The organism is Bacillus sp. ISL-55 (assembly GCF_018613155.1).
GTDB lineage: Bacteria > Bacillota > Bacilli > Bacillales > Cytobacillaceae > Mesobacillus.
Genome location: NZ_JAGGQU010000037.1, coordinates 1 through 57671, shown reverse-complemented (window position 1 = coordinate 57671; position 57671 = coordinate 1). Strand labels below are relative to the sequence as shown.

Here is a 57671-nt window from a genome sequence, read left to right as displayed (position 1 = left end):
CTGTCTAAACACATTAGAACTTATGGAATATTGCAAAGAAAATGTTTTTTCAGTATAATATATGGTTTTTTAAAAATATCTCTTCAATTAGCGATATATTTCTCAAATTTCCCTCTGAAAACCCCTCATTTCTTATCTATTAATAGTGCTAACATTTCCTATAAAACCTATAAAAAATATTTTCTTTGCTGGACAAATAATATTCACATTTTAAGGTAAAACTCAATTTTGCACTCTTTATTTATTAAATTGTCTAATAACTTTTGAAAATTGATTTTTGGATGCTAAACAGGCTGTTTATTGAGCTATTTTGTATCCAAAATTGTTTTTTCAGGATTGGCTCAACTCCCACTTTCAAAGGTATCTTAAAGCTACCCGGGAATATAAGTCAGTCGCGCGCGATCCAGGAAGGATTGCAAATGGACAATTTTGATCTATTAGCCAAACAGTATGAACCTATGATTCACAAAATTATAAGGACCTTGCATATCTATAAAAATCAGAAAGAGTATTTCCATATTGGACTGGTAGGGCTTTGGGAAGCAGCTGAAGCTTTTGATCCGGTTAAAGGGGAATTCTCAAATTATGCCTATAGCTATATAAAAGGGCAAATCCTGAATGAAATGAACCGCAACAACCGGTTGGAAGAGCGGAGCATACATCCTAAAGAAGAATACTGGGAGTCAGTCGAAGAAACAAATGCAGACCAACCGCTTGAAATCGAATTTCTGCTCAGCTATTGTCATGGTTTAACTGAAAAAGAAACAAAGTGGGTTATCTACACTTGCGTTGATTTATTGTCCGTCAAAGAAATTGCTGAAAAAGAGCATGTGTCCTTGTCAGCAGTCAAACAGTGGCGAAACGGAGCTAAAAGTAAGCTAAAGGAGCAATTATTGCAGATTGTTGATTAATACTGGCTGCTGAACTACTGAGAAAATCCTTTTATTGGCGGAGTTCACAATTTTATTGGCGATAATAAAAATTTATTGGCGATTTTCAGATTTTATTGGCGAAATCCTCCTCTTTATTGGCGAAAAGCAAGATATATTGGCGAACTGGAAATTTCACTCGATTTCTTCCAGTTATTAATGAAGATGAAGGAACGACGATGAAATCTAGAGCACGACCTTTTGCGAAGGAAAACATTTATAAATAAAAGCCTGAAACCATTCATTTCATTTGGTTTCAGGCTTTCTATATTATCCAAATACCCATCCATTTCACCTTACAAAGCATCCTTCCAGTTCTCCGAAGTCAAATCCATGAATCTTTCCTTGTCTTTATTGGCTAGAGCAAGGTCGATTTCTTCCATTCTTTTTTTCTCCAAAAACTCATTCTGAACTTTTTGAATGATCGTATTTGCTCCATCCGTATACCTTGTCTTTTCTCGTAACAGAATCAGTTCAGTATTATCTGTATCATGAACGGCGTCCATGTACATATTCAAGTTCATTTCTTGTTTATAAAAGTTAGAGTTCTTGTCATTTTTCATTACAATCCCTGCCTTCTGTTTGGGTTTGGTTATTAGTTAGTATTTACCCGATTTTACAGAAAAATAACTTATCAAAGCAAATTGAGATGTTATATGAGGAGCTTTTGGAACACATAGCGAAACAACCATCCGCCTAAAAGGTTAATGGTTGTTTCGCTTAAAGGTAATATGGACATCTTTAATTTCTAAAATGTTCACTGTGATGCTTGAATGATTTTACAATGGAGCCTGTGTAGAATTCACTGTTGTGATTTCCGCTTCTGATTTCGAATTCATGCGGCACCCCTACTGATTTCAAATAGTGATGCAGGTCAATTGCCGGGATGTCGAACTTGTAGAAGTCCTCGTCTCCGCTATCAAAATAGAACGATAGTTCACGCAGTTTCTCTGGATCAGCATTCTTCACGAGCTGAATCGGATTTTTGCCTGCGACCGTGCTGCTTAACGCTCCCATATGGCTGGCGAACGATGTGAACAAGTCTGTGTTTTGCATGCCGATCACATACGCACCGAAACCGCCCATTGAAACTCCGGAAATTCCGCGTTGATTCTTATCAGCGATGGTTCTGTAAGTTTGATCGATGTATGGGACCAAATCCTTTGTGACCATATCCATCCACTGGCTGCCGTTTTCCTGATTGACCCACCAGCTCATCCCGTCAGAGTCAGGCATGACGACGATCATTTCACCTATTTCTTTTCCGGCAATTGCCTGGTCAAGGATCAGGTCAACCTTATCCAATTCGAACGCAGAGCTGTCACTCTGGAATTGATGAAGCAGATAAACGACTGGATACTGCTTATCACTGTTTTCATAGCCTTCAGGCAGATAAACACGGGCTGTCTTTTCTGCACCCAGACTTCCAGAATAATAACTGTCCACGAAAAATCTCTTTTGGTTTCCCGTCTCCAAGACAACCCCATTTTCAAAGGCAAAATGGTTCGACATGCTCTCCTCTTTTAAAATCTCTGTGGATCCATCAGCTTCTCTTCCTTTTACAACTAGATTGCCCTCAAGCAGTAGTTGTTCTCCGTCAATATAGACCTGGAGTTTATCAGCTTCTGCAACTACTTCGTCCTTAGCAAACCAATCTTCAATACGTTTGATAAGGTCCTTCTTCTTTTTGCCATCATTGAAGTAGTTTGCTGAGATGGTTTTGCTGAATCCCTCAAGATCCTTTTCATTCAAAGCTGTAATTTGTTCTACGAAAAGGTCCTTAACTTGCTGTTCGACTGCTGCATCTGGCTTTTCATATGGAAGGCCTTTGGCTTTTCTCAGGGATATTTCCGAATAAAGTCCGATTGGACCGGAGTATAAGCCCCCATCACCATTGTTATCAAAGAGTCTGATCGCAATTTTGTTTGTCTCTCCAGGCTTTAAAATTGAATCAGCAAGTTTATATTTTCTCAGTTCTGCCCAATGTGATTGCTTAAACTCACCATTTTCCATTCCTGTGCTTCCAACCAATTGGCCGTTAACATAAATCTCGTCTGCATCATCAATCTTTCCACCTAGCAGAGTCAAACCACTGGCCGGGAATTGTTCCGGCAGCTCAAATTCCCTTACATACCAAGCACCACCGTTGTAGCTTTGGATGTTTTCGTATCCGCCGAAACCGTTTTTCCACCATTCCAGTCCAGGCTGAACTACTGACCATCCATTCGTATCAGCAGAATTTCCATCTACCGGGCTACTCGGTTCATCATCAAGCTTGAACTTCCAATCACCAAGCAGGTCAAAATGGGCCTCGCCATCAGCCATAACGACCTGGCTGACCATGATCAGCGGCCTGCTGGAGATATCGATATTTTTGCCGAGAAGAGATAGAGATAGTTTCACTGTGAAATTCTGAGATTCTTTTAATTGTTCCGTCGGGATTGAAAACTCTCCCGTATATCCTTTTGCCTGAGCTTCCGGGATCTCTTTGGTCTCTTTATAAACTACCTGCCCTTGAGGGTCATCAACCTGCAGAGAGATAGCCATTGGAACTTTCGCACTTTCCCCAGAATACTTCTCAATATCCTCACCGACTGAAACGGTATATTGTGCTGCTACCTCGGTTTCATCACTGCTTACAGCCTGGGGGCTAACCTTCAAACTGCCGCTGGCAAGTGATTTGGTAAAATGGCTGCTGTGCATCACAAAGGACTTATCCATCGATGCTAAATAAAACTCGCTGTCATGCCCGCCCGCGCGTGTGCTGTACTGATGCGGAATATTATAATTCCTAAAATACTTATGGATATCGTTCGTTGAATTTGCCCTTGATGTCAAAGCATCTTCCGTACCGCCATCAAGGTAGAAAGAAAACTGTTTTAGTTTTGTAATTGCCGCATTTGGATCTTCCTCTTTTTCATTTAAACTCTTAATTAGCTTAAGAGGATTCTGCCCTTCAAACTCAAAACTCAATGCTCCCATATGACTGGCTATCGAGCGGAAAAGCTCAGGATGGTTCAGACCGATCACATAGGCACCAAACCCACCCATAGATACACCGGAAATGGCACGGAAATTCGGATCATCAATTGTGCGGTACATGCTGTCGACCTGCGGTACAAAATCCTCGGTGATCAAGTCCATCCATGGCTCATTTGGTTTGTTGACATACCAGCTGTTTCCGGATGTATCTGGCATTACAACGATCATCTTTTGTATTTTGCCCTCTTCCATCCACTTGTCGAGCTTCTGATTAAGCTGATCAACCTCGTACTGCTGACTGGAACTTCCATACTGATGTAAAAGGTATACGACAGGATACTGTTCCTTGGACTGTAAATATCCGTCTGGTAAATAAACCCGGTAACTCATTTCCTTTTGGAACGAGTCAGAGTAATAAGTATCCTGATAGAATCGGCTTTGATTTCCAGTTTCGTAAAAATCCCCATCTTTTTTAGTAAAAAAACGCTCCTGTTTTTCATCCACTAATGTCTTATTCTGTCCGGTTTGCTTTCCGGAAATCGTTCGATAGGTTGATAAAATGTAAGTATCTCCGTCTTTAAAAACGACTGTACGTTCATCCCTTTGATCAATCACATCGTATTCATCCGTCCAGCGTTCTACAAGACTATGCTGTCTCTCTTTGTCATATCCGTCATGGAAAAATGCATCTGAAAAAGTTTCAATATATGAATCGAGCTTCTTCGTTTCAAGGAAACGCTGTTGCGCCTTAACAAACTTCAGGAGCTGCTTTGTTTCCTCTTTATCCGCAAGTTGGTTCGGAAGCCCTTTTTCTCCTCTTAAAGCCGTTTCATTGAAGATTCCTAACGGCCCCTCATAGATTCCTCCGCCACCGCCGGCATTATAAACTCTTACAGCCAATACATTTTCTTTCCCATACTTAAGCATTGAAGCGGGAAGCTCGTACTCTCTGCTTTGTGACCAGAAGGATTCGTTGAACTGCCCATCTTCAAAACCAGTCGAAGCAAGAAGCTTGCCGTTCAGGTACACTTCATCTCCATCGTCTATCTTCCCAAGCGCAAGTGTTAATACATCCTTAGAAAAACCTTTTGGGACAACAAATTCTGTCCGGTACCAGGCAAAAGAATTCTCCGGGAAATCCGCGCCACTCAAAAAGCCTGTACCAGGTTTTAAAGTCTTCCAATTCGAATGATCATAATCCATTCTTGAATATTCCTCTACATTATCTCCGAGGGTAAAAAACCAATCTCCTGACAGATCAAGCTTGCCATTCTCACCGGTTTCACCATCAAATGCAACAACACTTGATGGAATTAATGAACATAGCAAAATAGCAATCGACAACCATGAAACGAATTTCTTATTCTTCATAAATACCCTCCCAATGAATTTTAAAAGCGCTACTAATTTCGTAAAATTTTACTAAATTATTCATGTAAAATTAGTTAATTTTAGTAAACGCTTACAAAACGGATTATAGCACGAATACTTCGAATAGCGTAATAATTTCGACAAAAATAGAATGGATTCGGGAAAATACTACTAGGGAATCATGATATTAAAGAGGAACTGAGAAAGAGGAATCATACAGAAGCAGCCTAATGAATTCTGATTCCCATGTTGTGAGAATGTCCGGATAATCTTGAAAGGTATTTTTTGCCTATATAAGAACTTCTTATGTATCTCTAAAAGCTCTGTAACCATTATAAGTCTCAACAACCCCTAAAATGGCGAATGTCTAGTCGGATAGACCAATAAAAAACAGTTTGCAAGAAGAATCTTACAAACTGCTTTTAACCTTTTTAAGATTTTCACTTTTTCAGAGTAGTGCTAGTCGGTTTCTCATTCTGACAAGAAATTAGGTTATTACTCTTCTTCTGATTCCTGCAAGATATTGGTTGCATTGACTGTTGTACTTTCCATTGATACTGCAATTTTTGAGCTATCGCTAGTCAATGTTTCTACTGTAGCACTCATTTCTTCCAGACTTGCACTAGCTTGTTCCAGAATTGCTGCTAATTCCGCGGTCGATTTTTGGACATTTGCACTATTGCTAACTACTTCTTCCGATAACTTTTCGGTCTTATCTAAGTCAGTATTGATCCTTTCAAAACTACTGGATATTTCCTCGAAAAAATGAACAATTTCTCCAGAAGAATTTATCATGGCACCAATTTTATCTTCGCTGGTCCCCATTTTCGATAGGGTGGTCTCATTATCCTTACTTACTTCAGATAAATTAACGGTAATATTTTGAGCTGTGGTATTAGTGATTTCTGCAAGTTTTCTTATTTCCTCAGCAACAACTGAAAAACCTCGGCCAGCTTCACCTGCTCTAGCAGCTTCGATTGAAGCGTTTAATGCTAATAAATTCGTTTGTTCGGAAATTTGCTTAATGGCATCCGAAAAAGAGCTTGTCTCTTTGATTTTATTACTCAAACTATTAAACATAAGATTTAGATCCGATATAAACGCTTGTATGTCCTTTACGTCTTTGTTGAACAACAACACTTTTTTTCCACCAGAAGTTGTAATCTCTTTTGTCTGCAGAGCATCTTTAGCCAAATTCTTCATCATCTCTTGTAATTGGAGCATTACTTCAAGTGAGACTTCTGCACTTTCAGAGATGGAATTAATTTGCTCGCTTTGCTGCTGGCTTCCAACAGATACCTCATTAATGACTTGCTTTATCTCGCTTTGTGCCATTAGATTGCTTTGTATATGCTTATTTGTATCTGATACATCTTTCAGTATTTTTCTCATGTTGATCTGTATAAATTCCTTCTGCCTTTTTTGTTCTAAGGCATTTTCTTCAGAGTTAAGAATTAGGTTATTTATTGTTGTGGTTTGCTTTTGGTTAAGGTGAACAATCACATATAAAAGTATTCCGGATAAAACATAAACTAAAAAAGTAGTCGGGGCATTTGCCTGGATTGTTTCAATTTCCTTCGTACCTGATATGTGAGTGATAATTAATGGAATAAAACCTAAGACATACCCCATTATAAATACTTTTTTGTTTAATTGAACAACTGAAAAGATTGCCATAAAAAATGAAATAATTAAAATTGACCATCCTCCACCAGTTAAATAACCTCCAACTGTAGTAAAGAACAAAGCCATACCAATGCCGATATAAGGGAATAACCAATATTTCTTAAAGAATCTTTGAACTAGAAGAAAAGCCAATGTAAAGAGGAGTAGCTCAGAGCCATAGATTAAACTCTGGGTTAAGTCGTTCGATACTAAAGATTTCGCGAATCCTGCCAAAAGGGATAAAGAAAATACACAAAACATTAGAAAGTTCTTCTTTTTAGATTCCTCAACTTGCATTTTTTCAAGTTTTTCCATACGAATTCCTACCTTACCTAAAAATTTTTAGAGCACCATACTCTTATATCGACGGAAAATATAAAGCAATAATATTAAGACTGGTGGAAAATGTGTCCAAATTTGTTCAGAAAACAAATGTCATAGTTGAAAAAATAACAAAAACAAGCAACATACTTCGTTGCCTGTCTTTACTAAAGAAAATTAATATATTTTTGTTTCCTTACAAGTTCTTCCCATACAGCAAGCTGATATTTAAGATTCTTAATATACTCCTCACTTTGAAGTTTATCTAATAATGCTCCTATCCCTTTTTGATTCGGATGTCTTCCGCTTTCATAAGCTTTCTTAAGGCCATCAATTTTCTTGTCTCTAACACTTATCTCCAGTTTAAATTCTTTAGCAATTTTCGCAATCAACCCTAGTACCAGCAATTCTTCACTAACTCGGCTCTCTTCTAAAACTTTTTTAATTACATAAACTACTGTATTAAAAGAAGCTGTATAATATTCTTTGGTCATCTCTGGTGGTTCATCAACAAACAACCCTGTATGTTTCCCTTTAGTATCCCATTCCATAAAAGGTAAGAAGAATTCATACTCTCGATAGTCCTCTCCTAAAGCATTTATGATAGTGAAAATTAATTGGTAATAATCTTCCACTTTATCTTTTCCCGTTTTTTCATCCCATTCGCGGATCATCAAAATAAAATTAAATGTATATGAATCCTTAAGCACAGTTTGTGGAAGTACATTAACCCACATATTATCTCTCCCCTTTCATACTTTGTTTTCAAGAATACAGAATATGTTAATATTCTCCCATATCCCAATAAGAAGGTTAAATAATTATAGTTCAAAAATCATTAAAAACATTATTTCCGTTTGCTGGAGAGATACTAAATAATGAAATCACTCGCCCTTTTTGCATGCGACTACGTCTTTTTCATAATATAAGTGGATTTAGGTATGCCAATTGCTTTCCCTCTATGAGTAAAATTTTCCAAATACCATTAAAAAGTTTTCTTTTTCAGCCGATATTATAGGTATTATTACTCAGAAAAGGTGGACTGGTGTTTTGAAGTTTATATTTTTGGGGTTAATTACGTTACTGCTATTGACCTGGATTCCTCTACAAATTGTTTTCGCCCTCAAAATAAAAATGGCATTGTCCAAATTAAGGCGAAATGACCAGATAAGAGAGGAAGATGCCTTACAATTTTACAATAGCATTCGCACTATTTGGTGGATTCCACACTCTACAAAATACTTTAGCAGGATGCGGGAGGCATACGCCTATATATACCAAAGTCCGCTAGTAAGCTATGAAATGAAATTACAGGTTTATAAATCACTGAAGTTCCGGTCTGTAAAAGGAATCAACATGCCAAAACAATATTATAAAGCAAAGTAGGAGATTACATATGAAAAAATTCTTTCTAATTCTTATTTCATCCATTATCATAACTACTGGTTGTTCCTCAGTGAACGAAGAAGTGAAGCCTGAAAAAACCAAAACTGTCGAAGCTCTAGCGGAAGGAGCGGAGAAACCGCAGAAAGAGTCAAAAAAAGTAAAACTGAACAAATCCTTCAAGGCTAAAACTAGCATTAATCCTGAACATTCTACTGAAGTGAAAATCATGGTCAGTGACTATCAGATTGTTGAAAATAAATCTAGTGATGCTGACCTCAACAGCAAGTATGACTATGTACAGCTTGATGTTTCCTATGAAAATACCGGAGATAAGGAAACCTCCCCAAATCTTGTCACCCTCTATTCCTTCAAGTTTTTTGATGACAATGGAGTTGAAATTGAGGTAAACACATTCATTAAACAAACTCTGATGGATGTAACGTTAAAGGAAGCAGCCGTGCGTCCAGGAGGAAAGAATAGTGGAAGACTGTATTTCCCAATCCCTAAAGGAAGCAAGCCAAAAGAAATGGTCTACCAAACAAACTGGGTGTCTATCGTAGGATCCAATGAATATTTATTTACACTTAAATAAATGAATATGACAAGCACCCTTCATGAGTGTTTAAACTATAATCCCGGATAGATGACAGGATAAAAAATGTCCCTATCCGGGAATTTTTGTGTTTCAATCTCTTCGAAACCTTATTGGAAGATGGAAAGGTCTGTTTTTTCTTTGATTGCACTTTCAGCAGAAAGGAACTTCTCTACTTTCTGCCCTATCTTATTTCACCATTACTAAAATTTTGTTCACCGCTAATGCTACAAGCTATTAGCTTAATAGGTAGTAGGATCACAAGTAAAATCATTAAATGTTCTCCCTTATGAAGTGCGAGTTCAAGCTTTATAATAATTAAAAAATCCGTTAGAACACTAACGGATTTATGCTGCACTGAATTTATTTCTAACAAGCAATCGTATTAATTACTTTATTATAAGGAATTTAACTTTTGTTGTAATTCTGTCCGTTTTTCTTCATCTTGAACCAAATTGATAAAATACTGAGCTAAGGGGTCATTCATTTTATCTTCCTCGAATAATTGTTGCTGAGAAGACCTTTGAACTCTTGCTTTTCTTCTTGAAAATTGAAAAAGCTTGGCTGTCTATTAATCCTTTGTTATGGTATCAGAATATATTAAAAAGGAACTAGAGCAGAACAAGCACTACTCTTGAGTGAAGAGGATTTTGTCCCAATCAAACAAATCGCCAGGATCTGTTTTACGGTCTGGCGCGTACTCATCATGCCCGATGATATGGGCTCTATTTCTATCAATCTTTTTATTCCTTGCCAGTATATCGTCAATCAACAGATTAAGAGCTTGATATTGTGCTTCCGTGTAACCGATATGTTCTGCGGGAATTTTTCTGTAATGATCCGGGGACATGATTTGCTGCATTTCTTCTTCGGTCCCAATGGCCATTAACTCTATGCCAATTGAATATTTATTTAATTGATCCTCGTATTCAGGAAAATCCTCAATTTCCCCCTTGCCTGCATGACGGGCAGCCCGGCTTTCCGGAAGCAGGAAATAAATTTCTCCATTACGATCAATCATATAGTGAGGGGAGACATCGTATTCAATGAAGACTCCCCTGATATCTTCATACATATAAGGGTTTTCAGGTTTATTCGCGGCATTGCTTATAAAATGCAACACGATATGAGTTGGTATATTGCTTCGTGGCACAAAGTTCATATTTGGCATGAAATCCCTAGTGACAGGTATCATTACTTCAGCAGGAGGTTTTGTTGTCTTTTTAACCTCTGTCATGACCACCGTTTCCTCTTGGTTCCTATCTGAGCATCCAGTAAGGATCAATCCAAATAAAATTCCTAGTTTAACTAGTATTCCTCTCTTTTTCATCATGTTCCCCCAACATTCTATCTATATTTCAAAATAATTCGCTAAATTATTTAAAAGTCCTTTGTAATTAAGTGGAATTTTCCACAAAAGCAATAGTAGGCTTTACTCCTATTTATTTTATAGATGCCAATGACAATTAGTTCTTTATTACCGTGACTATTTTATCAAAATAACAAATATTCTGTTTTTTAAATATTTCTGTATGCTAACTTTGATAGAATTGAAGTGTTTGAGAAAGATACCTAGCTTAATAGCATTACTATTTTGTTTACAAGGAGGAAAATGTTAATGAACTACCGTAGCAAGTTCTACCGCAAACTATTGTCAGTAACTGCCTCTGCTGTTCTTTTGACATCACTTGCTGTTCCTGCAGTATCAGCAAACATGAAGGGCAAGAAGCCGGGCAAGCCTTTTGAATTAACACTCATGCATACAAATGATACGCATGCGCATTTAGACTCCGTAGCAAAAAGAATTGCAGCCATTAACCAGGTGCGAGAGGAAAACGCTAACACTTTGTTATTAGATGCCGGAGATGTTTTTTCCGGAACACTATATTTTAACGAGTTCCAAGGACTGGCAGATCTAGAATTCATGAATTTGGCAGGCTATGATGCCATGACATTTGGAAACCACGAATTTGATAAAGGAACGGCCCCTTTGGCAGAGTTTGTAAAGGAAGCCGATTTTCCATTTGTCAGCGCGAACGTCAACTTTGAAAAAGATCAAAACATGAATATGCTTGCAAATAACGAGTTTTCATCTGAAGCAAATGATGGTGAAGTCTACAAGGGCATAGTAAAAGAGGTAAACGGGGAAAAGATTGGGATCTTTGGCCTTACAACGGCTGAAACAGTAGACATCTCCAGTCCTGGAGATGATGTTGAATTCACTGATTACATTAAAGAAGCAAAAGAAGCTGTAAAAGCATTTGAAGAACAAGGGGTTAATAAAATCATCGCGCTTACACATATCGGTTTGAATGATGGCGGCGGGGACAATGACCTGACATTGGCCGAGGAAGTAGACGGCATTGATGTGATTGTAGGCGGTCACACTCACGTTAAATTGACTGAACCAGTTTTAGTAGAGGCAGGAAAAGAACCGACAGTCATCGTCCAAGCAAACGAATATGGCAAATTTCTGGGTACTCTGGATGTGAAATTTAATAAAAATGGTCGAGTCATTGAATATTCGGGTGAGTTGCTGGATGTTAATACCTTTGAAGATGATGCAGTAGCAGCTCAAATCTTGAACGAGAAATACAAACCTGCTGTTGATGAAATGAAAAACACAGTAATCGGGTCAACAACTGTTGATTTGATTGGTGGAAACCCTGCAGCGAGAACAGGTGAAACGAATCTAGGAAACTTGATTACAGATGGAATGCTCGCAAAAGCCAAAACGATCAATCCTGATACAGTCATCGCAGTTCAGAACGGCGGCGGAATCCGTACATCCGTTAATGCTGGAGACATTACGATGGCAAAAGTACTTGAGGTAATGCCATTCGGAAACTCATTGGCAATTATGCAGTTAACTGGTGCCGAAATCAAAGAAGCCCTGGAGCATAGCGTCAAGGATGCCCCAACAGCTTCAGGAGGTTTCCTGCAAGTGTCAGGCTTGAAATTTACGTACGACAGCTCTCTTCCTGCTGGCCAGCGTATCCAGTTAGTTGAAGTAAAAGAAGATGGCGTCAACTACGTAAATCTTGACCTTAACAAAACATATGCAGTTGCAACTAACACCTTCACCGCTAAAGGTGGAGATGGATATGACGTATTCGGAAAAGCTTACAGTGAAGGCCGTGTGAGCGAGCCTGGTTTCGTCGACTGGGAAATCTTCACTGAATATGTGAATCAACAAGAAAACAAGACAGTAAGTCCTGTTGTCGAAGGCCGTATTATCGATCAGGCCATTAATTAATGAATGAAAGCCAGCAAACCTAGTATGTTTGCTGGCTTTTTTCCAAATAACCGTTTATTTATGGAAGCTACAATGCCGTTTCTTTTCCGTTTTAGAAGAATTAGGATTTAAAGGCGCATTCAAAGTAGGCGGTGGACTCAGCACGGATCAGAGTGACAGGTATGAACTGCCTCGGATTATGATTCTGCAAGAACATGCGTTAGACGATTTCATTAGAATGGTAGAGACGGGGTATTAGGAGATTAGTGGGAGAAAAATAAACGCAGGTTCATGGGTTAAATTCTGTGGCCGGTTTATTATTACCTGCTAAAAAATATGGGGAGATAATGGTGCAATTCCAAAAAGATATTGAATTGAAATGGTCTTAAACTAACTTTTCTTGAACATGTGAAAATCGAATTATCCTTTAGTGCACATCATAGTAACACAGCGCTCCATGCTAATAATCTATTCATATAAAATCCCTTTTTCCTTATTTTTCAAAAGTCTTAGCGTAATTATAGCAAACACAAAGTGAATAGGCCTTTCCGTTTTCTTGTCTTGACCTTCCTTTCACCCCAGGCAATATTTATTAACCTATAGCAAAAAAAGAAGCAAAGGATTCCCTTGCTTCCGCTAACTCCGTTCAAAATAGTTACTGTTTTGTATACTCTGCAATTCGTCTTCTGCTACCTGAAAATACTCACCCAGCTCTTTTTCGCTTGTCTGTGGCGGGAATGTTCTTCTTTTTAGATGTCCGTATTTGCGCCTGTTGTATGAACTCCACCAGCTGAGGAAGACGACGCTTGTGATTACCACTAGTACGGTGATAAGCAGGATTGAATTCGCGTTGGCTAAATTCAGTTCCAGGAATGTAAAGTCAAGATCGCCCTCGAAATGAGTGATGAAGTTATACAGGAACAATGCGAGAAATGCCCAGCCGAACAAGGTGAAAAGCAGGTCTATGATTTTTCGCGGTTTTGACTGTTTGTTGTTAATAATCATATTTTCTCCTTATAGATGGAGTCCGCGGTCTGGACTTTCCCATGTTGCAAATTGATCTTTATTTTTCCTGAGTATTTTCAACCCTCTCGGCAATGCCCTAATGACGAGCAGGGCGTTGATATGCCAGTAAAGGATTGGATACCAGATACCCCATAGCATGTATTTAAGAATCCCTTTTTCATACTTCCTTTCAATATAGAGCGCAACCAGGAATTGCAGCAGACAAATAATAGAAAGATAGTTGCCGATCCATAATGTCGGCAAGATGAATTCTTGATGAACAATGTATTGGTAAACCATGATGAGTAGTGACACAAACCAGGTGATCGACCAGAGGACGCTCATTACCTGCTCGATGTAGACCGGATACAATCTTCGCTGACGCCAATCCAGAAAGATATCCATGTGTCGCAGGATGACTTCGATTCCTCCCTGGGTCCATCTCAGGCGCTGCTTCCAGATTCCCTTTAACGTTTCCGGGACAAGCATCCAGCAAAGTGCCTTTGGTTCGTATCGGACATCCCAAAATCTTCTTTGCAGCTTCCAGGTAATCCCGATATCATCCGTAATTAGGTCAGTATCCCACATCCCCGCGTCCAGCAGGGCTTTTTTGCGAAAAACAACAAACACACCAGAAACCGTCATGACTTTGCCGAGCACTCTTTGTGTCCTTTTTATTAAACCGATAATACTAGCGTATTCTACCAGCTGGATTCTCGCGAGAAGGCTTGTCCGGTTGCGGATCCTTGGGTTGCCGGTAACCGCGCCAACCCTCTCTCCATTATTCGGAGTGATAAAATGAGGAACGATATGGATAAGCGCATCCTTATCCAAGATTGCATCACTGTCAATCGTCGCGATGAGTTCACCTTTTGCGGCCAGCACACCCTGCTTCAGAGCATTCGCCTTTCCTTTATTATTCACGACATTGACGATACGCAAGTTCGGGTACTGATCCAGCAGAGATTTTAGTATTGGAAGTGTCCGATCCTTGCTTCCATCATTGATGACGATCACTTCATAATTAGGATAATTAAGGCTTGAAGTATACTTCACCGTTTCCTCAATTGTCTGCTCCTCATTGTATGCAGGAATCAGCAAGGAAACAAAAGGTAGATCCTCAGCATTGTATTCAAAGAAGAGATCCTGCTTCTCTTTTTTTACATAATATATTAAACTTCCTGTAATCCAAACAATCCCCATGACAAGTGGATAATAAAACAGAAACAGCACCAAGTAATTGATCAAAGTCGCACCCGTCCTATTATAATGTTAGTAGTATTAAGAAGATAATACTTTGCGGGTGATAGATTAGCAATCTTAAATATTTGGTAGTATTTGGAGGATGTTTTACTTGATTTTTAAAAGAGGATATTTGTTAGTAATCGTCTGGTAGTTGTTACTGTGCATGTACCGTTCCAACAGAAAGAAGCAAAAGGAGCGTCCTTTTGCTTCACTTGCTTCCTACTCAATAATTTGATAAATCCTCGCCTCATGCGGGTCCAACAAGTTTTCATCGCTTTCCGTTTTCGGCTTATAATTACTGATAATCAGCTGTTTTTCCCTAAGCTTGAATTCTGCAGCGAAAGTAAAGGTTCGCTGCTCATCTGTATGGTTCAGTACAACCAGCCACGTTACTCCATTGTAAGAACGCGTGTAGATATACAGATTTTCATCATCAGGCAGTAAATCCTGATAATCACCGTATACCATAACCTCATTTTCTTTTCGCAGACTGATAAGCTTTTTGTAAAAATAATAGACGGAGTCCTGATCTTTTAATGCCGCTTCCACATTGATTTCCTTGAAATTCGGGTTCACTTTGATCCATGGCTCGCCGCTTGTAAATCCTGCCTGCGGGGCATCATTCCAATGCATCGGTGTCCTTGAATTATCACGGCTCAACAGCAGCAGGCTCTCAAAGACCTCTTGTGGGTCTCGTCCTTTTGCTACTTCTTCATGATATTTATTTCGCATGGCAATATCGTTGTAATCCTCAATTGAATCAAACCTGACTCCTGTCATCCCGATTTCCTCGCCCTGATAAACGTAAGGTGTTCCTGGCAGCGTATGAATCATGGTAGCTAACAACTTGGCAGACTCCTCACGGTATTTCCCGTCATTTCCATAACGTGTCACTTGCCTTGTATGGTCATGATTGTTTAAAAATTGTGAGTTCCAGCCTTTTTGATTTAAGCCTTCATACCAGCTTAATTGGATTTTCTTATAACGCAGCAAGTCCCAGGTTGGCATCTCGTCAGCCACCTGGAAATGGAATAATGTATTAAGCTCATTCCGGCTCTCATCTACATAGAGCAAACCTTCCTCCGGTGTAACAAAAGGAATCTCCCCTACTGTCATCCCATCATAATGCTGAAGTACCTCGGAATTCATTTCCTGCAGATAATCGTGTATACCTGGATTATTTGCCAGGTAACTAATATCATATGGATTTTCTGAGTCAGAAAAATCCTCTCTTTTTGCCAAGAGATTGATCACATCCATCCGGAAACCATCGATTCCTTTATCAAGCCAAAATCGCATCATCTTATAAATCTCGTTCCTGAGCTGAGGATTTTTCCAGTTAAGGTCCGGCTGCTCCACCGCGAAGGAATGATAATAATATTGCCCTGTTTCAGGGTCAAGTTCCCAGCATGATGGCGCAAAATAGGAACGCCAATTATTCGGCTCCTTCCCTTCCTTCGGATCCTCCCAAATATACCAGTCCCTCTTCGGATTATCCTTAGAGGAGCGGGATTCCTGAAACCATGGATGCTGATCAGATGTATGATTGACGACTAAATCCATGATCACCTTCATTCCCCGGTTATGAATCTCCTGGACCAATTCCTGAAAAATCGCCATATCTCCGGCCTTCTCCATCACACGATAATAATCTGAGATATCGTAGCCATTATCACAATCTGGAGATTCGTAGAAAGGGTTCAGCCAAATTACATCTATTCCAAGACTTTTAATGTAATCAAGCTTTTCAATGACTCCCTTCAAATCACCAAAGCCATCACCATCTGAATCATAAAAGCTTCGCCAGTAAATTTGATAAACTACAGCTTCTTTCCACCATTTTTTCTTCACATTAGCACCTCAATCCATCCGCTATTTTTCAATGAAAAAGGGCCCTCATTAGGCCCCTTCACTATTTATTTAATACATACACTCTTGCTTCATAAGGCTGAAGCGTCAATTCATCGATGGATTCATTTTCATCGACATTAAGATTAGAAATCAGCAATTCTTTCGATGAGTATCGTACACTTTCTGGAAGTGTAAAGACTGGTTGCTGGTCACTGAAGTTACAGACCACCAATAATTGATCATCCCCAAGTGTCCTCGTGAAAGCAAAAATCTGCTCATCATCTTCCATTAATAAGTCATATGTGCCGTACACGACTACTTCGTTTTGCTTTCTGAGTTGAATTAGCTTCTTATAGTAATAGAAAATAGATTCTTCATCTTTTAAAACTGCTTCGGCATTGATTGTTTCATAATTTGGATTCACGTTGATCCATGGCTTTCCTGTTGTAAAGCCTGCATTTTGGCTGCTGTCCCACTGAACAGGAGTCCTTGCGTTATCACGGCCGCGCTCATGGATTCCCTTGAAAATTTCTTCATGGGTCAAGGAATCAGGAGTTAAATCACGATAAGCATTCAATGTTTCGATATCCCGGTATTCATTGATATCATTAAATTTGACGTTCGTCATGCCAATTTCTTCACCTTGATAAATATATGGAGTTCCCTGCATCATATGAAGACAGGTAGCAATCATCTTGCCAGAAGTAACTCTGTATTCATCCGAATCATTGCCCCAGCGTGAAATAGCTCGCGGCTGGTCGTGGTTGCTCCAGTAAAGACTGTTCCAGCCATCTTTTTCTAAACCTTTCTGCCACTTCGTGAAGATTTCCTTCAGCTGTGTCAGCTTCCATTCACGCGGATCCCATTTGCCGAATTGGCCATCACCCAAGCCAACATGTTCAAAATGGAACACCATATTCAATTCATTTCGATCTGCACCTGTATAAAGCTTGCCTTCATCGACCGAAACTCCCGGCATTTCCCCGACAGTGATTGTGTCATAATCACTTAGTGCCTCTTTGTTCATTTCCTGAAGGAATTCGTGTATTTTCGGGCCGTTCATATAATACTTGCTTCCATCCCCATATTTATGGCCTTCGCGTACTTCTCCCTGAGGATAGCTTGTATCTTTCGAGATGAAATTGATGACATCCATCCGGAAACCGTCAATGCCTTTATCCAGCCAGAAACGCATCATTTCATATACTTCATTTCTTAAAACAGGGTTTTCCCAGTTCAGGTCAGGCTGCTTTTTGCTGAAAAGGTGCAGATAATACTCACCTGTCTGTTCATCCAGTTCCCAAACGCTTCCGCCAAAAGCAGCGCCCCAGTTCGTTGGCGGCTCACCATTGTCAGTCTTTTTCCATATATAATAATCTCTGTACGGGTTGTCTTTTGACTTGCGGGATTCCTGGAACCATGCATGCTCATCGCTTGAGTGGTTGACAACAAGGTCCATCATGATTTTAATTCCGTACTGATGAGCTTCAGTCAGCATTTTATCAAAATCCTGCATCGTGCCAAACTCGTCCATGATATTCCGATAATCAGAAATATCATAGCCATTATCATCATTTGGTGATTGATAAACTGGAGACAGCCAGATGACATCAATTCCAAGCTCGCTCAAATAAGGGATTTTTTCCGTGATTCCGTTGATGTCGCCCACACCGTCACCATTGGAATCATTAAAGCTTCTTGGGTAAATCTGATAAATTACGCTTTCTTTCCACCAGGTCTTATTCATATCAATACACTCCGATCATTTCATTACTAGGTTTATTTTATCGAACCTTTCATCACACCGCTAATGATCCATTTCTGGGCAAAAATGTACACGATGATCATTGGCGCAAGAGCCATCAAATAAGAGGCAAATGCTAGATTATAATCTGTGCTGAATTGCGATTGGAATATATACTGAACGAGAGGCAATGTTGCCATTTCCCTGTCACTCAGCAACACAAGCGGCAGCATGAAGTCATTCCATGCTCCAAGACTCGTAATGATTGCGACTGTTGCATTCATTGGTGCAAGCAGCGGGAAGATGACCTTCCAGAAAACACCCCAGGTACTCGCGCCATCCATGATTGCAGCCTCTTCCAGTTCAATAGGGATTGACTTGATGTATCCGATGTAGACAAATACATTAAAGGATAAATTAAATACGATATACAGGATGATCAGTCCTACCAGATTATCCATACCCCATGCACTTGTTTGTTTTACAAGCGGAAGCATGATAATTGGAAAAGGAATGAACATCGCACTTAAAAAGTAGAAGAAAAGAAACTTATAAAACTTTTTATGCATGTTTCTTGCGATCGCATAAGAAACAAGTGAATTCGTCATTACGGTAAAGATGACCACAAAAATCGTTACGAAAGCACTGTTTTTAAAAGCATTGAAAAAATTGGTCATTTCTATCGCTTTGGCAAAGTTGTTAAATGACCATGTCTTAGGTAGCGCCAATAAATTCCCAGCCATTTCAGGCGGAGTTTTAAAAGCGATTGTAACCGTTAAATATAGTGGAAAAAGGATTAATAATGAACCTAAAATCAAGAGAGTGGTAATCAGCCAGCTATTTTTTTTGCGATTCATCAGTTTTCCACCTCTCTTTTATTTAAGAATTTCAATTGAATGACAGAGAAGATGATAATCACGATAAAGTAAATCACAGCATTGGCAGATTGATAGGCAAACTCTCCGCCTTCGAAACCGCCGCGGTAGATAAGCAGGGAAATCGATTCCGTTGATTTACCAGGTCCGCCGCCTGTCAATGCGACGATTTGGTCGAATACCATCAAGAAATTCTTGAGGGATAAAACCATGTTAATCGTAAAGAACGGTGCTATTAACGGGAAAGTAATCCTCCAGAACTTTGTCCAGACACCTGCCCCATCAATGCTTGCTGCTTCATATAGATCTTCCGAAATTGTAACAAGACCTGCCAGATATAGAATGGTGTTAAAGGAAACGGCTTGCCAAACTGCGACAATGACAATTCCTATCCATGCAAGATCAGGATTACCGAGAATATTTCTGCTCAGGAATTCCCAGCCGAAGGCATCACCAATTCGCGGAAGGAAATGAGCAAAGATGAAATTGAAAATAAAACCAACAATTAAAATACTGAGAATATAAGGCAGGAAGTAAATCGCCCGAAGCGTCTTATGGAACTTGATTTTCGAATTAAGTCCTATTGCCACTGCAAGGCTAATGATATTGACTAGAATCGTAGAAACAATAGCAAATTTAAAAGTGAACAGATACGCGTCTCCGGCACGGCCATCATCAAATACATTTAAATAGTTTTTCAATCCTACAAAGTTCCAATCCCCATACCCTTTCCAGTCCGTGAAGCTGTAAAAAATCCCTTGCAATGCAGGATAGGTATGAAAAATGAAAAATAGAATAAAGGCAGGTATGGCAATGACCAGGAAAACATTACTTTTCTTATTCATGTTGACAACTCCTTTTTAGAAAGCCAGGGCATAAGACACCCTGGCTTCTTTGCGGATTAGCGATTTTGTACTTTTTCCCACTCGCTGTCCATTTTTTTCAGGAACTTTTCTTTGTCCTTCTTGATTAGGAATTCCTGCACCAAGTTTTCAGCTCCCATTCCTGCTGGGTAATAGTGATCCGGGAAGCTTGTAATCGCACCAGTTTCAAAGTTTCCTTTGATTCCTTCAAAAACAGGGTTTTCCTGATAAACACCTTCAATTGCAGAGAAGGCCTTTTGCTCGTCAATGTACTTTTTAGCCGTTTCTTGATCCGTCATAAATTCAACGAACTTCATTGCTTCTTCTTTATGCTCTGTATCTTTGCTAACAGTAAGGAGTACGTCAACGCCCGATACCAATTTATTTTTTGCCGGGTCATTTGTAACCGGCATTGGGAACACACCCAATTCCATATCTGGGTTTGCTTTCAGGATTTCTGGAATAGCCCAGTTACCTTGAAGATAGAAGACAGACTTTCCGTTGGCAAAAGCATTATTCCCGTCACCGTAGGCAACACCCATATTATCCTTGTGGCCATACTTCACCAATGTCGCCATTTTATCCGCTACTTCATCATAGTTTTCAGCGAATGATGCTTCACCGGCATTCTTCTTTTCTGCGAAATCTTCACCGGCTACGTTAGCGCCAAGCGAGTTCCATGCAATCATGCCTGTCCATGCATCCTTCAATGTAAAGTAGATCGGAGTGTCTCCCGCTGCTTTTACTTTTTCCAGGCTTGCGACAAACTCATCCCAAGTAGTTGGAACCGTCAGTCCATGCTCTTCAAACTTTGCTTTATTATAAATAACTGCGTTTGCATTTGTTGCATATGGCAGACCAAATGTGCCTTCTTTTTCAGGTCCAACTAGACGGTTAACCATGTCTACATAGGAAGGCTGAACTTTCTTTTCCAGTTCAGAACCTGAGAAGTCTTCCAATACACCTGCACGCCCTAATTCTCCATAAGTTGCGTTTCCGGCAATGGACATAATATCCGGAAGATCATTTTTAGTCAGACGCGTCTTTAAAACGGTTTCTGCTTCAGGCGGTGCATCCAGTTTGATCTTAATATCAGGATTTTGCTTTTCGAATTCTTTAATTAACCCCTTATATGTCTCGATGCTCTCAGATTTATTAGAGAAAAGTTCCAATGTGACTTTTCCATCTTCTGCTTTGTCTGATGAACAACCCGCTAATAAAGAAGCTCCCAATGTTAATGCGATTACACCTGCTGTCATTTTCTTAATCATGTATATACCTCCTAAGTTTTTACGCTCATTTACGTAAACGTTTACTCAAATGTCCTGAGAAAAAGAGAGTCATTAAATTCTCTCTTTTACACTTAATCTTTCAATTACTTTATGAGGCATAATCCGGCTTTCGGGGATTTCACCTGTTTCCAATACTTTAAATAACATTTGTGCTGCAACTTCTCCCATTTTAACCAGCGGCTGGCCAATGGTAGTGAGCGGCGGAATCGTCATTTCTGCAAGGTTTAAGTTATCGAAACCAATAACAGAAAGCTCTTCTGGAACCTTTATTCCCTGCTGGTAAGCAGCCGATAAAACACCCATGGCAATTTCATCACTGGCAGAAAATATCGCTGTTACTTCAGGGAATTGTTCTTTCATTTTTTTCAAGCCAACTAACCCATCCTGAAAACTAAACCCACTGCTGTTAACGATATTTCTCTCACCGCAGGCAATCCCATTGTCAGCTAGAGCCTTTTGAAAACCATCGATCCTCGGTTTCCCGGCAACAATATCTTCCTTATTGCCGCTGATCATACCGATTTCTTTATGGCCTTTATCGATTAAATACTTAGCAGCTGAGTAAGCGGCATGAAAGTCATTCACCTTAACATACGGAACAGGGAATGCATAAGATTCTGTTGATAGCAGTACAATGGGAACTTTGGATTTCATCACGTATTGATAGTATTCATCCTTCAGGATTTCACTCGCAAAGATGATTCCATCCACCCTTTTTTCTACCAGCAACTGAAGATAGTTCATTGTTTTTTCGCCATTAGACTCCGTGTGGCAAACAATAACACTGGAACCATTTTCATTCGCTGCCTTCTCAATCCCATCCAGCAGATCTGTTACCAGTGAGCTGGATAACTTCGGGAAAAGAACACCAATTGTATGGGTTCTTTTATTAATTAACCCTCTGGCAACAGCATTAGGTGAGTATCCAAGCTCTTCGATAACCTTCAAGACTTTTATTTTAGTCTTTTCCGAGTAACCTGCCTGGCCATTCAGAATCCTTGAAACTGTTGCTATTGAAACATTTGCTTTCTTGGCAACATCTTTAATCGTATAGGACATATCCCACCTACTTTGTACCAAAGATACGTAAAAAACGAAAACGTTTACGCGATTATAATATCACTTTATGTAAACCCTTTCAACTATTTTTTTAAATAAAATTTGATATGGTATATTTTTTATCTAATTTTCTTTTCGCTCTTCCAATTGTTGCTTCAATTCAAAAATTCAGGAAAATAGACATACTCTTCTACTCTTCTATTCCTAAATCAAAACTACCATTCCCCCAAGGCACTCTAGTCCCTTCCTCTCATTTATTTCGAAAACCGAAATATTCGACAAATTGCAGCAACATTTCTCTACTAACCTTATTAAAATAGCTAGGGAAATTACTTTTACTAGTTTAAGGAGTGATCGTCGTTGAAGAAAAACAAAGTAATCACCGGACTAAGTGTGTTGGCATTATGTACTGCTCTTGCCACGCCAACGCTGGCAACAAACTCGCCAAACGGGAAACTCTACAATGAAAATCAGGTTTATTCTGTCAATGGATATACTGATTATGCGGAAATGGTCAAACGACTGCAGCAGATCGAAGCGAACAGCCAAGGCAAAGTGGCTTTGGAGGTTGTCGGCCAATCTAACAAGGGAAGGGATATTTACCAGGCAAGAGTAGGGGCTGGAGAAAAAGTTGTCCTGATTGAAAGCGAGATCCATGGCAATGAAAACACTGGTACCGAGGCATTGCTCAGCATGCTTCAATACCTGGGATCCAGCAATTCACCTGAAGCTCAAAAAATCCGAGAGGAAATTACGCTTGTTACCTTGCCAAAAATGAATCCTGATGCGTCAGAGCTGGACCGCCGCGGCAATGATATGTCATGGGAAGAAGTCGTCGAGGATTTCCCTCAGCTTGCAGCTGCAGCACCTTCCTGGAATTACTATAACAATCGCATTCTCCAGGACAGAGATTATAATGGCAGACCAGGATTTGACGTGAATCGTGACTTCAATCCGGACCTTGATTATGTTCCAAAGGCAGAAGATTTCCCTGGCACATCAAGTAAAGCTGGCTGGTACATCACACCTGAATCACAAACCGTGCGCGATGTGTATAAAAAGCTTCAAGCCGAGTTCGGGAAAGTAGATGTCTTCGTCGACCTTCACCATCAGGGCCAGTATTATGTTGAAGGCACAGATGACCTTGTCACCATGTCCCTATCAGCAGATTTCGTTCCGGACCCTAATACAGCAGAAGGCTCTAAGTATGCCGAATATAAGGACAACTATAATTTCGAGTATTCCAAGCAATTGAATCTGGCTGCCTACAATGCGTTGCAGTCACTCGGTGAAAACTCACCATTCAATAATATCACCCTTTACCAGCAAAACCTGGACCTTCCTGGAACAGCACTTGGCAGCTTCGCACTGAATGGAAGCGGCACTGTCCTTTTCGAAGTAAGAGGCCAATCGCACTCCTTGGGACAAAAGAAAAAAGGCCAGCTGGTTAAAGCAGTAGAAACCGGCTTATATGGAATCATCAACGGAGTGGTTGATGGATCAGTAGAGACGCTTGACGCGGATGAATATGATAACATCCCGCAAACTGCTTATTCACCAAGTTTATAAGAGTATGAAAAAAGCGGAGGGCTGAGTCCTCCGCTTTTTCATAACCCTAGAAGCTAATCATTGCCTACAGGCTCCTGACCCGCTCTTCAAAAGACACACCCATTTTTAAAATTGGTCTTTCCTTGATGTATAGCGGGCCTAGCAACAGTATCATCAGGAACATTGGTATAGCCGAAAATTCACTTTAAAAACGCGCTACCACTGTGTAGAACCGAACCCATCGACAATATCCTTTTAAACAACTAAGCAGCTGCAATTTAGCGGAACAGATAAAAATACTAGTGAAATTCAATATATATCTATAACCATAGGAGAGTAACCGTTCCCCAAGTCGCATTCCCATTTTTCTACTTCCTTCGTTTACGTCTAGGAACAATGAAAGACTCAAATTTATATTTGCAATAAGTTAAAAGTAAAAATTCTGGCCATGCCATCGCTATTCCATATTGCAACACTACACAAAGAAGAAGAATGAGGAACATGCCAAAGCTGTCTGCTGCATCTGAAAAAGACCGGACATATGCCCCGACAATCATCGTCGCCGCAAAAAGGATTGGAAGACTGACATACCCCTTAGATGCTTGGAAATTATAAAGGCCTTTTCCTTCTTTCCTTAATTCTCCCTGTTTAACCCTTTTGATCGCACGGATCGTAGATATTGCCAAGAAAACAAAGCCCCCAGCCATTAAAATTAAACCTGTATTTGTTAAGTACTCTGGTGTGCCAAAAGTTGTTTCCGTAACAGTAAAGTAAAATACGTACATATCAAGAGATACTTTGATGACTACAACACTGACGATAATTGATTGAAGTTTTTGAAGACTATATGCTATAGATTCTAGTGTAAAAAAGATAGCAAATCCTAACTGAACGAATAAAAGAATCTTTGCAATATCAACAGTCATAATTAAGAAAGGACTTCCATCGAACCCACTTTCTTTAAGAACGTAATTTGGAATTAAGATCATAATTGCACTCAATACCAGGCTTGCCCAAAACCAAACTGAAATACTGTCCGGATGCAGGCGATCGTACGCAGCGACTTTAATTTTATAAAAATCTGCTTCATTACTTTTTTTCTTCATAATGATCCCCTATATAAAAACTATATATTAATCCAATCTGAGACAGACTGTCAGAAAAGAAGATGTTAATACATATAGATTTATTGTATAAGATAATAAGATTCATTTTTTCATAACACCAGGTAAATTTTTACAAATATTATAACAGTTTATAATAATACTTAATTATAATTGATCAGTTACTACAATTCAAAAGGCGGTGATTAAAGTGCACTCAATAAAAATTACCCCCGGAACTATTATGAATACAAATAAGGGTTTAGCACGGAAAATTCATGTCCTAGACAATCTTACAAGTAATCTGATGACATTAAAGAACTCTGTAGATCCTAAAATCAAAGCCCGACAGCAGATTGGCAAAATACTTCATAAAATAGCATGGGAAGAATTATTAAAAAAGTCCTTTCTAGCATGGAAACCAATCAAATATCTTAGATTAAAGAATATAAGGTGAAAACATGAAAACAGTAAATTATCGCACAAAAACAATTATTGGACGCATTATGTTATGTGTTGGTTTTATCCTGACAGGGGTTGCCCTGATTCTCGCGAGCATGTATTTGGAGGCTCCTACTCTCAGGAAGGTAATTTCCGTTACAGCCGGTGTTCTCGGAATTGCCTTTTTTGGCAGGATGGCTATTATGCTCATCATTCTATTATTTAAAGATAAACAGATGTTCTGCTACGACAAGGAAACCATCACAATCAGAGACAAATCATTTAAGCTGGACACGATCAAGGATGTTGAGGAAGAAAACAATATTCCGACGGGATACCTAGGAATCAAGACTCCTGCTTACGTCCTGAATGCTGCAGGCGGAGAACGTATCTACATACCAACTTTTTATGTGATTTCAAAAAAAGACTATCCAGTAATCCTCCAGACACTGAAAGAAATTGTCAGCGACCGGACAAAGAGATAGTGACTTAAGAAGACGTTTTTTAGTTACAAATGCGTAAAAAATAGACTTGGCTTTTTTGAGGAATGATCAAAAGGCATGATGAGCATAAAATAATCTGCTCATCATGCCTTTTTTAATCATTCTAATCCGTTTAGTGTGGAATAAGGTCAAATTAAATTCAGTTACTTAAAATTAATAATAAGGACTACTTTGTCAAAATTGTATAATTAGTACATCATTAAACATTTTTCTCCCAGGCAAAACACATAAATCTCGCATCTTCTGTCAACCATTTTTGGGAATAATTTTTGGTGAATAACTCCTTGTGTTCAAAATATAATTTCCTTGCATATGGAAGCTTAACTTCACGTACTGCTTCATTTAGCAGAGTAAGGATCTTTTTGTCCTTTTCACTTAACAAGCTGAAAGCGCCATCCTCCTGTTCTTTTGCTATTAGTTTCACAAATTCCTTTGCTTCGTTGTTTAACAAGGAAAAATAGGAAGGCTCAGTAATTCATTTAAACTCTTTTTTTATTAAATCCCTTGCATTCCCATAGTGCCCTTTACCCACAAAATTGTTAATAACATAAATAACAGTTTCCACTTTCATTTGTACGCCATCCATCCAAATAAATTTAGTTACTTACTATGGTATACAGGAAAAAAGTCCTAGTCAATATAGTTTTTTGATTATTCATATATTTTTAACGTTCTTGATGCAAAATTAAGTCTAAATAGCTCACTATTTCATCATGTAATGTTTCATCCTGTAAAGCAAATTCAATAGTTGTTTTGATAAAGCCCAATTTTTCACCTATATCATAACGGTTCCCCTCAAATTCGTAGGCAAAGACTCTCTGGATATCATTAAGTTTTTGTATAGCATCCGTAAGTTGTATTTCCCCTCCTGCTCCAGGCTCCATATCTTTAAGAAACATAAATATTTCTGGTGTAAGTATATATCTTCCCATTATGGCAAGATTTGATGGAGCAGTTCCTGGCTCAGGTTTTTCAACTAGTCTCTCGACCTTATAGCGCCGGCCTTCCTGAATCGACGGTTCAATGACGCCATATTTGTAGGTTTCTTTAGGAGGAACAGATTTTACTCCAATTACCGATGAAAGGATTTTTTCATATTGGTCTATCAGCTGCTTTAAGCAAGGTGTTTCACTCTGAACAATATCATCGCCCAACAATACAGCAAATGGCTCATCTCCAATAAAATTTCGTGCACACCAAATTGCATGCCCCAGACCTTTTGGCTCTTTTTGCCGAATATAATGTATATCAGCAAGATTGGTAGAATAACGTACCTGCTCAAGGAGGGCAAATTTCCCTTTACTCTCTAGATTCCGTTCAAGCTCAGGGGAGAAATCAAAATGATCCTCTATGGCACGTTTTCCTTTACCTGTCACAATCATTATCTCTTCAATTCCCGATGCTACCGCTTCTTCTACAATATACTGGATTGCCGGCTTATCCACTATTGGCAGCATTTCTTTTGGCATTGCCTTTGTAGCCGGAAGGAAGCGGGTTCCCAATCCAGCAGCAGGAATAATTGCTTTCCGTACCTTTTTCAAATTGTTTTCCCCCTTTTCACTTTCCTCTTGATATAAATATACGAAGCTTTCTAAACAATATGACGGAGAAGTATTTTAATAGATATTTCGAAACAAATATTTCGAAACAAAAAAACTGGCAGCCTCATCTCGAGGAAGCCAGTTTTTTATTCTGTGCATGTCTTTAAATCTATGATTAAATCTTCCATAAGTTTCTGTATTGTAAGCTCATCAGTGTTTTTCCCTTTTTCATAGGTCTTTCTAATGACGTCAAAAAAGAGTTCTTGATTTATTTCCGTTGTTTTTACCTCAGATGGTCTCACTGCATGATCCTCCTGTTTTCTGTCTGCAATGACAATATTCTATTAAAATCGCAGACATTTGTAAATAGATTTCCAGATAAAACAGAGCTATTCATCGTATTTATGCTGAAATTTGTCATCTATATATATACCTATTATTATCAATGCTTACAATTTACAAGTTTTGAATTGAGGAAGAAAAAGCGGCTTCCCGCCTTCCCTAAAAAAACGCAACTGAAGATACCTATACTGTTAAAGGAACAGGTATACTTTATCCCAATCAGTTAAATGAGTTGTTACATTAAAGAAATTGAATAAATTATCCTTTTTTTAATTTATGTGATTCAGTTATTTACAGTGCGTGCCAACATCACAATTGAAAAGCCCTTTTTGCTCCGGCAGAACAATCGGTTAATATTGTGGACTCCCATACGGAGTGGAATATTGGAGAAAGATCCTATATAGGAATATACCTAGGTGTAATAATCTGGTACCCATGCAAATGATACTAGTGCCTGTTTTGTTTTACCACCAGGTTAGGAACATAAACACTAAACACTTTAGTGTACATTAATTTTTTTCTGTTGCCATCATGTTCGATGTGTATTCTTAGTCATTAAAGCGCATCCTACGATGAACCCAAGAGAAATACCTGAAGCAGAAACCATGGAGACATAGAGACCGGCTATGTCTAAAACATGAGTATCGTGTCAGGCACCTGTCAAAAATACTAAAAAAGGAACGTTAAGGAAACGTTCCTCTGATTATCTATATTTCTCTTCATTTGATTATAGTTTTTGCGAAAAAATCTTGGACAGTTTCAGGCACCTGTTAAATCATTTGAAGAAACCGACCATTACTTGTTTGAATATGTTGCGCTTCCCTTCATCTTTGAAAGTTTTTTTGGTCAATTTATCGGGATTCAATTTGCTGAAAAATGGGCTATTTATTTGCTGAACGTCTTTTGTTTGTTTGACGATGAGTTCTCCCGGTTTGACTCCTTTTTTCACTTCAGTCTTGCCGCCCGAATCGAGTCCTTTAGTGATTTTACGTTTTTTGACCAAACCTCTATCGTTGATGACGAAAACATAGCTGTTTTTCTTGCCTTTATCGACGGATCTTTCCGGTACCGTCGCTGCGTTTAACACCTGTGAAGTGATGACACTGACTTCGACATGCGACCCTTTTAGGATTTGTTCTTCGGTTTCTTCACTAAGTGTGATTTCGAATGGATAGTAGCTCTCTTTTTTTACAGAAGGTTCTGTTTCCGGGTAGTCGGCAATCTTGGTCAATATCCCAGCAACCTTCCCATTGAACAGATCAGATTGCACATATACTTCCATACCTTCCTCAACAGCCTTCAAATCTCGCTCACTGAAAGTTCCTTCCACCTTAGGCTTATCAGAAATGATCGTGACGATCGGATTCTTCAACTCGTAGCTAATTTGTTTTACTGTGCCTGAGACTTCACTGTTCTTGCCGAGTTCATTGCTGCCCTCGTATGAATCTATCAAATCTTCATATTTCTCAATCTCGGATTCTACACGGCCTTTTTCACGCTGCTTATCATAGATTTCTTTTTCAATCGAGATGTTCATCAGGTCATTGGAGTCATTACTGCTGCCGTATCCATCCCCCATAACAGGAGTACTTGCCACGGATGTCGAAGCGGAGACACTTTGAAGATAGGTCAGCTGCTTGATTTGATCATCAATCAAATTCGCTTCTGTGACGAGTTGGCTTTTTTCTGCCTTAAGCCTTGCCAGGTCTTCATCGATATTATTCGATGAATATTCGTACAGTGGTGTTCCACTGTCGATTTTATCGCCTTCTTTTACCAGGAAGCCCTTAAATTCCCCATCCCCGTCATTGTAATACACCTGATGCTCCTCCTCAGGCGTAACAACACCGGAGGCATGAAGCGTCTCAATTAAGTTGTCCTTCCCTGCGGATGACCATTTATTGATATAGGAGGACCGCAGCGCCTTGCTGTCTTCCTTCAATGCTAAATAGAGATTCCCGGAGACAAAAATAACGCCGGCGGATAGTAGAATCGCTGTCTTTTTTTTCAAGTGGTGCACCTCCCTTATAAAATCTTATCGAATTGAATGAATGAGACGAGTGATGAAAATAGCCAGATGATAAGATTGATTCCAACCACCATTAGCATGACTACTTTTGTATTTTTTTCCGTCAGCATTTTCAAATATTTGTACTCTATGAAGATAGCCCATACCTTAAACATTGAAATAGTCGCAAAGAAATAGATAATGAAATCATTACCGGTTAGGTATTGTGCAATCGTGCCTAGCGCGAACGGTGATGAAACTTGAGTCAGCCCGAGCGAAAGTGCGAGCGGGATCCAGATTAATTTTTCAAAAAGATAGATTGGCAGGACAAAAAATTGGATTGTCAGCAGTTTTCTCAGTTCAAGATCTGACAGCGTCCAGAAAAATAGTGCCGGCAGGAAAATCATTATGGCACCGAAAACGAGACCAAGAATAGTTTGGCCTGCCATGAACAGCAGTTTGTGCATCTCATATTCTTCTCTGGATATCGATGTCAGCTTTTTTGAAAGATATTCAGAGCCGATTCCGAAATAGGCACTTAGCCCAAAGACCAGTCCGCTCAGCAAGATTAGCAGCGTGGCATTTTTCCAAACTCCCGGCACATGCTCGGCATCCTTCAATTTATATGTATAGTATGGATAATTAAACAGGCCGCGAAGCAGTTCTACTCGGTTATTCATCGTTTGTCCCCCAGATGGTTAAGTCTTATTCTTCCTTTATTTTATATGAAAAGGTTCAATTATTAAATTAATATCGCGAATTTTGTCCACTCATTCACTGGTCGTTCTTGTCATTTTGTTTCTTCAGCTTCTGAAAACACATATCCCCTCTCCTCGAATGAATCTTTTTTGGGTATAATAGAAGAATATGTTTTTTTCGTTTCAAATTTATATGTAATTTTAACAAAACTTGTATAACCAACTTGTCGAATTTTGACGTGTTTGTAAAAAAGGATCGAATGATGCTTTGGGAACGGAGGAATCGCTGTGGCTGTCATACCTGATCACCAGGCACCGATTTTTAAAGAAGCTGGCGCGAAACTGAATACGATGCTGAGATCTGAGGTCGAGGAAGAAGCACGCCTTGTGCAGAAAGGCTTGATGCTTTATCGCCAGGGGACAGTCCACCATCTGAAATATATGGTGAAGTCAATCTGGGCGACGGTCCAGGACGTGACACCGGTTCGTGTGTACATAAATGTATCAGATCCCGAAGAGAGCAGCTGCACTTGCCCTGCTAATTCCTTCTGTCGCCATCGTCTAGCTGCGTTTTTTCAGGCATACGGTGATGTCGCGAGTGTTTCTGACTGGGTCGAGGCCTGGCGCAAGCCTGCAAAGGAGCAGCTGAATGCTGAAAAATGGGGTTTGCAGCGCGTGAAGGATTTGGTGAAGAAGGAGGGCAGGTCGGGACATGATTACGATAGCTGGGCCGCCTTTTTCCGGGAAAGTTTCGAGGAAATTATCAAAGGCCAGGGTGAACCTAGGGCTTATGTTGTGCCCGGATTGTTTCGATCCTACATTCGCCGCGTTGAAGTTTCCGCTCCTCTGGAGGCCGTTTGGAAAAATCTTTATATGATCGCATCGTCGGTCCATTCCTTTAATTTGCTCACTGAACTGGCTCGCGAATTCGGGCACGATGATGAGCCGACAATGGACCGGTATTACCGGCCGTTGTTCGAGGATTTGTTCAATGATGCAGAGGAATACATTGAGCGTCTTGCTTATGGGACGATGCCGTTTTCTTTTGATTCGTTCCTGGAAAAACTAAAGGACGAAACAATTGGATTGACGATGCCCGATGCTTCTGTTGGCTATGATCGGATTGATTTGTATCGGTTGCTGTGGGAAAAGCTTTTAAAAAATACAGGATGGCGTGAGGCTGAGCGGGCGCGACTTGAAGTGTTTGGCGATGACAAGCGGGATCAGATTGAGGAAATTGCTTTGATTCATCAGCTTGTTTTAGCGAAGCAGGACGGAGAAGCGTTGAAGCGATTCACCGCTCTCCCTGTCGGTTCCCTTCCATATATGTTTTACTGGCTCGATGGCTTCCGCGTACAGCGCGAATGGAACCGGATGGGACCTTTCATCGAATACCTCGTCCAGCAGCTGCGGAATTATCTGAAGCATCTTGGGGATTATTATGCCTGTAAAAAATTCACGCGTTATGCGTTGAAGCTTGTCGGGACGTATACGCGTGAGATTGGCCGCGGCGAGCTGTACGACCGGGCACTGGCACAGGCTATGCCATACAGCTTTTACGAATACGAGGATTCATTATTTGAAAAAAAGCAGTACGAACAATGGGGCGAATTACAGTCCTACTTCGGCTTTGAATATAATTCGATTTCAAGCGAGCGAATCAAAATTTTACAAAAAGAAGCTCCTGAAGTCTTGATTCCGCTGTACCACCAGATGGTAGGCGATTTAATTGAGATGAAAAACCGCAGCAGCTATAAGCAGGCCGCACGGTTGTTGAAAAAACTTCGTACGGTTTATAAAAAAATGAAGCGCGTGCCAGAGTGGGAAGAGTTTTTCGGAAAACTGCTTGTGAGGACGAAACGACTGCGCGCTTTTCACGAAGAGTGTACACGGAGCAAGCTAATTGAGGTGGAGTGACAGAAGCAAAGCGAGGTGGAAGCACGTGGGCATATCCTTTGCTCACGTAAAGTTTGCCCCCCTGCTTTAGTTTAGTGTAATAGAGGGACAAGAGAACCGTCCCTATGTCCCAGGGAGGTGTGTCAATGCTTGAAATTAAGCAGATTCATATAGATGTGATGCCGGTTGTGGGCGGGCGTTATTTTTTGAGTGCGGAGGATTTTGATGGTTTTGACCTTAAGCCCTCTGAATGGAAGAAGCTGCTCTTTTTCCGCCATAAGGAGAGTTATTACGGGACGATGCTGGATTCAGACAAATGGGGCGCCGATGAGGGAGTGACCTTGAGTGCCTGGCAGCTTGTGACATTGTTCGGCGAGGAGAGCTTCAACCGGCTTGTTGAATGGGAATGGGATGAGCTTGGCGACATCTGCCTATCGACGGCCCATGCGATTTACGATGCGGTCCTGGCGAAGGAGTGGCATCCTGATTTTACCCAGCTTGATGGGGAGGATTTCCGTTGGAAGCTTCCTGAGAGTGTGCTTGATGAGTTTCATGAACCTTTTTGGGAGGAAGCTCTCAAGGTAAATGACGAGAAGCTACCGGTGCGGGAATTTGTGGCCGACCTGTTCCATCATGCCCTGGAGTCTTATTTCCATGAGAATGAGACCATGAAGTACCTGCTTGGCGACAAGCTTGATGTATTGCGGAATAAGCAGCTTTCGGCTTCACAGCTGGCAGCTTACTTTGATGAAGACCGCTGGCTTGAATGGATTGGCCTGAAGGAAAATCCGGCACCGTTTTCGATTGGAATGCGACTCGAAGAGCCAATCGATGATCTCGGTGACTGGAAGCTTGGGTTATTTTTGCGTGGAAAAGAAGAGCCGATGCTGATTGAAGCCCGAGACTATGAAATCTATCCTGCTGGCTGGGACTTTTTCAGCGATAAGGTTGAGGATGAAGAAAAGCGACTCGCAGCGATTTTTCCATGGATTGAGGAAGATGGCCGCCTGAAGTCTTCACTCACCGAGGATGAAGCGTGGATGTTTTTGACCGAGGCGAGCGAAACGCTGATTGCGCTCGGCATTGAAATCCTCCTCCCTTCGTGGTGGGAAGCAATCAAGAACACGAACCTGAAGGTGAAGGCGCGACTGAAGGGACAGACTGGCTATCGCCGCTCGTTTGTCGGCTTGAATGCCATGCTTGATTATGACTGGCGTTTCTCCATGAACGGTGTTGACCTGAGCGAGGATGATTTCCAGCGCCTCGTGAATGAGAAGCGCCGGCTTGTGTATCTGAAGGGCCGCTGGATTAAGCTTGACCATGGCTTCATTCGCCAGATTCAGGAGATGATGAAAAAAGCGGATAAAGAGGGCCTACACATCCGGGACCTGCTGCAACAGGAGCTTTCTGATGAAGAAGAAGACGGAGAAGGAATGGATGACCCAAGGGCTTTCGCAAAAATCCAGATTGAGCTGAACCGCCACTGGAAGCAGATGATGAAGCAGCTGTCGGAAACGAAGGAAATACCGGATATGCCTGTGTCTGCCGGACTGAATGGTGAGCTCCGCCCGTATCAGAAGCTTGGCATGAATTGGCTGCTGTTTTTGCGGAAGTATGGATTTGGCGCCTTGCTGGCGGATGATATGGGACTCGGGAAAACGATTCAGCTGATTTCTTACATTCTGTCGGTAAAAGAGCAGGAAAACGACAATCACCCTGCATTGATCATCTGTCCGACTTCCGTTCTCGGAAACTGGCAGAAAGAGATTGAGCGCTTCGCCCCTGATTTGCGTGTCCACCTTCATTACGGGCCAAACCGCCTGAAAGGCAGCACTTTTACCGAAGAAGCCAAGGGCTCTGATATTGTACTGACGTCCTATGGTCTGACGCACTTGGACTTCGAGGAGCTCGAGAGTGTGGAATGGAGCAGTATCGCGATTGATGAGGCGCAAAATATCAAGAATGCCGATACGAAGCAGTCGCGTGCTGTACGGAAGCTGAAGGGCAAGCACCATATCGCCCTGACCGGAACGCCGATGGAAAACCGCCTGTCTGAGCTGTGGTCGATTTTTGACTTTACGAATCGCGGCTATCTTGGCAGCGCCGGACAATTCCAGAAGCAGTTCATCCTGCCGATTGAAAAAGAAGACAAGAAGGAAAAAATCACCCAGCTTCAGTCGCTGATCAAGCCATTCCTGCTGAGACGGACGAAGAAGGATGAAGATGTGGCGCTGAATCTGCCTGACAAGGTCGAACAGAAGGAATACTGCCCGCTTTCTGCCGAGCAGGCTTCGTTATACGAGCAGCTCGTCAAGGATACCTTCGCGCAGATTGAAACGTTATCGAGCTTCGAGCGCAAAGGTTTGATTCTGCAGTTATTGAGCAGGCTGAAGCAGCTGTGTAATCATCCTGCGTTGTATTTGAAAGAGGAAAATCCAAAACAGCTAATTGACCGCTCTGCGAAGATGGAGAAAATGATTGAGCTCGTCAGTGCTGTGCTCGAACAGGAAGAAAGCTGCATCATATTCACCCAGTACATCGGCATGGGCGAAATGATCCAGTCCGCTCTGAAAAAGAAATTCGGCATTGATGTCCCGTTCTTGAACGGAAGCCTGCCAAAAACGAAGCGTGATGATTTGATCACGAAATTCCAGAACCGCGAATTCCCAGTGTTCCTGCTGTCGCTCAAGGCCGGCGGAACCGGTTTAAATCTTACCGCAGCAAACCATGTTGTTCACTATGACCGCTGGTGGAATCCGGCTGTTGAGAATCAGGCAACCGACCGTGCGTACCGTATCGGGCAAAGCCGCTTCGTCCATGTGCACAAGCTGATCAGCACCGGAACGCTCGAGGAAAAAATCGACGCGATGCTCGAGAAGAAGCAGTCGCTGAATGACCAGATCATCCAGAGCGACAGCTGGATTACCGAGCTGTCTACAGATGAATTGCATGAATTGGTGTTTTTATCATAAGGAAAGAGACACGGGGCGTACTCTACTTCCCTTCGTTTAGCTAGACGAAGGAAGCAAAGGGGCGTCTCTATGCTTCTTAGAAGTGTTATCTTAATATCTTTAAAGAAGAGAGTGTATGTCAGTGAAGAAAATATTCATGATAATTTCTACTACTGTTTTCCTGGCTGCCTGTTCATTTCTAGATACAGAAGAAGGAACTAATAATATCTTTCTTATCCCAGAGGGTTATGAGGGTACGCTAATGGTTTATTATGGTATCCCGGATGCCCCTGCTATAAGAAAAGAAGAAGATTATTCCGTAATACCTATCAAGCTAAAAGTATTGGAAGAATTAAAAGGAACCGATATAAGTCAATATGGAGTGTATTTCACCTCTACTACGGAAATCGAGTCTGGAATTATGAACAATAAGTATTATTATGTAGATTCAAAGGGAAAAAGGACCCCTATTGATGAGTATTGTACTCACGGATTGGAGATAGGTAGCTTTACAGGAGAGAGCGAAAAAGAGATTGGATTTCAAAGCGTTCAGATTACCGCAACAGACTGCGGGGAATCATTCTTTCGTAATGGAAAGAAAGACTACTATAATCAAAAAGGTGAAATCCAGACACATTGGATGAATCAGTTCGACTGATTAATTTATAGAAGGCTTATAAAAAAACCGGCTTAATCAGCCGGCATCAAAATTAGAGGGTTTATTGGAGATAGGGTTTATTGAATTTGTCTCTTATAGGTTCTTTGTGAGGGAATGATGAGGAAAAATTCGCAAGTGTTGTTATTCTTATTTCCGCACATATTCTTTTCTATTTGAATTGGGTCGTGGCGGTTCCGCAATGAAGGAGTAGACGCGATTGATCTGCTGTTCTTTGGAGGCGATTTCGAGCTGGCGGACACGCTTGGTGAGTTCCTCTACCTTCTCATTGTTTTTTCCAACCATTTTAATCAGGCTGACTAGCAGCTTTTCAATTGAATCGGTATCGTTATGCAAATGGAAGCTCCTCTCTTTGCGGCGGTGCTGGGGGAACAGTTTCCGGCTGCCGAGGAGGTTGCGATGCCTGCTGGGTTTCTCTAGTGCCGGCTGGCTTTGTACTTAAAAATCTGACTCCCTCGGCCACGACCTCAGTCACATAGACACGTTTGCCTTCTTGGTTATCATAGTTTCTTGTCTGGATGCGCCCGGTGACTCCAAGGACTGAGCCTTTTTTACAATAGTTGGACGTATTCTCAGCTGTTTTTCCCCAGAGGATGCAATGGACAAAATCGGCCTCGATTTCCCCGCTGGCATTTTTGTAATGCCTGTTCACCGCAAGCGTTATGTTCGACACCGCTTTGCCATCCGGTGTATACCTGAGATCTGGATCCCTGGTCAGCCTGCCTACTAGCGTTACTTGATTGATCACCTTTTCATCTCCTTTCTCCTTGATACCTTGATGATATTCCTTTCTCGCGCTGTAGTAAAATGTCGAAAATCGTATTTTCGTCTGTGAAAACTGTGATACTTTAGCAGTTTTATCGTTAATAATGGAGTTTTCCACTCATCTGGTATCCTCAAAACTGATTTTTAGCAATTCTGAAATTTCCTTTTCGAAAAGTGGGCTTTTTTTCGTTTTGATTTCATCCTGTGTTATAATTTGGACAAGTATTACGGGAGGTGGTTGACATGAAGACGTTTAAGTTGATTTCAATGCAGCTTGCTGATGATGATGCTTTAGTGGATATCGAAATGGAAGACGGCCTGATTATCAATAAAGAGGATGAAAAAGGCACGTGGCTCGTCGAAGTTTTTACTGACCATAAATACATTCCCTATTTCCAGGATGCGTGCGACAACGACAAAGAAATCATCGTCCAAGTCGTCATCACCAAACGCGAGAACGATCCGGCAGCCTTCGTGACAAAAGTCTGCTGCGTGAAGAAGCTGAAGACACACGCCAGCATTCTTTTAACAGGAAAACTCACGAAACCGAAGAGCGATTATCCGGAAAAACTGCTGGAGTACCTGCTTGATAAAGGCTACAAAGGCGAAGAACTGCTTACCGAATTCAAGGATAAAATCATAACAAGGCCGCAGATTTTGCAGCCGAAGAAAGTGTAATGAAACTCCTGCTGACTGGCTGGAGTTTTTTTTATGGAGAAATGGACTAGTTGGGGTTTCCATGCGCCATTAAAACACGATCAAATTCTTTAACCAAAATAAATGGGCAGGAATCCATCCCCCTGCCCTTTTTCCATTTATTGATCGTTATTGTTCTTGTCGTTCATATCAAGATTGTCTTCAACAGCGTCTTCGCCAGGCTCATTGTTGTCCTCCATCATGTCACCATCATTCTCAGTGTTGATGTCGTTATTTTCGCCGTTGTTGTCATCCATCATGCCATCATCGTCGACATTGCCATTGTCACCATTCATATCGCCATTGTTGTCCGCAGGATTCTCGATATCCACATCATCATCCGGAGGGGGATCCTGATCATTCGCGCAGCCAGCAAGGAACATAGCCGATAGCAATGAGCCACCGATTAACATTAATAGCTTTTTCTTCATGAGTAAAAGCCCCTTTCATTAATAGGTATTTTTGAGACCTGTTGCACGGGTCTGCTGTTATATTGCCCATCAATGAAAAAAACTTGCATGTTTTTTTGTAAAAATTACCCGGATTTTCGGTTCGGGGAAGGTATTTTGGCGACGAAGGACTGTAAATGCGCCAATTACTCGTTTAAATTTCTAATAAAACCCGTATTTTATAATAGTAGGTAATTTTCATCTTAAATTGCAAATGAATTTCAGCGGATAAACCAACTGGAAAAATTATTCTCTTGGTGTAGAACGATGATTGCACCATTCGCCAACGTAATTGCACGCTCATCTCGTTAAATTGCACGCTCCACATCAATAATTGCATGTTCAACAACCATAATTGCACCGCCTTCCTAATTATGTAAAAAAAGAACCCAAATCAAATTGAGTTCTCTCAAAAATAATTATTTTATCGCAAATGTAATCTCCGCTTCACAAGCCAGTTCGCCATCTACTGTCGCGACTGCCTTACCTTTTCCAATCGGACCGCGGAGCTTAATCATTTCAACTTCAAGGCGAAGCTGATCGCCTGGCTTTACTTGCCTTTTAAAGCGACAATTGTCGATTCCGGCGAAAAAGCCGATTTTGCCGCGGTTTTCTTCAAGCTTTAGAACGGCTACTGCTCCAACCTGAGCCAACGCTTCCACAATCAGCACACCTGGCATAACCGGGTAATCAGGAAAATGCCCATTGAAAAACTCTTCGTTCGCCGTTACATTCTTGATGCCGACTGCCCTTTTACCTTCTTCGATCTCCAGAATTTTATCAACGAGTAAAAATGGATAGCGGTGCGGGATGATTTCTTTGATTTGAGTTATGTCCATCATTATTTAGTACCTCCTACTAATACTTACTAACCATTGTACTAAAAAATAAATAAAAAGGAAGGGAAATCTCCCTTCCTTCCGAAAAATTATTCTCCATTTACCAGATCTATAATATGAGTCCAGGTTGACTTCTCAAATACATCCTTCGCTTTGCCGCTGCCCATTACAGCGTAGCCGAACATGGCGCCGAGCACGATGCTTCCCGCTAACAGCAGGACCACAATAATAATCCGAAGCCAGATTGGAATAAGGCGAATCCGGATTCTTTTCTTTTTTTCGCGTGTTTTCTTCTCTTTTTTAACTTCTTCACGCGTTATTGCTTCTTGATTATTCTTGTTCAAAGCCATTTTGATTGTTCTTCCCCTCTTAACGGATTCCGTTCACTAGTCCGAGCATTTGATCGGCAAGTGTAATCGATTTGGAGTGGAACTGATAGCTCCGCTGAACATTGATTAAATCCGTCATTTCTTTGCTCATATCTACGTTTGATTGCTCAAGGACTCCTTGCTGGATGGCGATTTGATTTCTCAACGGGCCTGTCAGATTCGTCATGACCTCATCCTCGGTTACGCCGAGCGCAGCCAGATTGTCTGGCAATCCAAGCAGATTCGCCCCTTTTTGCTCTAAAAATTGAGGCTTATTTATCAATATTACACCAAGATTCACTTCCTGGCTTGTCCCATCATACATTTCAGCTGTTAAAAGGCCTGTATCATTAATACTAAAGTTTTTCACATTACCTGTAATTGTAATCGGCTGATTATTCTCATCAAGAATCGCATGACCGTCGCTATTGACAAGCATTGACTCAGTATCAGAAAGCGGCGACAGATAAAGTGCACCATTTCGAGTCAAACGCATCGCTGAACTTCCGTCTTCATTTTGGACCATCACCCGGTAAAATTGTCCCTCTGTGGTAAATGCCGTATCAAGGTCTCTTCCGGTTGATTTCAAACTGCCCTGTGAAAGGACCAACTGGATTTGCCCAAGCCTTGCACCAATACCCTGGCGAATGTTAAAAGGAGTCATCCGGTTCTGCGGCTCCAGGGTGTTATTCGGCTGGTTGCGATATTCCTGCACAAGCAAATCGGTAAAAGACGCTTCACGGCGCTTATAACCAGCTGTATCGATGTTGGCCAGATTATGGCTGATCATGTCCATCTGCTTTTGCAGCTGGGATAATGTATTGGTTGCGGTGATCATTGTTCTGTTCATATTTTATACCTCAATGCGCCTCCGTGTCAGGAGTACGATTCCTTTTAAAATTTGATCCAGAATACTATAGCCTTCCGATTTCGTTCGCAGCCTTTTCCATGCTTTTATCATAAGCCTGGAGAATCTTTTGGTTGGCTTCGAACGCTCGATAAGCTGACATCATGTCGGTCATCGTCCTGCTGATATCGACGTTGGATTGCTCAAGGAAACCCTGCTGCGTCCTGAACTGAACGCCGGCTGCACCAAAAGCAGTCGGCAATGCGCCGCCGTCTTCCGTCCGGAACAGTCCGTCGCCTTCTTTGATCATCCGCAGCGGATTGTTCGCATAGGCAACCCCAAGAGTTGCCTCCTCGCCATTTTCACCGATCAGGACACCGCCCTCATTTATGGTAAAACGGTCACTCGAAAGCTGGATTTGCTGGCCTGCTGAGTCCAGCACATAATGGCCGCTGCCAGTCGTCAAACGCCCTTGTGCATCAACCGTAAAATTCCCATTTCTTGTATAACGAACTGTGCCATCCGTATTGCGCACAGTAAAAAACACTGAGCCATTTTCGGGCATATTTATATCGAGCAATGCAACGTCCGTCTTCCGTCCAGTTTCGCGCAAATCACCCTGGATGAATTTCGGGATTGCTTCCTGCATGTAAACACCGGTATTGATTGTGCCAATCTCCTTGTTGAACGGCAAATTCAAGCCATTCTCCGTCGGGATCTGCTGCTTGTCGAAGCGTTGGAGCAGCATTTCCGGGAAAGCTCTCATCCCAGCCTGGTCTGCCTTATAACCCGGCGTATTGGCATTGGACATATTATTCGTCAGCATTTCCGTCCTGCGTTGCTGCGCAAGCATACCGGAAGCTACTGTATAAAAACCTTTAAACATAGTCTCACACCCTTTATTGGAAAAATCCCTGAACAACAGGAAATTTTTTCACTACTTTCTATTATAAGAAATATATCGGCAAGAAACATTAAAAATTTGCAGGAAAATGTAGGATTTTGGGTTTTATACCAGAAAAAATGGGTAAAATGCAAAAAAATCTGGAATCCTGCGGCGATTTTACCGAAGTAATTCCAGATTTTTATTTTAGATGATTCCGCGACGACCTGCGATGCGGTCAATATTATCAAGCATAATACCTGTGCCGATTGCAACACAATCCATTGGATTATCCGCAATCAATACAGGCACCTTTAGTTCTTCCTGCATAAGCTGGTCGATGCCATGAAGCAATGCGCCGCCGCCTGTCAGAATGACGCCGCGGTCAATGATGTCTGCAGACAATTCTGGTGGAGTTTTCTCCAGGACTGTTTTTGCAGCCTGGACGATCACAGCGACTGATTCTCTCAATGCCTTTTCGATCTCCTCAGAACGAACGGTAATCGTGCGTGGAAGTCCGGATACCATATCACGTCCGCGGATATCCATTTCTTCGCTGCGGCTGCCTGGGAAGACAGTCCCAATTTGGATTTTGATATTTTCAGCTGTTCTCTCACCGATCAACAGCTTATATTCACGTTTAATGTAACTTAAAATCTCTGCGTCAAACTTGTCGCCGGCCATTTTAATCGATTGGGATGTAACAATGTCCCCCATTGATAGAACAGCTACATCTGTTGTTCCGCCACCGATATCCACAACCATGTTGCCGCTAGGCTGGAAAATGTCCATGCCAGCGCCGATTGCCGCTACTTTTGGCTCTTCTTCAAGATAAATCTTCTTGCCGCCGCTCTTTTCAGCAGCTTCCTTGATTGCCTTTTGCTCAACGCTCGTTATGTTCGTCGGGCAGCAAATCAGGATGCGTGGCTTCGACAAGAAACCTTTTACATTCAATTTATTGATGAAATGCTTAAGCATTGATTCCGTAACATCGAAATCTGCGATTACTCCATCCTTCAACGGGCGAATCGCAACAATATTGCCAGGTGTACGCCCAACCATTTTGCGCGCCTCTTCCCCAACAGCCAAAACCTTGTTCGTGTTCTTATCAATCGCCACTACAGACGGTTCATTCAAGACAATTCCTCGACCTTTTACATGGATCAACACATTGGCTGTACCAAGGTCAATCCCGATATCCCTTGCAAACATTTTGCTTTTTCCTCCTTGACAAATGGCTGGCTGCGGCTGATTAAGCCTCGTTATCTCAGCTGACGAAATGCCTTATCTATGTAAAATAGATCACGATGTCCGAGATTACACAGACGCTGCCGCAATCTGCGAACCATATTCTACCCTAATTGTTTATTTTATCACAATGATAGGAAATAAGTAACCGAATGATGAAAAATTTGAAACAATTTGTTTGAATTTGTCACATTATATTAGATTGCGTAATCTGATTGAAAATATTTTATGTGGAATCGGTTATGCACTACCTACTATCCTGTTAATTAGTGTCTTCAGCGTTATTTTTTCAATTCAAAACATTGATTTCCGTCGATTTTCAGTACGATTTCCGCGAAACTCACCCATTATTATGCGAAAAATGATTTTAACCCCACGAAACTTTGCCGGGATTCCGCGAACTGGAAAAGACAAAACGTTTTTTCCAGTAAAAGACCCGGGAGCATCGCTTGACCCCGGGTCCAATTTCAAAACAGCTATTCTTCTTCTTCTACTCTAACCCTTCGTCTTCTAACCAGCACTGTTGCTGCTGCTCCAAGCAGTCCAACAAAACCAGCAACCGTCCCGCCGAGCAAAGGTTTATTTTCATAAAACTTCACTAAGGCTCCTTTTTCGACGATTTCGAATGAAATGACGGTTGTTTTTTCATTGCCTGCTTCATCACTTGCCGTTACTTTGATCTCGTATGGCTTAATTTCTGCCAACTTGGTTTTGATGACCCTGTAGCCATCCTCTTCTACTACATCGCCATCAAACATTTCACCGTTGATCATGACCGATTTTATTTTATCATTCGGATTATCCAGGCGGATGGAAATGTCGACTGGGTCATAGTATTTTTCTTTATTTTTCACACCTTCATAAACTACCTTTGGCGCGGTTTTGTCGATGATGAATTCGACGCTTAACTGCTGGATATTGCCTGCCTTATCCTTTACTTCGAAGAACATGACGTGCTTTCCTTCTTCTTTAATTGGATCCCCTGCTTCATATGGCTTTCCGTCAAGCATCATCGCGATGATGTCGTAAGAACTCATATCATCGATCAACAGCTGCGGCAGGAGATCGGCATTGAAATATTTATTGGAAATTGGCTCTTTGAACTTGATGACTGGCTTTGTTTTATCAATGGTGAAGACGATTGTTCTTGATGAAACGTTCTTCGCCAAGTCTGTTATTACCGCTTTTAAAATATAATCCTGTTCGTATTCAAGCTTTGTTCCGTTTTCGAATGGCTTGCCGTTCAAGGTAACGGATGTCTTGCTGCTATCCAGGTAGATGTCTGCATACGTCACTTTCGGCGTGATGTCTTTATTGAAAAAGCCGTCAAGTACGCCGGTAATATTCAGTGCTGGCTTTGTTGTATCCAACGTGAAGCTGATTTCCAGTGTTGATTCATTGCCTGCTTTGTCGCGTGCGAGAACTTTGTAAATATATTTCATTTCCCTTGCGGCAACAGGAATGTTTTTACCAAGGTTTGTGCCATTGTTCAGAGTTGCAGAAACGATCATATCCTCTGCTTCAGTGAGGGCAAACTCAGGAGTGAATACTTCATTGATATATTCTCCGTCTTTAATGACACGATTCTGCCCTTTGAATTTCGGGGTGATGACCGGCTTCGTCTTGTCGATCGTGAATGTCATCGTCTTGCTGAAGCTGTTGCCCGCTTTATCGGTTGCTTCCACCAAGATGTTGTAATCACCTTCGCCGCTGAAGTTATGGCGGAGTGAAGCGGTGTTTCGATTCACAGAGAAACCGCCGGCATTGTATCGTGCTCCATTCCTGGTCACCGTGATTTTGTTGATATCGAGGTTTACGTCCCTGATTGAAACGTTAACTGGCTTATCAACATTGTAATAGGCATTATTTTCGACACCTGTAATCTCGATTTCCGGCTTGGTTTTGTCGATTGTAAATGTCCTTTTCTCAGCGATTGGACCGTTTCCGGCTTTATCCTTTGCAGTTGCCTGAATCGTGTAAAGGCCATCCCTGTTAAAATTGTATTCTAATTTAGATAGCTTCCCGGTGTTCTTCCAGCTGCCGATCGAGAATGCAGCACCATCTTTTGTTGCGCTGATGCTTACATCGTTTGTTTCATAATTTAACTCATCGATTGATATGGTCACGTTTTTGTTTTCTGGATTGAATGAGTTGTTCTCTACTCCATCAATTTTCACGACTGGGTTGGTTTTGTCGATGATGAAAGTAACCCGGTCATGCTTCTTGCTGTTGCCAGCTTTGTCCGTTGTATTCAGGTCGATCACATAGCTGCCTTCCTGCGAAAAATTGAAAACCTTATCAGCAGCTGTTTTGCCTTTCAGTTCCGGATTACCAATTTTGTAAGGCTGGCCATTGCGCACGACCTTAAGTTCTGTCTGGGTCAGGTCGATGTTGCGATCGGCAATCTTCATGCTGACTGGTTTGTCTGTACGGTAATGTTCATCATCACTAACACCTGTGATGCTCAGTTCCGGATCGATATAGTCAAGGGTGAACAGGAGCGTTTGCGTATCGGCAGCATTTCCGGCAGCATCCTTCGCTTCTATGGTAATCTGATACTCACCATCACGGTCAAACTCATGGCTTATTTCAGAAAGCTCCTTTACATTTTTCCATTCGCTGATCGGGAAGTTAACTGGATTGCCATCAACTTCAACTTTCCTTGTCACCTTGATATCTACCTTGTTATTTGCGAAGTTATGCTCTTCTACAGCGATCTTAATTTCTTTGTCACTGTTATAATAAGTGTTATTGTTTGCTCCAGTGACTTTGATGATTGGCTTGATATTGTCGACAGTGAAACTCAGCGTTTGGGACTTCGCTTGTTTTTTTGCGCGGTCAATTGCATTTACCGTAATTTGATAGTCACCGTCCTCGTTAAAGGTGTGGCTCAATTCAGTGACTTCATCCTTGTTTTCCCATTTACCGAAATCATATGGCTTTCCGTCCTTTGTTGCTTCGATGGTTACTTTGTTATCGTTGAAATTATGTTCGATTACTTTCACCTTGACCGACTTACCCTTCTGGACGAAATCTTCCTCGTCAATTCCACTTAGCTCGATGACCGGTTCGGTATTATCGATTGTGAATTTGACAGGACCAAATGAATGTAGATTTTTAACCCTGTCCATTGAGGTCAGTTTGATTTCATAATCCCCATCTTCATCAAAGTTTAGCTTGCGGGTTGCCCTTTTGAGAACACCCTTTGAAGCTTCATTCCATTCGCCATTCTCAATTTCGTACGGCTTGCCGTCTTTTAATACCTCGATCTTCGTTTCATTTAAATCGAGGGTCAAATCTTCTACGGATAATTCGACACCTTCAAGCTTTTGATAATGCTCCCCAACTTCAAAACCCGTAATATCAAGTGTTGGCTTTGACTTGTCGACAGTGAATGTCAGTTGTTGGTGGCTCTTTTTGTTTCCTGCTTTATCTGTTGATTCGAGACTGATGACATATATCCCATCTTCTGTGAATGGATGGACGCCAGAAACCTTCTGTCCTTTTTCGGCCAGATACTCCTCGCCATTCCTTGTAACATTGAGAAATGTTTCATCAAGATCGATGTTTTTATCAGTAACAGAGACCTTTACATTAAGATCCTTTCCTGACTCATCCTCATCCGATACACTTTCAATTTTTAACTCAGGCGGGATTGTGTCGATTGTGAACTTGACTGGTTCAAGAGTATTTTTATTGCCAAATAAATCTGTCGTTATCAGGCTGATCTCGTAATCGCCATCCTTGTCGAAGCTCAGCTTCTTGACCGCTCTCTTAAGCCCGCCTTTCGTCAGGACAGTCCACTCATCCTTTCCGATATCGTATGGTTCCCCATCCTTCAGTACTTCCAGTTTCGTTTCTCCGATTACGAAAGTTAAATCCTCGATCGCTAGTTCGAGATTTTCGAGTTTTTGATAATACCCTCCATTCTCAACACCATTGATGGACAGTTTGGGATCCGTATTATCGATGGTGAATTTCAAATCATTTTTGGTCGTGACACGGCCAGCTTTGTCTGCCGCTGTGATTTCGAAGGCATATTCGCCATCTTCTTCAATCACGTGTGTTTTAGCCACTTCTTTTCCTGTGATTTCGGAAAGTGTCTTGCCATTCCTTAAAACTTTCATGCTCGTATTGTTCCAGTCGATATAATCGTCAGCTATATCTACAGTCAGTTCGTAGTATTTCTTTTCATCTTTTACTTTTTCAACAGCTGATGCTGTGATTACTGGATCATTTTTATCAATTGTGAAAGTCACCGGAGGATGCGATTTCTCTCGTTCTTTTCCATCTTTTGAGTTTAGATCAACTTCATAGGTGCCTTCCTCCGTAAAATTGTGCGTAACCGTGGAAGTAAAAAATTTTTCGATGAAAGTGCCGATCGTATATGGCTCTCCATCCTTTTTCACATTAAGATTCGCTTTTACAAGACTGATATCCTTTACTGAGAATGTCAGCTCCTTGTCTGTCTTAAAATACTTTCCATCCACATCTTCTGAGATAGAGAGAATTGGACCATCTTTGTCGATTTTGAACGTAACACTTTTCTCTTCAGCCTTATTGCCAGCAGCGTCCGTTGCGTTCAATGTTACGGTATATTGACCCTCGCCATTGGTTTTATAGCTGGCCTTTCCGTCTTTCACTTCAACACTTTTCGATGTTTCCTCTCCATTGATGTCCTTTTTCTTGATTTCAAAGTGAGCATTGCCCGTATGTGCTTCATCAACTGTTACTTTTACATCTTTGTCTGTTTCGTATAAACCGCCATTTTCCACATCCAGGATTGCAAGCTTTGGAGCCGTTTTGTCGGCAGTGAAAGAAAATGATGGAAGTGAATGTTCCTCGCCCCTAGCATGCTTTTCCCTAACCTTCACCTGGAATTCGTATTCTCCTTCACCTGGTGTTGGATAGTTGAGGTTGGTTTCCCAATCTCCAGCGGGGAAAGTTTTTGTTTCTATTTGCTCCCCATCTTTAAGAACTGTTACCGACGCAGTTTCAATCTTGATTTTGCTTGAAATCTTAAGATTTACACTGTCCGTTTTTGAAACTTCTCCTTTAGAAAGGGGATTCTCGCCTGCCAACACCGTCAGCTCAGGAGCCTTTTTTCGGATTGCAAAATTCAGCTGTTCCTGGCTGCTTTCGTTTCCAACCTTATCTGACGCTTTTACTGTGAAAAGATACTCGCCTTCTTCACTGAAAGAATAAGATCTGCTCTTTGCCGACCCCCAGTCACCCACATTGTATGGGTTGCCGTTTTTTGAAACAGTAACTTCTACTTTTTCGGCAGCAAAATGCTCCTCTATCACTTCAACATCGATTTTGACACCCTCGCTTGACAGAGTGCCATTATCTGCTCCAGACAATTTTACAATAGGAGCGGTTGTGTCTCGTGTGATGGTGAATGTCTTAGTCTCAGAATCGAGTTTCCATGACTCATCATTTATAAATTCTATTTTGATATCGATTTCTCCATCAGTACTGACTGGGATTTTCACGATATACTTCCCAGCAAATTCTGTGCCGCCTACAGGGACAATGTCTGTAACTGAAATTGGATTCCCGTTTTGGTCAGCCGTGATGTTAAACGGTGCCTGAACATCTTGTCCCTGGAGATTCGCTTTACTGAAATCATCCTGCAAATCAACAGTGAATGTAACAGGATTGTTGTTGGTTTGCCAATCCTTGTTAAACGACTCCGCCATGTTCCATTCCTGGCCTTGGAATTCAATTACTTTGTCAACATTCGTTAATGTAGAAAGCGCCTTGCCATTAAAAATTACCACAGACACAATCAAAACTAACAAGATCGGGATGACGGCAGCCCATTTGTTGCCTGGGCGTTTCTTCTTTTTCCTCGGTTCGAGCATCTCTTATTCTCCTTTTTATTTAGTAGTTTTGGAGTGGACGGTTATTTGTTCGATTCTGGCGGAAGGTCCACGGGTATCTATCGATTGGCACGGTTAAGATCACCATAACCAGCGTGCGTATAGTAACTTGAGTCAGTGTTCCGTGTGATTCACATGACTTAAATGATTGTTTCTGAATGGACCATGACTATATCCACCTGCTTTTTAAAACGTGGTTCTTCTTCTGACAGCAAGGTCGTTTCTTCGAAGTCATCCAATAGTGTTGTTTCACCAAGTAAAGTCGTTTCATCATGGTCTGCCGTCAGGACGGTGGTTTCATTCCAATCGGACAGGATGGTTGTCTCAGTTGGTGACTCATATGAAACGCCCTGGTTGGATGAAACTGCTGCTGCAACTGGCTTTCGCACTGAAGTTTCTTTTAACAAAGCTGTCGGCTCCAAGCCTTCTTGTTTAAGCAAGTCTGTTTTTCGGAAGCTCTCCTGGCTCAAAAGAGCTGTTTGCTCAAGCTGACCGCCCGCCATTTTCTCGGTGGGTTCAACATACTCACCAGCCGCCACTTCTTTTTCAACATTCTTGCGGACATGGATTTCCTTTGTCGTCGGCTTTGTGCTTGTTTCGGCCTTGATGCTGGTCGTTTTCTTCCGGGCTTTTCTCCCCGCACCCGGAAAATTCCAGCCCGTCAGATCTGTAATGACCTGGGCAATATTGATTTTTACATATGCGAGGATGGCTATCACCAGCGCGATCACCGCGCCAGCCAAACCGCCGTAAAACATGATCTGGTATGCCAATCTTCTTCAACTGCCTTCCTTGGGAGCATGGGGACGTACCTTGTGCTTCTGCTTTTAGGAGCATAGGGATTTACTCTTTGCTTCTGCTTTCAGGGGCATAGGATAATCTCTATGGTTCTGCATTCAGAAGCTTAGGATATTCTCTTTGCTCCTGCTTTGGAGCGAAGGGAAAGCCCTTTGCTTCCTTCTATAAAATATTCAAGTTCTCCATGCGCCTGGTGAGTTTTTTGAATGCTTCATCGCCTTTCGCGCCTGTCAGGGTGGCTGCTTTTTCATAAATTTCTTTAGCTTTAGCGTAGTTTCGCTGTCCTTCTTCTTTTCCTTGCTCGATATCGAGGAGGAGGTTACCAAGCTTCACGTAGGCATTGATGCTATCAGGGAATTTTTTTAGCGTCGTGTTCTGGAAGTGCTCAACTGCGCGAGAGAATTCGCCCATTTCCTGATAGATGACGCCAATTTTGACATAGACATCTTCCTGATCGGCCACGTTCAGGTCCAGAAGGTTGTTATAGTGCTCGATTGCTTTTTCAAAGTCATCGCGGGCACTTGCCTTATCCTCTGAATTTACGCCGCGGCTGTAGTAGGCCTGGGCCAGTTTCTGTTCGAATTCCATCTCGTATTTGAATTGGAGCTGCTCGTTTTCAAGCTTGGCGAGGATTTCCTTCGCCTTCTGGACAATATCGATTGCCTGGGTGTTCGATTCAGGAATCTGGCTCTTATATGAAATATAGATATTTGCTAGAGAGTTATAGTTATCGATCTTTTTGCCGTCATTTGCCAGGCCGTCATTGTACTGGTGGAACTCCTGGAGATCACCGGCGAATTTCGTATAATCGACGTTCAGGCTGCTCATTGTCGTTGCCAGCGACTTGTAATATTTCGCATCCGGCAGTTCTTTTTCATCAATCTGCTGAAAGTATTTCAGCGCATTGTTATAATCCCGTTGCACATCGAAATAGGTCATCCCCATTTTAAAAAGAACTTCATTATTCTCGTGGACTGCCCCGTATTTATCCTGTATGTATGATTCCATCTTGGCGAGTCCTTCGTCTGTCTGGTTTCTATTGATATATAAATCAAGCAGATTGATGTATGCTTCCGGACGTTCTTTGTCGACGCGGATCGCGCTCTCGAGGAGCTTAATGGCTTCGGTTTGTTCACCGTCCATCAGCGCAATGCTTGCCTGGTTTACGAGATTCATATAATCCTGGAATTGCTCATTTTTCATTCCTTTGTAGCCGAGGGCAGAGGTTGTTGAGAACGCCAGGAAAAGCACAGCCGGAACGAGGAACATCGCCAGCTTCTTGATCAGCATGTTCTTATAGCCCTTCGTCAGCCTGTTGATGTGCTCGAGGTCATAGCTCAGCTCCTCGCAGTTCTGGTAGCGGTTCGCCGGCTCGGCCTGTGTGCATTTTTTGATGATATGCTCGAGGCCTTCCGGAAGCGACGGGTCCCATTCTCGGATTGGCCTGATCTCAAAAGGCGGCTCGCTCAGGCTTTTTCCGGTGACAAGATGATAGAGTGTAATTCCCAAACTATAAATATCGGTTTTCGCGTCGGTCTGCCTGCCGGAAATCTGTTCAGGAGCTGCGTACCCTTTCGTTCCGAGATTCGTAGTGTCAGAGAGATTCTCGGTCTTGAATTCACGCGCGATCCCGAAGTCAATCAGCTTGATTTTGCCTTCCGGTGTCAACATGACATTGTCCGGCTTCATGTCACGGTAAATGATCGGGTATGGCTTCCTGGTGTGCAGATAACCGAGGACATCGCTCAGCTGTTTCGCCCACTCAATCACTTCTTTTGCCGGGATTTTGCCGTCGCGCTTAAGCCTTTCCTTGAGCGATTCGCCTTCGATATAGTCCATCACCACGTAGATGTCGCCCTCAGACTCGATGATGTCATAGATCTTCGGCAGCGAACCGTGGTCGAGCTTCTTCAGCATGTTCGCCTCGACAACCAGGCTGTTGATCAAGAGCTCATTATTGCTGTTGCTGCGCTTGCGGATATCCTTGACGACGAGCGATTTGTTCAGCCGGTTGTCCATCGCCAGATAGACGACGCTCATCCCGCCGCGCCCGATTTCCTTCAATATTTCATATCTGTCATCAATGATTGTGCCAATTTGTATCAAAGTCATTCCTCCCAGAAACGCGGGGATGGTTGGTTCCTTCATCCAATAAACCCCATTTAGTGGGACGCGAGAACCGTCCCCATGTCCCTTGCCAGCAGAATCGAGATATTATCTGTTTCCTGGCGTTTTTTTGCGAGCTCGACGAGTTGAACGAGCTTTTCTTTCATGGTTTTTTCACTGGTGAAATGTTGCGGATTAAGGTTTGTGAGCATTTCTTCATCGCTGATTTCATGGTAAAATCCGTCTGTGCAAAGCATAAACATTGTTCCGCTTTCTACTTCGCCGGATGTGATGACGACGTTGATGTCCTTTGTGGCGCCAACGCATTGGAGCAGTACATTCCGACGCGAATCAATCCTTGCCTGTTCTGCGGTAATATTGCCTCGCTGCAGCTCGCGTTCTACGAGCGTCTGGTCTTCGGTCAATTTTACAAGCTGGTCACTGATGCTGTACGCCCTGCTGTCCCCGATTTGTAAAATGAAATATTGCTTGTGGAGGATGAGCAAGGCTGTGATCGTTGTCCCGAGTTTGATATTCGAAGTCTCGCCATAATCAATGATCTTTTTGTTCAGCTCGCGAATGCGCTCCTCAAGCCGGCCAGGAATATCACTTTCCGCGATTCCTGCCTCCAGCATTTCCGGAAGGTCGTTGTCAAACCAGTGTGACATCCCTCTAATTACCGTCGCACTCGCCAGCTCACCGTGGGAAAGGCCGCCCATTCCGTCGCAGATGACGAACAAGCCGATTTCACCCTCTGGGGTCCTGGCTGTTTTTAATAGAAGGCCGTCTTGATTGGTTTTCTTCTTGATTCCAATGTCCGTATAGTAGGCCACTTGAAATGTCATCTTTTGTTCCCCCCTTTAATAAAGCCTGAAGACGAATTCCTCATTCGCGAGCTTGATTTTATCTTCGTGTTTGATTTTGACTTTTTCCTTTGGTGACAACTTCACGCCGTTTACGTAGCTGCCGTTGGTTGAGTGATTGTCCTCCAGGAAATATTCGCCGTTCGATATGATCACGTGAGCATGCACCCGGCCGATTACTTTGTTTTCAGAGGCAAAGTCCGCTCTCATCGGATCCCGGCCAATTTTAAAAAAGTCCTTGGCAATCGTGATTTTTTCATTCTTGGAGACTGCCAGCAAAAACGGCCTGCGGCTGGAATGGCCAAGAGTCGTCGTTCCCTCGTCCTCATTTGCCATTACGCCAAGTACCGTGGTGCCCTCGTGCTCTGGCTCACTGCTGGACAAGGCTGGCTGGATGTTGATTGATGTGCCGCCACCTAGTTTCGCCGCATCTCTTAACAGCGTATTGTTCTCTCCAAGCTCCGCCCTGGTAATCCGCTTGTAGTTAACTTCTTCCTCGATTTCAAGCTTGCGGCCTGTTTTTACGTCCTTTTTCTGGCTTGTATACTCAGAAGTCAGCACGCCATTGTCGACGCTTGTTTTCATGGTGTGGACCTCGCTGCCCGGGCTGTAGAAGTTCGGGTTGATGGATGGTGTTTCAAGCTCTGGTTCTTCCGTTATGCTTTCTTCATCTGTTTGGACAGGTGCCGATGTTGCTGCTTCCTGCTTCGGCTTTTCAGGCATCTTATAAGGCTGCCGTACGAGTGTTTCATCTCCGACCAATTCATTCATTTTTTCCAGCAGATGTTCCGGAGAGACATCGTCTGTCTCGACCAGATAGTTATGGAGTTTGATAAAAAATGCGGCGTCATCGGTTTCATCGTAAGGAGCCGATAAGAGCAATTCACGCAAAAAGTCTTTAAGTGATACCTTTTCAAAAACATTATTTTTTACAGGAAGGTAGATAAAAACTAATCTGTTTGAAAAATTATCAATAAAGATGTCACGCTGGCTGAACACGAAGTTCTCGATATCCATGCCGCTAGCTTGGGCATCCACCAGTGTTTCGGCAATGTTGAGGAAGCTATTGTATAGCTGTTCTTTCGTTGCTGGCGTGGAATTCAGCATCTCAAGCGTGTTATCGGAAATCATGTCATAGCGAAGAAAGCAGTTATCCCCTTCAAGAATCGCAGCACATGGCAGAATTCCCGGAATTCGGCTCGTTCTCAAAAGCTCAACCTGGCTGCCATCGATGTCTGCCTTGCTTCCAGCATGAAAATAAAGGAATTTCGAAATTCCATAGCTTTCTAATTTAAAATCCGCATGTTTGATCATTGCTTTTCGACTCCAATTTGAATTTATGTATGGTTTTGGCCTGTCCGCCCTAGTTTTTTCAGCAAAAATGCGATTTGTTTTTGACTGGGACCCTTATATCAACGGTTGAAGGTCTAGTATCGACGGTTAAAGTACATTAATCGACGGTCGAGGTGATTTTATCAACGGTTGGTCACCTTTTTTCGACGGTTGGACTCGCATCTCCCAGGACAACTGCTAATATTACCCGTTGCACCGCTTTTAATCCCCGTTATACTGCGGATAATCCCCGTTGGATGATGGATAATCCCTGTTGATTAACTGATAATCCCCGTTGACTCACAGATAATCCCCGTTGAATGCTTGCCGCCATGTCACAGGGGTTTATTTTACAGAAGGGCAAACTGCACCAGCTGCTTGCCCCTTCCCCTCTGTAAAAAATGCTTACTTAAAAGAGCTGGCGTTGTTGTTGATCGCTGTTTCTGCAGTGTTGTAGTTTGTGACAGTGTTATCCAAGAATTTGGCGTAGCTGTCGACGACCTGGCGATATTCTTCAAATCGTGGTGCAAGTGAGTTGAAGTTGCCGCGGATTGTGTTGGATGCGTCGGAGTTCCATGATGACGCTAGTGCGTTCATGTCTTTCTTGATTTCTTCTAATCTAGTAGATAATTGCTGATTCAGGGTGCGGATTTGGCCCGCCGTTTTGCTAACCTCGCCGAGCGAGATTTTGATTCCATCTCCTGCCAATGTATTTCACCTCCTGCGTTATGTTATGGATTAGTTGCTCAATCTCTTAGCCTGGTTAATGACTTCGCTCTGAGTGTCGCGGTAGGTCTTCGCGCTCATCTTCAGGAACTCTGAGTACTGTCTCATCAACTGAGTCATTTTGTTGAAGTCGTCCATGAAGCCTTTGATTTGTGCAGTGTAAGCCTGGTTATCAGCTCCCTGCCAAGCAGCCGCCATCGCTTCGACTTCGTTGAAAAGAGCTTTGTAATTTCTTTCGTAATCAGCTGCCTGCTGGTCAATCTTGTTAGCAGTCGTTTCAAGCTTTGCTGGTTCAACAGTGATCGATCTTGCCATTCTTTCCACCTCCTTTCAAGTGATGTCCAATAGAGTCATATTCTTCTTAACTTATAGCTTACATAGCGGTATTTCTCCGCAGAACGCCGCAATCCTGATGCAGCTTTTACCGAGCCAATCCCCTTGAATTCATGACTGAGGCCATTCGAGATATCCTCCAGCTCACGGGCGATCGCGTTCGCTTCCGCCGCAATCCTGTTAATCTTGCTTCTCACTTTCGGATCCATTGTTTACCCCCTGATTGAACCGGCTTTTCCGGCGAGATACCTCTCATTCTGCTGTAAAAGTTCCGCCGTCCGGTTCAGGTAATTGATGCTTTCTGGAATCCGGATATCGAAGGATGAGGCGATATCCGCTGCGAGGACATTATCCAGTCCCATGACACCCGCTTCCCAGTATAAATCATCAATCATGTCATTGAGCTGGGCGATCCGCCTTTGCACCGATCGCAGACGGTTTGCATAGTAGAACAGCCTTGGGATGTCTACTTTTATATAGGGTTCGATTGGGAAGTTGTTGCCGTTCATATAATCAATGACTTTTGTTATAAAGCTTTTTGCCCGCATGGCAACAGTTTCAAAGAATTTACTCACCTTGCCAACTAATTCCCGCCCGGTTTGTTGTATTTTAGAAATATACATTAATGCCTGCTCTTTTACATAATTGGCCTGTTCGACTATTCCCTGCCAGGTGTTATAAATAATGTCCAACGTCGCTGCGCCGATTACTATCCATGCCTTGGCAATCTGCCTTGGTAAGTAATCCCGCATACTGCCAAGTGAATGGAACACATCCAAAGCCATATCGGCTACTCCCCATGTATCCGCACTTCGAGCTGATGCGAAACTGCCATCCTTGTTGTATACTCCGCTGGTCTCATAATGCGGATAAAACGGATCCCAATAATCTCCATGCTGTTTATTGATCGACACAATCTTATCAACATACGGGGCAAATCCCAGATGGGATACGATATCTCCATTAAAAGTGATGAAGGTAAAACGATCACCTTTCATCGCATTTTTCTGACCCTCATCTAAATCAAACCACCAAAGTGGAGCCCCATTTAAGATATAGGCATTGACATTTGAATCTTGATAATTATTCACAAAAACCCATGAACCAAGGTTTCCGCCTTTAGAATGACCATAAATCGTGATGTCTCCATCCAGGTTCTTCATATTTGCTTCATAAAAGGCGAGAGCTTCGTCATGCTGCTTGGTTTCAATACTCATACCAGCGGCTAAATTCCCTCCCCAATCTGTTTTAAGATGGCCCCAATTAAAGGGATTCTCACTGCCGCGGAATAACACTGCACCATTACCTTCACCATCTTTGATTGCATAGCCAACGAAACCGGCGTCTGATTCACCCTCTGTATTGTTCGCCTCGTTTGGGTTGTGATTTTGGTAGCCTGTTAATTTAATATCTTTAAGGCTGGTATTTGGATTATCTCTTAGGAAGTTTTTTATATTGTCAAATCGATCAGAATCGACTTCTATTTCGTTATCAGATATTTGTATTAACACCTCATCAATGGTAAGAGTTGATTTATCACTAACAGTAAGTTCGGGCGGCAAATCCAAATATGATAACTGCAAAAGAATACTTTTTTCTTCGTCTGTCAATTTATCCAAGGACATCTAATCACTCCCCGAATGGCTGGTAATTAACAGCTATTCTTTCGGGTCCGGTTAGTACAAGCGACTCATCAACCATTCCCGAATTGTTTTCTGGATCAAAACGGTAATCTACATTAACTTCACCATAAACTTTAGCTTTTAAATTTGACCAGGCAATATTATTTACAAGTGATGTCCTTATGTAATCTGAGATATCTTCTGAATTGTCAACGAACCCTACTGAAACTGTATATCTTTCTGTTCCTACAGATTTCATCAAGTTGTACAAGTTATAAATATTTTCGTTAAATTGACTAACCTCTGGTTTGCCTTCCGTCTTAATACCTGCCTTTAAAACCACAGAAAAATCTTGATAGCCTTTTTCTAAATACTCATCAAATGACATATTAACCATGGACTTATCATATTTATCTGGCGCAATTCTCAATAAAACTTTGTACGGAGTTCCGGGAGGGAGTTCTTTCTCAATTTGATCCGCAAGCTTTGCTTTTAATTCTTCAGCCCACTTAGCTAGGACATAATTATCATTCACAAATTCTTTGTCATCTTTGTCCTCTTGCGCCAGAAAAACTACCTCAGGATTCCCTTCCGGATGCACAGTCAGCTTATCCTTACCATACATTTGAGCAAAAGCCTTGCTGCCTTCTTTGACTCCTTCTATTGAGAACTTTTGGTTATACTTTTCTTCTAATTTAGCTAAAACCTTATTCTCCGAACTCATACACCCCGCACCTCCCATAATTACGAATAAAATTGCCGCAGTCAGCTTGATCCACTTCTTCAAGTTCTCCACACCTTCCGTTTTAAAAAACAGGGACCGTCCGGTTTAAAAACCGCCCCTAGATCCTGTATTCTAACTAATCGGCACTCGAGAGTTATCATTTGTCCTTATATGCTTGTTATTACTCCTCATAAACCTCATAATATTCGTTCATACCCTCAGGTTTACTTATTTGAAAGCTATCGTTTACAACTACAGCTCCATATACTCCCTTTAAATTAGACCATGGAGTATTGTTCCCATTGGAGGTCCTTATATACTCGTCACTATTCAAGGAATCTTCTACAAACCCAACTGAGAGTGTATAAAAATCTGTGTTTAGGCTTTTTAACTTTTGGTATAAATTATATAGTCCTTCATTGTAAGGCTTAATGTCTGGTTGGCCAGAGGTTTTTATAGCAGCAACCAGTACAACGTCAACTTCCTTATTAATATTCTTTAGGTAATCATATATGGAAGTATCCATCATACTCTCATCGTATTTACTATCTGCTATACGTAGATAAATCTTAAAGTCGCTAACATCAGGAATTTGTTTTTTCACTTCCTGCTCCATAGTCTCTTCCAGCTCTTCTCCCCATTTGGCCAGTATATAAGTATCGTATATTTCCCCTTCTTTGTTCTGGCTTTCACCCGCTACAAATAATTGCTCAGGTTTTCCTTCTGGATAGGCGAAAATTTTGTCTTTCCCAGAGAGAGAAGGGAATAATGCACTAGCCTTATCAACATCTTCTACTTTAAATTTCTCATCATATTTATTTTCCAAGTGCTTGATAACCTTGCTTTCGGAACTCATGCATCCTGCTCCAACCATAACTACCATTAATATTTTCACAGTCAACATGATCCACTTCTTCAAGTTCTCCACACCTTCCATTTTAAAAAAGCGGGAACGGTCCTCCGGTTTTGAAAAACCGCTCCAAGGTCATATGTTCAAATTCTGTGAGACGTGAATCGTCCCTAATTCGCAATTTCTGAAACACAAGAAGAACGAAATCGCTCCGC

The 57671-nt window shown here is 41.7% G+C and carries 47 protein-coding genes; 9 read left to right on the top strand and 38 right to left on the bottom strand.

Annotated features, from left to right (window positions below; translation table 11 throughout):
* The first annotated feature begins 419 nt into the window (after nt 1-419).
* Nucleotides 420-911 (top strand): sigma-70 family RNA polymerase sigma factor, encoded by a 492-nt coding sequence (locus J7E32_RS17440; RefSeq protein ID WP_214909912.1) that lies wholly within the window; start codon nt 420-422, stop codon nt 909-911.
* Nucleotides 912-1225: 314 nt separating this feature from the next.
* On the opposite strand, the gene J7E32_RS17435 is transcribed toward J7E32_RS17440, so the two are convergent.
* The 4 genes from J7E32_RS17435 to J7E32_RS17420 form a co-directional block, all read right to left on the bottom strand.
* Nucleotides 1226-1492 carry an IDEAL domain-containing protein gene (locus J7E32_RS17435; protein WP_214909911.1) on the bottom strand — a complete coding sequence of 89 codons (267 nt, stop codon included), beginning with the start codon at nt 1490-1492 and terminating at the stop codon, nt 1226-1228.
* A 178-nt stretch (nt 1493-1670) separates the two neighbouring features.
* Entirely contained in the window at nt 1671-5282 is a 3612-nt protein-coding gene (locus J7E32_RS17430) for an alpha/beta hydrolase-fold protein (protein ID WP_214909909.1), read from the bottom strand.
* A 495-nt stretch (nt 5283-5777) separates the two neighbouring features.
* Nucleotides 5778-6485, bottom strand: a complete 708-nt coding sequence (locus J7E32_RS23350) for a methyl-accepting chemotaxis protein (protein WP_483297616.1) — start codon at nt 6483-6485, stop codon at nt 5778-5780.
* A gap of 950 nt (nt 6486-7435) precedes the next feature.
* Nucleotides 7436-8005 (bottom strand): hypothetical protein, encoded by a 570-nt coding sequence (locus J7E32_RS17420; protein WP_214909900.1) that lies wholly within the window; start codon nt 8003-8005, stop codon nt 7436-7438.
* A 659-nt stretch (nt 8006-8664) separates the two neighbouring features.
* On the opposite strand from J7E32_RS17420, the gene J7E32_RS17415 reads away from it, so the two are divergent.
* Entirely contained in the window at nt 8665-9246 is a 582-nt protein-coding gene (locus J7E32_RS17415; RefSeq protein WP_214909898.1) for a DUF4352 domain-containing protein, read from the top strand.
* A 628-nt stretch (nt 9247-9874) separates the two neighbouring features.
* Here J7E32_RS17415 and J7E32_RS17410 read toward each other — a convergent pair.
* Nucleotides 9875-10579, bottom strand: a complete 705-nt coding sequence (locus J7E32_RS17410; protein WP_286183398.1) for an N-acetylmuramoyl-L-alanine amidase — start codon at nt 10577-10579, stop codon at nt 9875-9877.
* A gap of 285 nt (nt 10580-10864) precedes the next feature.
* Here J7E32_RS17410 and J7E32_RS17405 point away from each other — a divergent pair, with 285 nt between their 5' ends.
* Nucleotides 10865-12502 carry a bifunctional metallophosphatase/5'-nucleotidase gene (locus J7E32_RS17405; protein ID WP_286183397.1) on the top strand — a complete coding sequence of 546 codons (1638 nt, stop codon included), beginning with the start codon at nt 10865-10867 and terminating at the stop codon, nt 12500-12502.
* Nucleotides 12503-13117: 615 nt separating this feature from the next.
* On the opposite strand, the gene pgaD is transcribed toward J7E32_RS17405, so the two are convergent.
* The 8 genes from pgaD to J7E32_RS17365 all read right to left on the bottom strand — a co-directional run bounded on the left by pgaD (nt 13118) and on the right by J7E32_RS17365 (nt 22415).
* Nucleotides 13118-13486: a poly-beta-1,6-N-acetyl-D-glucosamine biosynthesis protein PgaD gene (gene pgaD / locus J7E32_RS17400; protein ID WP_214909895.1), complete on the bottom strand. Its 369-nt coding sequence runs from the start codon at nt 13484-13486 to the stop codon at nt 13118-13120.
* A 9-nt stretch (nt 13487-13495) separates the two neighbouring features.
* Nucleotides 13496-14734 (bottom strand): poly-beta-1,6-N-acetyl-D-glucosamine synthase, encoded by a 1239-nt coding sequence (gene pgaC, locus J7E32_RS17395; protein ID WP_286183396.1) that lies wholly within the window; start codon nt 14732-14734, stop codon nt 13496-13498.
* A 216-nt stretch (nt 14735-14950) separates the two neighbouring features.
* Nucleotides 14951-16582 (bottom strand): glycoside hydrolase family 13 protein, encoded by a 1632-nt coding sequence (locus J7E32_RS17390; RefSeq protein WP_214909888.1) that lies wholly within the window; start codon nt 16580-16582, stop codon nt 14951-14953.
* 61 nt (nt 16583-16643) lie between these two features.
* On the bottom strand, nt 16644-18329 hold the full coding sequence (locus tag J7E32_RS17385; protein WP_214909887.1) for a glycoside hydrolase family 13 protein: 1686 nt from the start codon (nt 18327-18329) through the stop codon (nt 16644-16646).
* Nucleotides 18330-18361: 32 nt separating this feature from the next.
* Nucleotides 18362-19183, bottom strand: a complete 822-nt coding sequence (locus J7E32_RS17380; protein ID WP_214909885.1) for a carbohydrate ABC transporter permease — start codon at nt 19181-19183, stop codon at nt 18362-18364.
* Entirely contained in the window at nt 19183-20046 is an 864-nt protein-coding gene (locus J7E32_RS17375) for a carbohydrate ABC transporter permease (protein WP_214909883.1), read from the bottom strand. The genes J7E32_RS17380 and J7E32_RS17375 overlap by 1 nt, the downstream gene beginning before the upstream one ends.
* 56 nt (nt 20047-20102) lie before the next feature.
* A complete protein-coding gene (locus tag J7E32_RS17370; RefSeq protein ID WP_214909881.1) occupies nt 20103-21335 on the bottom strand; it encodes an ABC transporter substrate-binding protein in 1233 nt (410 codons plus the stop codon).
* A gap of 72 nt (nt 21336-21407) precedes the next feature.
* Nucleotides 21408-22415: a LacI family DNA-binding transcriptional regulator gene (locus J7E32_RS17365; protein WP_214909879.1), complete on the bottom strand. Its 1008-nt coding sequence runs from the start codon at nt 22413-22415 to the stop codon at nt 21408-21410.
* A 360-nt stretch (nt 22416-22775) separates the two neighbouring features.
* Between J7E32_RS17365 and J7E32_RS17360 the strand changes: the two genes are divergently transcribed.
* The gene (locus tag J7E32_RS17360) at nt 22776-23984 is read left to right on the top strand and encodes a M14 family zinc carboxypeptidase (protein WP_286183395.1); all 1209 of its coding nucleotides are present in this window, start codon (nt 22776-22778) and stop codon (nt 23982-23984) included.
* A 347-nt stretch (nt 23985-24331) separates the two neighbouring features.
* Here J7E32_RS17360 and J7E32_RS17355 read toward each other — a convergent pair whose 3' ends face one another.
* Entirely contained in the window at nt 24332-25069 is a 738-nt protein-coding gene (locus J7E32_RS17355; protein ID WP_214909877.1) for a hypothetical protein, read from the bottom strand.
* Between the two features lie 458 nt (nt 25070-25527).
* Here J7E32_RS17355 and J7E32_RS17350 point away from each other — a divergent pair, with 458 nt between their 5' ends.
* On the top strand, nt 25528-25992 hold the full coding sequence (locus J7E32_RS17350) for a DUF5381 family protein (protein ID WP_214909875.1): 465 nt from the start codon (nt 25528-25530) through the stop codon (nt 25990-25992).
* A 217-nt stretch (nt 25993-26209) separates the two neighbouring features.
* Here the strand turns inward: J7E32_RS17350 and J7E32_RS17345 are convergent, their stop codons facing one another.
* The 5 genes from J7E32_RS17345 to J7E32_RS17325 form a co-directional block, all read right to left on the bottom strand.
* Complete coding sequence (locus J7E32_RS17345) at nt 26210-26461, bottom strand: hypothetical protein (protein ID WP_214909873.1); 252 nt, start codon at nt 26459-26461, stop codon at nt 26210-26212.
* A gap of 214 nt (nt 26462-26675) precedes the next feature.
* Complete coding sequence (gene galU, locus J7E32_RS17340; protein WP_214909871.1) at nt 26676-27551, bottom strand: UTP--glucose-1-phosphate uridylyltransferase GalU; 876 nt, start codon at nt 27549-27551, stop codon at nt 26676-26678.
* Between the two features lie 146 nt (nt 27552-27697).
* The gene (locus J7E32_RS17335) at nt 27698-27853 is read right to left on the bottom strand and encodes a YwzD family small protein (protein ID WP_214909869.1); all 156 of its coding nucleotides are present in this window, start codon (nt 27851-27853) and stop codon (nt 27698-27700) included.
* Nucleotides 27854-28668: 815 nt separating this feature from the next.
* Nucleotides 28669-29904, bottom strand: coding sequence for an efflux RND transporter periplasmic adaptor subunit (locus J7E32_RS17330; RefSeq protein WP_214909867.1), 1236 nt, complete (start codon nt 29902-29904; stop codon nt 28669-28671).
* A gap of 14 nt (nt 29905-29918) precedes the next feature.
* Nucleotides 29919-30581, bottom strand: a complete 663-nt coding sequence (locus J7E32_RS17325; RefSeq protein WP_214909865.1) for a hypothetical protein — start codon at nt 30579-30581, stop codon at nt 29919-29921.
* A gap of 306 nt (nt 30582-30887) precedes the next feature.
* Here J7E32_RS17325 and J7E32_RS17320 point away from each other — a divergent pair, with 306 nt between their 5' ends.
* The 3 genes from J7E32_RS17320 (at nt 30888) to J7E32_RS17310 (ending at nt 36104) form a co-directional block, all read left to right on the top strand.
* A complete protein-coding gene (locus J7E32_RS17320; RefSeq protein ID WP_214909863.1) occupies nt 30888-32516 on the top strand; it encodes an SWIM zinc finger family protein in 1629 nt (542 codons plus the stop codon).
* A 125-nt stretch (nt 32517-32641) separates the two neighbouring features.
* A complete protein-coding gene (locus tag J7E32_RS17315) occupies nt 32642-35467 on the top strand; it encodes a DEAD/DEAH box helicase (RefSeq protein WP_214909861.1) in 2826 nt (941 codons plus the stop codon).
* Nucleotides 35468-35588: 121 nt separating this feature from the next.
* On the top strand, nt 35589-36104 hold the full coding sequence (locus tag J7E32_RS17310) for a DUF6843 domain-containing protein (RefSeq protein WP_214909859.1): 516 nt from the start codon (nt 35589-35591) through the stop codon (nt 36102-36104).
* Nucleotides 36105-36251: 147 nt separating this feature from the next.
* Here the strand turns inward: J7E32_RS17310 and J7E32_RS17305 are convergent, their stop codons facing one another.
* Nucleotides 36252-36458 carry a hypothetical protein gene (locus J7E32_RS17305; protein WP_214909857.1) on the bottom strand — a complete coding sequence of 69 codons (207 nt, stop codon included), beginning with the start codon at nt 36456-36458 and terminating at the stop codon, nt 36252-36254.
* The gene (gene ssb / locus J7E32_RS17300) at nt 36451-36870 is read right to left on the bottom strand and encodes a single-stranded DNA-binding protein (protein WP_214909954.1); all 420 of its coding nucleotides are present in this window, start codon (nt 36868-36870) and stop codon (nt 36451-36453) included. Before ssb ends, J7E32_RS17305 begins: the two co-directional genes overlap by 8 nt.
* 260 nt (nt 36871-37130) lie before the next feature.
* Here ssb and J7E32_RS17295 point away from each other — a divergent pair, with 260 nt between their 5' ends.
* Nucleotides 37131-37565, top strand: a complete 435-nt coding sequence (locus J7E32_RS17295) for a YwpF-like family protein (RefSeq protein WP_214909855.1) — start codon at nt 37131-37133, stop codon at nt 37563-37565.
* Nucleotides 37566-37702: 137 nt separating this feature from the next.
* On the opposite strand, the gene J7E32_RS17290 is transcribed toward J7E32_RS17295, so the two are convergent.
* The 17 genes from J7E32_RS17290 to J7E32_RS17210 form a co-directional block, all read right to left on the bottom strand.
* Entirely contained in the window at nt 37703-38014 is a 312-nt protein-coding gene (locus J7E32_RS17290; protein ID WP_214909853.1) for a hypothetical protein, read from the bottom strand.
* A 437-nt stretch (nt 38015-38451) separates the two neighbouring features.
* Nucleotides 38452-38874, bottom strand: a complete 423-nt coding sequence (gene fabZ, locus J7E32_RS17285; protein ID WP_213370064.1) for a 3-hydroxyacyl-ACP dehydratase FabZ — start codon at nt 38872-38874, stop codon at nt 38452-38454.
* Between the two features lie 86 nt (nt 38875-38960).
* The gene (locus tag J7E32_RS17280; protein WP_214909851.1) at nt 38961-39221 is read right to left on the bottom strand and encodes a DNA-directed RNA polymerase subunit beta; all 261 of its coding nucleotides are present in this window, start codon (nt 39219-39221) and stop codon (nt 38961-38963) included.
* Between the two features lie 19 nt (nt 39222-39240).
* A complete protein-coding gene (locus J7E32_RS17275; protein ID WP_214909849.1) occupies nt 39241-40089 on the bottom strand; it encodes a flagellar hook-basal body protein in 849 nt (282 codons plus the stop codon).
* Nucleotides 40090-40153: 64 nt separating this feature from the next.
* Nucleotides 40154-40972, bottom strand: a complete 819-nt coding sequence (locus J7E32_RS17270) for a flagellar hook-basal body protein (RefSeq protein WP_214909848.1) — start codon at nt 40970-40972, stop codon at nt 40154-40156.
* Nucleotides 40973-41176: 204 nt separating this feature from the next.
* Nucleotides 41177-42181, bottom strand: a complete 1005-nt coding sequence (gene mreB / locus J7E32_RS17265) for a rod shape-determining protein (protein ID WP_214909845.1) — start codon at nt 42179-42181, stop codon at nt 41177-41179.
* 512 nt (nt 42182-42693) lie between these two features.
* A complete protein-coding gene (locus J7E32_RS17260; RefSeq protein WP_214909843.1) occupies nt 42694-48084 on the bottom strand; it encodes a LapB repeat-containing protein in 5391 nt (1796 codons plus the stop codon).
* 158 nt (nt 48085-48242) lie between these two features.
* Complete coding sequence (locus tag J7E32_RS17255; protein ID WP_214909837.1) at nt 48243-48875, bottom strand: hypothetical protein; 633 nt, start codon at nt 48873-48875, stop codon at nt 48243-48245.
* Nucleotides 48876-49062: 187 nt separating this feature from the next.
* The gene (locus J7E32_RS17250) at nt 49063-51012 is read right to left on the bottom strand and encodes a protein kinase domain-containing protein (RefSeq protein WP_353654065.1); all 1950 of its coding nucleotides are present in this window, start codon (nt 51010-51012) and stop codon (nt 49063-49065) included.
* 50 nt (nt 51013-51062) lie between these two features.
* Nucleotides 51063-51851 carry a PP2C family protein-serine/threonine phosphatase gene (locus J7E32_RS17245; protein ID WP_214909830.1) on the bottom strand — a complete coding sequence of 263 codons (789 nt, stop codon included), beginning with the start codon at nt 51849-51851 and terminating at the stop codon, nt 51063-51065.
* A 15-nt stretch (nt 51852-51866) separates the two neighbouring features.
* A complete protein-coding gene (locus J7E32_RS17240; protein WP_214909829.1) occupies nt 51867-53183 on the bottom strand; it encodes a DUF6382 and FHA domain-containing protein in 1317 nt (438 codons plus the stop codon).
* Nucleotides 53184-53606: 423 nt separating this feature from the next.
* Nucleotides 53607-53909, bottom strand: coding sequence for a pore-forming ESAT-6 family protein (locus J7E32_RS17235; RefSeq protein ID WP_041964573.1), 303 nt, complete (start codon nt 53907-53909; stop codon nt 53607-53609).
* A 30-nt stretch (nt 53910-53939) separates the two neighbouring features.
* Entirely contained in the window at nt 53940-54242 is a 303-nt protein-coding gene (locus tag J7E32_RS17230; RefSeq protein WP_214909827.1) for a WXG100 family type VII secretion target, read from the bottom strand.
* Between the two features lie 35 nt (nt 54243-54277).
* Nucleotides 54278-54469: a hypothetical protein gene (locus J7E32_RS17225; protein ID WP_041964575.1), complete on the bottom strand. Its 192-nt coding sequence runs from the start codon at nt 54467-54469 to the stop codon at nt 54278-54280.
* Nucleotides 54470-54472: 3 nt separating this feature from the next.
* Nucleotides 54473-55885 (bottom strand): Tle-like phospholipase domain-containing protein, encoded by a 1413-nt coding sequence (locus J7E32_RS17220; RefSeq protein ID WP_214909825.1) that lies wholly within the window; start codon nt 55883-55885, stop codon nt 54473-54475.
* Between the two features lie 4 nt (nt 55886-55889).
* On the bottom strand, nt 55890-56669 hold the full coding sequence (locus J7E32_RS17215; protein WP_214909823.1) for a hypothetical protein: 780 nt from the start codon (nt 56667-56669) through the stop codon (nt 55890-55892).
* Nucleotides 56670-56787: 118 nt separating this feature from the next.
* Nucleotides 56788-57525 (bottom strand): hypothetical protein, encoded by a 738-nt coding sequence (locus tag J7E32_RS17210; protein WP_214909822.1) that lies wholly within the window; start codon nt 57523-57525, stop codon nt 56788-56790.
* Nucleotides 57526-57671 lie beyond the last annotated feature (146 nt).

What these genes read in the sequence shown, in the direction of transcription:
- J7E32_RS17350 (WP_214909875.1), top strand. Translation starts at nt 25,528, where the DNA reads ATGAAAACAGTAAATTATCGCACAAAAACAATTATTGGACGCATTATG.
- mreB (WP_214909845.1), bottom strand. Translation starts at nt 42,181, where the DNA reads ATGTTTGCAAGGGATATCGGGATTGACCTTGGTACAGCCAATGTGTTG.
- J7E32_RS17420 (WP_214909900.1), bottom strand. Translation starts at nt 8,005, where the DNA reads ATGTGGGTTAATGTACTTCCACAAACTGTGCTTAAGGATTCATATACA.
- J7E32_RS17365 (WP_214909879.1), bottom strand. Translation starts at nt 22,415, where the DNA reads ATGTCCTATACGATTAAAGATGTTGCCAAGAAAGCAAATGTTTCAATA.
- J7E32_RS17260 (WP_214909843.1), bottom strand. Translation starts at nt 48,084, where the DNA reads ATGCTCGAACCGAGGAAAAAGAAGAAACGCCCAGGCAACAAATGGGCT.
- J7E32_RS17315 (WP_214909861.1), top strand. Translation starts at nt 32,642, where the DNA reads ATGCTTGAAATTAAGCAGATTCATATAGATGTGATGCCGGTTGTGGGC.
- J7E32_RS17250 (WP_353654065.1), bottom strand. Translation starts at nt 51,012, where the DNA reads ATGACTTTGATACAAATTGGCACAATCATTGATGACAGATATGAAATA.
- J7E32_RS17230 (WP_214909827.1), bottom strand. Translation starts at nt 54,242, where the DNA reads ATGGCAAGATCGATCACTGTTGAACCAGCAAAGCTTGAAACGACTGCT.
- J7E32_RS17410 (WP_286183398.1), bottom strand. Translation starts at nt 10,579, where the DNA reads ATGATGAAAAAGAGAGGAATACTAGTTAAACTAGGAATTTTATTTGGA.
- J7E32_RS17295 (WP_214909855.1), top strand. Translation starts at nt 37,131, where the DNA reads ATGAAGACGTTTAAGTTGATTTCAATGCAGCTTGCTGATGATGATGCT.
- J7E32_RS17430 (WP_214909909.1), bottom strand. Translation starts at nt 5,282, where the DNA reads ATGAAGAATAAGAAATTCGTTTCATGGTTGTCGATTGCTATTTTGCTA.
- J7E32_RS17240 (WP_214909829.1), bottom strand. Translation starts at nt 53,183, where the DNA reads ATGATCAAACATGCGGATTTTAAATTAGAAAGCTATGGAATTTCGAAA.
- fabZ (WP_213370064.1), bottom strand. Translation starts at nt 38,874, where the DNA reads ATGATGGACATAACTCAAATCAAAGAAATCATCCCGCACCGCTATCCA.
- J7E32_RS23350 (WP_483297616.1), bottom strand. Translation starts at nt 6,485, where the DNA reads ATGAAGAATTTGGCTAAAGATGCTCTGCAGACAAAAGAGATTACAACT.
- J7E32_RS17435 (WP_214909911.1), bottom strand. Translation starts at nt 1,492, where the DNA reads ATGAAAAATGACAAGAACTCTAACTTTTATAAACAAGAAATGAACTTG.
- J7E32_RS17355 (WP_214909877.1), bottom strand. Translation starts at nt 25,069, where the DNA reads ATGAAGAAAAAAAGTAATGAAGCAGATTTTTATAAAATTAAAGTCGCT.
- J7E32_RS17415 (WP_214909898.1), top strand. Translation starts at nt 8,665, where the DNA reads ATGAAAAAATTCTTTCTAATTCTTATTTCATCCATTATCATAACTACT.
- J7E32_RS17225 (WP_041964575.1), bottom strand. Translation starts at nt 54,469, where the DNA reads ATGGATCCGAAAGTGAGAAGCAAGATTAACAGGATTGCGGCGGAAGCG.
- J7E32_RS17275 (WP_214909849.1), bottom strand. Translation starts at nt 40,089, where the DNA reads ATGAACAGAACAATGATCACCGCAACCAATACATTATCCCAGCTGCAA.
- J7E32_RS17245 (WP_214909830.1), bottom strand. Translation starts at nt 51,851, where the DNA reads ATGACATTTCAAGTGGCCTACTATACGGACATTGGAATCAAGAAGAAA.
- J7E32_RS17280 (WP_214909851.1), bottom strand. Translation starts at nt 39,221, where the DNA reads ATGGCTTTGAACAAGAATAATCAAGAAGCAATAACGCGTGAAGAAGTT.
- pgaD (WP_214909895.1), bottom strand. Translation starts at nt 13,486, where the DNA reads ATGATTATTAACAACAAACAGTCAAAACCGCGAAAAATCATAGACCTG.
- J7E32_RS17290 (WP_214909853.1), bottom strand. Translation starts at nt 38,014, where the DNA reads ATGAAGAAAAAGCTATTAATGTTAATCGGTGGCTCATTGCTATCGGCT.
- J7E32_RS17440 (WP_214909912.1), top strand. Translation starts at nt 420, where the DNA reads ATGGACAATTTTGATCTATTAGCCAAACAGTATGAACCTATGATTCAC.
- J7E32_RS17385 (WP_214909887.1), bottom strand. Translation starts at nt 18,329, where the DNA reads ATGAATAAGACCTGGTGGAAAGAAAGCGTAATTTATCAGATTTACCCA.
- J7E32_RS17325 (WP_214909865.1), bottom strand. Translation starts at nt 30,581, where the DNA reads ATGAATAACCGAGTAGAACTGCTTCGCGGCCTGTTTAATTATCCATAC.
- J7E32_RS17380 (WP_214909885.1), bottom strand. Translation starts at nt 19,183, where the DNA reads ATGAATCGCAAAAAAAATAGCTGGCTGATTACCACTCTCTTGATTTTA.
- J7E32_RS17375 (WP_214909883.1), bottom strand. Translation starts at nt 20,046, where the DNA reads ATGAATAAGAAAAGTAATGTTTTCCTGGTCATTGCCATACCTGCCTTT.
- J7E32_RS17270 (WP_214909848.1), bottom strand. Translation starts at nt 40,972, where the DNA reads ATGTTTAAAGGTTTTTATACAGTAGCTTCCGGTATGCTTGCGCAGCAA.
- J7E32_RS17220 (WP_214909825.1), bottom strand. Translation starts at nt 55,885, where the DNA reads ATGTCCTTGGATAAATTGACAGACGAAGAAAAAAGTATTCTTTTGCAG.
- J7E32_RS17370 (WP_214909881.1), bottom strand. Translation starts at nt 21,335, where the DNA reads ATGATTAAGAAAATGACAGCAGGTGTAATCGCATTAACATTGGGAGCT.
- J7E32_RS17405 (WP_286183397.1), top strand. Translation starts at nt 10,865, where the DNA reads ATGAACTACCGTAGCAAGTTCTACCGCAAACTATTGTCAGTAACTGCC.